This window comes from Nitrobacter sp., assembly GCF_051535235.1.
In the GTDB taxonomy this organism is placed as follows: Bacteria; Pseudomonadota; Alphaproteobacteria; order Rhizobiales; family Xanthobacteraceae; genus Nitrobacter.
Window position 1 is genome coordinate 1 of sequence record NZ_JBPPLZ010000005.1, and the last position, 53,723, is coordinate 53,723.

Annotated in this window: 63 protein-coding genes, 1 tRNA gene and 1 pseudogene (1 of these 65 running past the window's edge); 9 read left to right on the plus strand and 56 right to left on the minus strand. The window is 63.2% G+C overall.

Annotated elements, in window-relative coordinates; all coding sequences use genetic code 11:
* Nucleotides 1-115 (plus strand): annotated as a pseudogene (locus tag ACS3WA_RS08205) (IS5/IS1182 family transposase); the annotation flags it as partial.
* A 273-nt stretch (nucleotides 116-388) separates the two neighbouring features.
* Here the strand turns inward: ACS3WA_RS08205 and ACS3WA_RS08210 are convergent.
* Complete coding sequence (locus ACS3WA_RS08210; RefSeq protein WP_438278043.1) at nucleotides 389-2,008, minus strand: peptide chain release factor 3; 1,620 nt, start codon at nucleotides 2,006-2,008, stop codon at nucleotides 389-391.
* A gap of 259 nt (nucleotides 2,009-2,267) precedes the next feature.
* Between ACS3WA_RS08210 and sugE the strand changes: the two genes are divergently transcribed.
* A complete protein-coding gene (sugE, locus tag ACS3WA_RS08215; protein WP_438278044.1) occupies nucleotides 2,268-2,582 on the plus strand; it encodes a quaternary ammonium compound efflux SMR transporter SugE in 315 nt (104 codons plus the stop codon).
* Here sugE and ACS3WA_RS08220 read toward each other — a convergent pair.
* The 8 genes from ACS3WA_RS08220 to ACS3WA_RS08255 form a co-directional block, all read right to left on the minus strand.
* Complete coding sequence (locus ACS3WA_RS08220; protein WP_438278045.1) at nucleotides 2,575-3,579, minus strand: anion permease; 1,005 nt, start codon at nucleotides 3,577-3,579, stop codon at nucleotides 2,575-2,577. The genes sugE and ACS3WA_RS08220 overlap by 8 nt on opposite strands.
* 13 nt (nucleotides 3,580-3,592) lie before the next feature.
* Entirely contained in the window at nucleotides 3,593-4,237 is a 645-nt protein-coding gene (locus tag ACS3WA_RS08225) for a DUF47 domain-containing protein (RefSeq protein ID WP_292613398.1), read from the minus strand.
* Nucleotides 4,238-4,390: 153 nt separating this feature from the next.
* Entirely contained in the window at nucleotides 4,391-5,362 is a 972-nt protein-coding gene (locus tag ACS3WA_RS08230) for a branched-chain amino acid ABC transporter permease (RefSeq protein ID WP_438278046.1), read from the minus strand.
* 1 nt (nucleotide 5,363) lies between these two features.
* Nucleotides 5,364-6,227, minus strand: coding sequence for a branched-chain amino acid ABC transporter permease (locus ACS3WA_RS08235; protein ID WP_438278297.1), 864 nt, complete (start codon nucleotides 6,225-6,227; stop codon nucleotides 5,364-5,366).
* 98 nt (nucleotides 6,228-6,325) lie between these two features.
* Nucleotides 6,326-7,558, minus strand: coding sequence for an ABC transporter substrate-binding protein (locus ACS3WA_RS08240; RefSeq protein WP_438278047.1), 1,233 nt, complete (start codon nucleotides 7,556-7,558; stop codon nucleotides 6,326-6,328).
* Nucleotides 7,559-7,596: 38 nt separating this feature from the next.
* Nucleotides 7,597-8,352 carry an ABC transporter ATP-binding protein gene (locus ACS3WA_RS08245; protein ID WP_438278048.1) on the minus strand — a complete coding sequence of 252 codons (756 nt, stop codon included), beginning with the start codon at nucleotides 8,350-8,352 and terminating at the stop codon, nucleotides 7,597-7,599.
* A complete protein-coding gene (locus ACS3WA_RS08250; protein WP_438278049.1) occupies nucleotides 8,345-9,100 on the minus strand; it encodes an ABC transporter ATP-binding protein in 756 nt (251 codons plus the stop codon). Before ACS3WA_RS08250 ends, ACS3WA_RS08245 begins: the two co-directional genes overlap by 8 nt.
* A 275-nt stretch (nucleotides 9,101-9,375) precedes the next feature.
* Entirely contained in the window at nucleotides 9,376-9,735 is a 360-nt protein-coding gene (locus ACS3WA_RS08255) for an ArsC family reductase (RefSeq protein WP_438278050.1), read from the minus strand.
* A 103-nt stretch (nucleotides 9,736-9,838) separates the two neighbouring features.
* Here ACS3WA_RS08255 and ACS3WA_RS08260 point away from each other — a divergent pair, with 103 nt between their 5' ends.
* The 3 genes from ACS3WA_RS08260 (at nucleotide 9,839) to ACS3WA_RS08270 (ending at nucleotide 13,178) form a co-directional block, all read left to right on the plus strand.
* Nucleotides 9,839-10,294, plus strand: a complete 456-nt coding sequence (locus ACS3WA_RS08260; RefSeq protein WP_438278051.1) for a copper uptake system-associated protein — start codon at nucleotides 9,839-9,841, stop codon at nucleotides 10,292-10,294.
* Nucleotides 10,295-10,509: 215 nt separating this feature from the next.
* Nucleotides 10,510-12,552, plus strand: coding sequence for a threonine--tRNA ligase (gene thrS / locus ACS3WA_RS08265; RefSeq protein WP_438278052.1), 2,043 nt, complete (start codon nucleotides 10,510-10,512; stop codon nucleotides 12,550-12,552).
* 62 nt (nucleotides 12,553-12,614) lie between these two features.
* On the plus strand, nucleotides 12,615-13,178 hold the full coding sequence (locus tag ACS3WA_RS08270) for a nitroreductase family protein (RefSeq protein ID WP_438278053.1): 564 nt from the start codon (nucleotides 12,615-12,617) through the stop codon (nucleotides 13,176-13,178).
* A gap of 139 nt (nucleotides 13,179-13,317) precedes the next feature.
* Here ACS3WA_RS08270 and ACS3WA_RS08275 read toward each other — a convergent pair whose 3' ends face one another.
* Together ACS3WA_RS08275 and ACS3WA_RS08280 are read right to left on the minus strand one after the other, a co-directional pair.
* A complete protein-coding gene (locus ACS3WA_RS08275; protein ID WP_438278054.1) occupies nucleotides 13,318-13,734 on the minus strand; it encodes a GTA-gp10 family protein in 417 nt (138 codons plus the stop codon).
* 279 nt (nucleotides 13,735-14,013) lie between these two features.
* A tRNA-Gly gene (locus tag ACS3WA_RS08280) sits at nucleotides 14,014-14,087 on the minus strand.
* Nucleotides 14,088-14,297: 210 nt separating this feature from the next.
* Between ACS3WA_RS08280 and ACS3WA_RS08285 the strand changes: the two genes are divergently transcribed.
* The 4 genes from ACS3WA_RS08285 to ACS3WA_RS08300 all read left to right on the plus strand — a co-directional run bounded on the left by ACS3WA_RS08285 (nucleotide 14,298) and on the right by ACS3WA_RS08300 (nucleotide 15,703).
* Nucleotides 14,298-14,645, plus strand: a complete 348-nt coding sequence (locus tag ACS3WA_RS08285) for a hypothetical protein (protein ID WP_438278055.1) — start codon at nucleotides 14,298-14,300, stop codon at nucleotides 14,643-14,645.
* A complete protein-coding gene (locus ACS3WA_RS08290) occupies nucleotides 14,638-14,943 on the plus strand; it encodes a hypothetical protein (RefSeq protein WP_438278056.1) in 306 nt (101 codons plus the stop codon). Before ACS3WA_RS08285 ends, ACS3WA_RS08290 begins: the two co-directional genes overlap by 8 nt.
* Nucleotides 14,944-15,174: 231 nt before the next feature.
* The gene (locus ACS3WA_RS08295; RefSeq protein ID WP_438278057.1) at nucleotides 15,175-15,450 is read left to right on the plus strand and encodes a BrnT family toxin; all 276 of its coding nucleotides are present in this window, start codon (nucleotides 15,175-15,177) and stop codon (nucleotides 15,448-15,450) included.
* Nucleotides 15,407-15,703, plus strand: coding sequence for a BrnA antitoxin family protein (locus ACS3WA_RS08300; protein ID WP_438278058.1), 297 nt, complete (start codon nucleotides 15,407-15,409; stop codon nucleotides 15,701-15,703). The genes ACS3WA_RS08295 and ACS3WA_RS08300 overlap by 44 nt, the downstream gene beginning before the upstream one ends.
* Nucleotides 15,704-15,725: 22 nt before the next feature.
* Here the strand turns inward: ACS3WA_RS08300 and ACS3WA_RS08305 are convergent, their stop codons facing one another.
* The 45 genes from ACS3WA_RS08305 to ACS3WA_RS08525 all read right to left on the minus strand — a co-directional run.
* Nucleotides 15,726-15,959 (minus strand): hypothetical protein, encoded by a 234-nt coding sequence (locus ACS3WA_RS08305; protein ID WP_438278059.1) that lies wholly within the window; start codon nucleotides 15,957-15,959, stop codon nucleotides 15,726-15,728.
* Between the two features lie 117 nt (nucleotides 15,960-16,076).
* A complete protein-coding gene (locus ACS3WA_RS08310) occupies nucleotides 16,077-16,319 on the minus strand; it encodes a hypothetical protein (RefSeq protein ID WP_438278060.1) in 243 nt (80 codons plus the stop codon).
* 279 nt (nucleotides 16,320-16,598) lie between these two features.
* The gene (locus ACS3WA_RS08315) at nucleotides 16,599-16,907 is read right to left on the minus strand and encodes a hypothetical protein (RefSeq protein ID WP_438278061.1); all 309 of its coding nucleotides are present in this window, start codon (nucleotides 16,905-16,907) and stop codon (nucleotides 16,599-16,601) included.
* Complete coding sequence (locus tag ACS3WA_RS08320; RefSeq protein WP_438278062.1) at nucleotides 16,891-17,346, minus strand: hypothetical protein; 456 nt, start codon at nucleotides 17,344-17,346, stop codon at nucleotides 16,891-16,893. Before ACS3WA_RS08320 ends, ACS3WA_RS08315 begins: the two co-directional genes overlap by 17 nt.
* The gene (locus ACS3WA_RS08325) at nucleotides 17,343-17,507 is read right to left on the minus strand and encodes a hypothetical protein (RefSeq protein WP_438278063.1); all 165 of its coding nucleotides are present in this window, start codon (nucleotides 17,505-17,507) and stop codon (nucleotides 17,343-17,345) included. The genes ACS3WA_RS08320 and ACS3WA_RS08325 overlap by 4 nt, the downstream gene beginning before the upstream one ends.
* A gap of 4 nt (nucleotides 17,508-17,511) precedes the next feature.
* Nucleotides 17,512-18,009 carry a hypothetical protein gene (locus tag ACS3WA_RS08330; protein ID WP_438278064.1) on the minus strand — a complete coding sequence of 166 codons (498 nt, stop codon included), beginning with the start codon at nucleotides 18,007-18,009 and terminating at the stop codon, nucleotides 17,512-17,514.
* Between the two features lie 6 nt (nucleotides 18,010-18,015).
* Nucleotides 18,016-19,278, minus strand: coding sequence for a peptidoglycan-binding protein (locus ACS3WA_RS08335; RefSeq protein WP_438278065.1), 1,263 nt, complete (start codon nucleotides 19,276-19,278; stop codon nucleotides 18,016-18,018).
* Nucleotides 19,279-19,325: 47 nt separating this feature from the next.
* Nucleotides 19,326-20,588, minus strand: a complete 1,263-nt coding sequence (locus ACS3WA_RS08340) for a pyocin knob domain-containing protein (RefSeq protein ID WP_438278066.1) — start codon at nucleotides 20,586-20,588, stop codon at nucleotides 19,326-19,328.
* A 13-nt stretch (nucleotides 20,589-20,601) separates the two neighbouring features.
* Complete coding sequence (locus ACS3WA_RS08345; RefSeq protein WP_438278067.1) at nucleotides 20,602-21,096, minus strand: DUF4376 domain-containing protein; 495 nt, start codon at nucleotides 21,094-21,096, stop codon at nucleotides 20,602-20,604.
* 44 nt (nucleotides 21,097-21,140) lie between these two features.
* Complete coding sequence (locus ACS3WA_RS08350; protein ID WP_438278068.1) at nucleotides 21,141-22,160, minus strand: hypothetical protein; 1,020 nt, start codon at nucleotides 22,158-22,160, stop codon at nucleotides 21,141-21,143.
* A complete protein-coding gene (locus ACS3WA_RS08355; RefSeq protein WP_438278069.1) occupies nucleotides 22,153-22,842 on the minus strand; it encodes a hypothetical protein in 690 nt (229 codons plus the stop codon). The genes ACS3WA_RS08350 and ACS3WA_RS08355 overlap by 8 nt, the downstream gene beginning before the upstream one ends.
* Before the next feature lie 12 nt (nucleotides 22,843-22,854).
* Nucleotides 22,855-23,958, minus strand: coding sequence for a baseplate J/gp47 family protein (locus tag ACS3WA_RS08360; protein ID WP_438278070.1), 1,104 nt, complete (start codon nucleotides 23,956-23,958; stop codon nucleotides 22,855-22,857).
* Between the two features lie 44 nt (nucleotides 23,959-24,002).
* Complete coding sequence (locus ACS3WA_RS08365) at nucleotides 24,003-24,548, minus strand: phage GP46 family protein (RefSeq protein WP_438278071.1); 546 nt, start codon at nucleotides 24,546-24,548, stop codon at nucleotides 24,003-24,005.
* On the minus strand, nucleotides 24,548-25,063 hold the full coding sequence (locus ACS3WA_RS08370; RefSeq protein WP_438278072.1) for a phage baseplate assembly protein domain-containing protein: 516 nt from the start codon (nucleotides 25,061-25,063) through the stop codon (nucleotides 24,548-24,550). The genes ACS3WA_RS08365 and ACS3WA_RS08370 overlap by 1 nt, the downstream gene beginning before the upstream one ends.
* Entirely contained in the window at nucleotides 25,063-26,121 is a 1,059-nt protein-coding gene (locus tag ACS3WA_RS08375; RefSeq protein ID WP_438278073.1) for a phage baseplate assembly protein, read from the minus strand. The genes ACS3WA_RS08370 and ACS3WA_RS08375 overlap by 1 nt, the downstream gene beginning before the upstream one ends.
* Nucleotides 26,122-26,135: 14 nt before the next feature.
* Nucleotides 26,136-27,341 (minus strand): DNA circularization N-terminal domain-containing protein, encoded by a 1,206-nt coding sequence (locus ACS3WA_RS08380; protein ID WP_438278074.1) that lies wholly within the window; start codon nucleotides 27,339-27,341, stop codon nucleotides 26,136-26,138.
* A gap of 3 nt (nucleotides 27,342-27,344) precedes the next feature.
* On the minus strand, nucleotides 27,345-29,648 hold the full coding sequence (locus ACS3WA_RS08385; RefSeq protein WP_438278075.1) for a phage tail tape measure protein: 2,304 nt from the start codon (nucleotides 29,646-29,648) through the stop codon (nucleotides 27,345-27,347).
* Between the two features lie 254 nt (nucleotides 29,649-29,902).
* A complete protein-coding gene (locus ACS3WA_RS08390) occupies nucleotides 29,903-30,280 on the minus strand; it encodes a hypothetical protein (protein WP_438278076.1) in 378 nt (125 codons plus the stop codon).
* Entirely contained in the window at nucleotides 30,280-30,660 is a 381-nt protein-coding gene (locus ACS3WA_RS08395; protein WP_438278077.1) for a phage tail tube protein, read from the minus strand. The genes ACS3WA_RS08390 and ACS3WA_RS08395 overlap by 1 nt, the downstream gene beginning before the upstream one ends.
* Before the next feature lie 63 nt (nucleotides 30,661-30,723).
* The gene (locus ACS3WA_RS08400; RefSeq protein WP_438278078.1) at nucleotides 30,724-32,232 is read right to left on the minus strand and encodes a phage tail sheath subtilisin-like domain-containing protein; all 1,509 of its coding nucleotides are present in this window, start codon (nucleotides 32,230-32,232) and stop codon (nucleotides 30,724-30,726) included.
* A 90-nt stretch (nucleotides 32,233-32,322) separates the two neighbouring features.
* Complete coding sequence (locus ACS3WA_RS08405) at nucleotides 32,323-32,652, minus strand: hypothetical protein (RefSeq protein ID WP_438278079.1); 330 nt, start codon at nucleotides 32,650-32,652, stop codon at nucleotides 32,323-32,325.
* Nucleotides 32,649-32,876 (minus strand): DUF2635 domain-containing protein, encoded by a 228-nt coding sequence (locus tag ACS3WA_RS08410; RefSeq protein ID WP_438278080.1) that lies wholly within the window; start codon nucleotides 32,874-32,876, stop codon nucleotides 32,649-32,651. Before ACS3WA_RS08410 ends, ACS3WA_RS08405 begins: the two co-directional genes overlap by 4 nt.
* A 13-nt stretch (nucleotides 32,877-32,889) precedes the next feature.
* The gene (locus ACS3WA_RS08415) at nucleotides 32,890-34,512 is read right to left on the minus strand and encodes a hypothetical protein (protein ID WP_438278081.1); all 1,623 of its coding nucleotides are present in this window, start codon (nucleotides 34,510-34,512) and stop codon (nucleotides 32,890-32,892) included.
* 3 nt (nucleotides 34,513-34,515) lie between these two features.
* Nucleotides 34,516-34,902, minus strand: a complete 387-nt coding sequence (locus ACS3WA_RS08420; protein WP_438278082.1) for a hypothetical protein — start codon at nucleotides 34,900-34,902, stop codon at nucleotides 34,516-34,518.
* Nucleotides 34,899-35,327, minus strand: a complete 429-nt coding sequence (locus tag ACS3WA_RS08425; protein ID WP_438278083.1) for a hypothetical protein — start codon at nucleotides 35,325-35,327, stop codon at nucleotides 34,899-34,901. The genes ACS3WA_RS08420 and ACS3WA_RS08425 overlap by 4 nt, the downstream gene beginning before the upstream one ends.
* A gap of 19 nt (nucleotides 35,328-35,346) precedes the next feature.
* Nucleotides 35,347-36,426 (minus strand): hypothetical protein, encoded by a 1,080-nt coding sequence (locus ACS3WA_RS08430; RefSeq protein WP_438278084.1) that lies wholly within the window; start codon nucleotides 36,424-36,426, stop codon nucleotides 35,347-35,349.
* Nucleotides 36,423-36,821, minus strand: coding sequence for a hypothetical protein (locus ACS3WA_RS08435; RefSeq protein WP_438278085.1), 399 nt, complete (start codon nucleotides 36,819-36,821; stop codon nucleotides 36,423-36,425). The genes ACS3WA_RS08430 and ACS3WA_RS08435 overlap by 4 nt, the downstream gene beginning before the upstream one ends.
* Before the next feature lie 14 nt (nucleotides 36,822-36,835).
* Entirely contained in the window at nucleotides 36,836-37,879 is a 1,044-nt protein-coding gene (locus ACS3WA_RS08440; RefSeq protein ID WP_438278086.1) for a major capsid protein, read from the minus strand.
* Nucleotides 37,880-37,985: 106 nt separating this feature from the next.
* The gene (locus ACS3WA_RS08445) at nucleotides 37,986-38,660 is read right to left on the minus strand and encodes a head decoration protein (RefSeq protein ID WP_438278087.1); all 675 of its coding nucleotides are present in this window, start codon (nucleotides 38,658-38,660) and stop codon (nucleotides 37,986-37,988) included.
* 61 nt (nucleotides 38,661-38,721) lie between these two features.
* Entirely contained in the window at nucleotides 38,722-40,011 is a 1,290-nt protein-coding gene (locus tag ACS3WA_RS08450; protein ID WP_438278088.1) for a S49 family peptidase, read from the minus strand.
* Between the two features lie 34 nt (nucleotides 40,012-40,045).
* Nucleotides 40,046-41,692, minus strand: coding sequence for a phage portal protein (locus tag ACS3WA_RS08455; RefSeq protein WP_438278089.1), 1,647 nt, complete (start codon nucleotides 41,690-41,692; stop codon nucleotides 40,046-40,048).
* A 6-nt stretch (nucleotides 41,693-41,698) separates the two neighbouring features.
* Nucleotides 41,699-41,902, minus strand: coding sequence for a gpW family head-tail joining protein (gene gpW / locus ACS3WA_RS08460; RefSeq protein WP_438278090.1), 204 nt, complete (start codon nucleotides 41,900-41,902; stop codon nucleotides 41,699-41,701).
* A 4-nt stretch (nucleotides 41,903-41,906) separates the two neighbouring features.
* A complete protein-coding gene (locus ACS3WA_RS08465) occupies nucleotides 41,907-43,928 on the minus strand; it encodes a terminase gpA endonuclease subunit (RefSeq protein ID WP_438278091.1) in 2,022 nt (673 codons plus the stop codon).
* 39 nt (nucleotides 43,929-43,967) lie between these two features.
* Nucleotides 43,968-44,618 (minus strand): hypothetical protein, encoded by a 651-nt coding sequence (locus ACS3WA_RS08470; protein WP_438278092.1) that lies wholly within the window; start codon nucleotides 44,616-44,618, stop codon nucleotides 43,968-43,970.
* 143 nt (nucleotides 44,619-44,761) lie between these two features.
* A complete protein-coding gene (locus tag ACS3WA_RS08475) occupies nucleotides 44,762-45,325 on the minus strand; it encodes a phage tail protein (protein ID WP_438278093.1) in 564 nt (187 codons plus the stop codon).
* Between the two features lie 291 nt (nucleotides 45,326-45,616).
* Entirely contained in the window at nucleotides 45,617-46,282 is a 666-nt protein-coding gene (nusG, locus tag ACS3WA_RS08480; RefSeq protein WP_438278094.1) for a transcription termination/antitermination protein NusG, read from the minus strand.
* Nucleotides 46,279-47,430, minus strand: a complete 1,152-nt coding sequence (locus tag ACS3WA_RS08485) for a helix-turn-helix domain-containing protein (RefSeq protein ID WP_438278095.1) — start codon at nucleotides 47,428-47,430, stop codon at nucleotides 46,279-46,281. The genes nusG and ACS3WA_RS08485 overlap by 4 nt, the downstream gene beginning before the upstream one ends.
* Before the next feature lie 2 nt (nucleotides 47,431-47,432).
* Nucleotides 47,433-47,837, minus strand: coding sequence for an ASCH domain-containing protein (locus ACS3WA_RS08490; protein WP_438278096.1), 405 nt, complete (start codon nucleotides 47,835-47,837; stop codon nucleotides 47,433-47,435).
* Nucleotides 47,834-48,754, minus strand: a complete 921-nt coding sequence (locus tag ACS3WA_RS08495; RefSeq protein ID WP_438278097.1) for a DNA adenine methylase — start codon at nucleotides 48,752-48,754, stop codon at nucleotides 47,834-47,836. The genes ACS3WA_RS08490 and ACS3WA_RS08495 overlap by 4 nt, the downstream gene beginning before the upstream one ends.
* The gene (locus tag ACS3WA_RS08500) at nucleotides 48,751-49,017 is read right to left on the minus strand and encodes a hypothetical protein (protein WP_438278098.1); all 267 of its coding nucleotides are present in this window, start codon (nucleotides 49,015-49,017) and stop codon (nucleotides 48,751-48,753) included. The genes ACS3WA_RS08495 and ACS3WA_RS08500 overlap by 4 nt, the downstream gene beginning before the upstream one ends.
* The gene (locus ACS3WA_RS08505; protein WP_438278099.1) at nucleotides 49,014-50,006 is read right to left on the minus strand and encodes a reverse transcriptase domain-containing protein; all 993 of its coding nucleotides are present in this window, start codon (nucleotides 50,004-50,006) and stop codon (nucleotides 49,014-49,016) included. Before ACS3WA_RS08505 ends, ACS3WA_RS08500 begins: the two co-directional genes overlap by 4 nt.
* The gene (locus tag ACS3WA_RS08510; protein ID WP_438278100.1) at nucleotides 50,003-51,004 is read right to left on the minus strand and encodes a DUF7146 domain-containing protein; all 1,002 of its coding nucleotides are present in this window, start codon (nucleotides 51,002-51,004) and stop codon (nucleotides 50,003-50,005) included. Before ACS3WA_RS08510 ends, ACS3WA_RS08505 begins: the two co-directional genes overlap by 4 nt.
* A gap of 427 nt (nucleotides 51,005-51,431) precedes the next feature.
* Entirely contained in the window at nucleotides 51,432-51,902 is a 471-nt protein-coding gene (avd, locus tag ACS3WA_RS08515; RefSeq protein ID WP_438278101.1) for a diversity-generating retroelement protein Avd, read from the minus strand.
* Between the two features lie 93 nt (nucleotides 51,903-51,995).
* Entirely contained in the window at nucleotides 51,996-52,904 is a 909-nt protein-coding gene (locus ACS3WA_RS08520) for a phage major tropism determinant (protein WP_438278102.1), read from the minus strand.
* A 40-nt stretch (nucleotides 52,905-52,944) separates the two neighbouring features.
* Nucleotides 52,945-53,723, minus strand: the 3' portion of a protein-coding gene (locus ACS3WA_RS08525) for a DNA cytosine methyltransferase (protein ID WP_438278103.1). 157 nt of this gene lie beyond the right edge of the window; the window shows 779 of its 936 coding nt (coding positions 158-936); the start codon falls outside the window, past its right edge; the stop codon is at nucleotides 52,945-52,947.

Here is a 53,723-nt window from a genome sequence, read left to right on the forward strand (position 1 = left end):
CATGTTTTGCAGGCTCAAGGATTGGCGCCGCATCGCCACCCGCTACGACAAGCTGGCGCGCAACTTCGAAGCGGCCATCAATATCGCCGCTGTCATAACTTGGTGGACCAATTGAGTCTGGAGCCTAAAGCGCGTTTTCGGGAAAACGGCCGGTCGAGCACCGGCCGTTTTTCATCGACGTCCGGACGGATCAGATTTGCGCCGAAAGGCAAGGAGCAATCTCCAACGAGCCGTCGAAAACAGATCGTCATTCCGGACGCCGCAGCAGCAGCGATCCGGAATCCAGTAACACGAGGAAAATTTATGGATAGATACTGGATTCCGGGTTCGCGCCTTCAGCGCGTCCCGGAATGACAAAAGGAACATATCGCCATGAATGCTCCTTCTCCTATGACGTCTTCTTCACGTCCTTCACGGTGGAGAACGCAATGCCTTCGGCGCGTTCCATCGTGTAGCCGAGATAGAATTCATTCTTGGCCAGAAACACCGGATCGCCGTCGACGTCGTCGGCAACACCAGAACCATTAGCGGCGATAAAGGCATCGAGCTTCTTGGGGTCACCCGACGAAATCCAGCGGGCCAGTTGAAACTCGCTGACCTCGAAATCCACCGGCAGCGAATATTCGGCATCGAGACGCGCTTTCAGCACATCGAGTTGCAGCATACCGACGACGCCGACAAGCGCAGGCGCCCCGTCGCGCGGGCGGAAGACCTGCACGACGCCCTCCTCCGACATCTGCTGCAGCGCCTCCTTCAGCTTCTTGGCCTTCATCGCATCGGTGAGGCGGACACGCCGCACGATCTCCGGAGCGAACGACGGCACGCCGACGAAAGTGACGTCCTCGCCCTCGGTCAGGGTATCGCCGATCCGCAATGTGCCGTGATTGGGAATGCCGACGACGTCGCCTGCGAATGCCTCGTCCGCGATCGCGCGATCCTGCGCGAAGAAAAATTGCGGCGACGACAGCGGCATCGGCTTGCCCGTGCGCACCAGCTTCGCCTTCATGCCGCGCGTCAGTTTGCCCGAACAGAGCCGGGCGAAAGCAATGCGATCGCGATGATTGGGATCCATGTTGGCCTGGATCTTGAACACGAAGGCCGTCATGCGCGGTTCATCGGCGGCAACCTTGCGCAGGTTTGATTCCTGCGCGCGCGGGGGCGGAGCGAATTTGCCGAGCCCTTCCAGGAGGTCGCCGACGCCGAAGTTGCGCAGCGCGGAGCCGAAATACACCGGCGTCAGGTGTCCCTCGCGAAACGCCTCGAGGTCGAACGGCTTGCACGCCTCGGTCGCAAGCGCCAGTTCGTCCCTGATTTCCTCGACATTCAGATTGGCGTTGCGCGCGGCGAGATCGGCGATGTCGATCTGTTCGGCCGCGCCGGTCTTGGCGCCGCCGCCTTCGAGCAGACGGATGCCGCCGGTCGCGATGTCGTAGGTGCCGAGGAAGTCGCGGCCGCGCCCGACCGGCCAGGTCATCGGGGTGGTATCGAGCGCCAGCGTCTTTTCGATCTCGTCAAGCAGGTCGAAGATATCGCGGCTCTCGCGGTCCATCTTGTTGATGAAAGTTATGATCGGGATATCGCGCAGACGGCAGACCTCGAACAGCTTTCGCGTTCGCGCCTCTATGCCTTTGGCGGCGTCGATCACCATGACCGCGGAATCCACCGCGGTCAGCGTGCGATAGGTGTCCTCGGAGAAATCCTCGTGGCCTGGCGTGTCCAGCAGGTTGAAGACCCGGTTCTCGAACTCGAACGTCATCACCGAGGTGACCACCGAGATGCCGCGGTCGCGCTCGATCTTCATCCAGTCGGATCGGGTGTTGCGCCGCTCTCCCTTCGCCTTGACCTGGCCTGCGAGATTGATGGCGCCGCCGAACAGCAGGAGCTTTTCCGTCAGCGTGGTTTTGCCGGCATCAGGGTGCGAGATGATCGCGAAGGTGCGCCGGCGCGCGACTTCCGCCGCCAGCGGCGAACGCGAGGCTGGTTCATTTTGCAGGGCCAGTTCGGACATCAGCGAGCGTGTGGCAGGGAAAACCGGCCGGATCAAGGGGATTCACAGGGTCAAGCGCGGTTGCGAACCAACGCTCGCGGCCTCATATAATACGCGGAAGGACGACCTTCCATCCAGCCTGATCCCCGGTTCTGATAGCAGAACCGGGGTCAGGTGTTTATCTGATGCGTTTTCTTCATGCGAACCGGTATCCATTTCGCTTGAAAACGCTCTGGTATCCGCGGGGACGACCCTGCCCGTGTTTCAAGGAAGGTTCGTCATGGCCTGGTTCATGCTGTTCGTCGCCGGATTGATGGAAGTCGGCTGGGCGATCGGCCTCAAATACACCGACGGATTCACGCGGCTGGTGCCCTCGATACTGACGCTGGCGGCCATGGCCGCGAGCCTGGCGCTGCTCGGGTTGGTGCTCAAGACGCTGCCGATCGGCACCGCCTATGCGGTCTGGACCGGCATTGGCGCAGTTGGAACCGCGATCCTCGGCATTGTGCTGTTCGGCGATCCGGCAACCATGGCGAGACTCGTCTGCATCGGCCTGATCGTCGCCGGCATCGCCGGGCTGAAACTCGTTACTTGACGAACGCCACCGCCCAATAAGCCAATGCGGCGACCAGCGCCGATGCGGGTATGGTGATCACCCACGCATAGACGATGGAGCTCGCGACGTTCCAGCGCACCGCCGACAACCGCCGTGCCGCGCCCACGCCGACGATGGCACCGGTGATGGTGTGAGTGGTCGATACCGGGACGCCGAGAAAAGTCGCCATGAACAGCGTCGCCGCACCGCCGGTCTCCGCGCAAAAACCCTGCATCGGCGTCAGCTTGGTGATGCGAAGGCCCATCGTCCGCACGATCCTCCAGCCTCCCATCAGCGTTCCCAACGCCATCGCGGCCTGACACGCCAGCACCACCCAGAATGGAATCACGAAATGATCGCCGAGATAGCCTTGCGAATACAGCAGCACCGCGATGATGCCCATGGTCTTCTGCGCGTCGTTGCCGCCATGGCCCAGCGAATAAAGCGACGCGGAAAAGAACTGCAAGGTGCGGAACGCGCGATCGACAGCGAACGGCGTCGAACGCACCGCCAGCCACGACACGATGCCGACGAGCACAAGTGCGAGCACGAAACCGACCAGCGGCGACAATACGATCGCGATCAACGTCTTCGACAGACCGCCCCACACCGCCGCCGAAAAACCCGCCTTGGCGATGCCGCCGCCGAGCAGTCCGCCGATCAGCGCATGCGAGCTGCTCGACGGAATTCCGAGTCCCCAGGTGACCAGATTCCAGACCATGGCGCCGACCAGCGCGGCGAAGATCACCTGCGGGTCGATCACGTTGGGTTCAATGATTCCGGTGCCGATCGTGTTGGCGACGTGCAGGCCGAACACCAGAAACGCGGCGAAGTTGAAGAATGCCGCCCACAGCACCGCGTATTGCGGCCGCAGCACCCGTGTCGAGACGATGGTCGCGATCGAATTTGCCGCGTCATGCAAGCCGTTCAGGAAATCGAACAGCAGAGCAGCGGCGATCAGGCCGACCAGAACCGGAAGACCAATCATGGCGTCCACGGCGCAGCCCTGCCTATACCTGCTCGATGACGATGCTGTTGATCTCGTTGGCAACGTCGTCGAAGCGATCGGCGACCTTTTCCAGGTGATCGTAGATCTCGACGCCGACGATGAAGTCCATTGCGTTGGCGTTGCGGTGTTTCAGGAAGAGCTCCTTCAGGCCGATATCGTGCAGATCGTCGACCCGGCCTTCCAGTTTGCCGAGTTCCTCGGTGATCGCCGTCAGCATCGCGACGTTGTTGCTGATCGACTGGAGCAGCGGCAACGCGCGGCCGACCAGATTGGCGCATTCCACAAGCAGCGCACCGATCTCGCGCATCGGGGGTTCGAAGGTGCGTACCTCGAACAACACCACGGCCTTCGCGGTCTGCTGCATCTGGTCGATGGCGTCGTCCATCGAGGTAATCAGGTTCTTGATGTCCACGCGGTCGAACGGGGTGATGAAGGTCCGGCGGACCGCGGTCAATACCTCGCGCGTGATGTTGTCCGCATCGTTCTCGAACTGGCTGACCCGCTGGCAGAACACCGGTGTTTCTTCGCCGCCGTTCAGCATTCCCTGAAGCGCCTGCGCGCCCTGCACGATGGTTTGCGAGTGGCGGGCGAACAGGTCAAAAAAACGCTCCTCTTTCGGCAGAAAGAACCGAAACCAACTCAGCATTGCAGCATTCCACTTCGCAAGACAGAGAACCGGGCCGCCTGTCCGGAGCGCACAGGTGTCATAAACCATTTCCGGGAAAGTGGGCAATCGGCATCGCAACCGGCGGGATCATCCACCGGTTTGTACGGCCAAAGGGCGAGAATCGCGTGATAATTACAGGGATCGCTTAAAATAATGGGCAATTTCGCCGACGACGCCGCGGCGGAAGGTCAGCACGCAGACGACGAAGATCACGCCCTGGATCACGGTGACCCATTGCCCGAAACCGGCCAGATACTGCTGCATGGCAATGATCGCAAAGGCGCCGACCACGGGTCCGAACACCGTCCCGAGACCACCCACCAGCGTCATCAGCACGATTTCACCCGACATTGTCCAGTGCACGTCGCTCAGCGAGGCGTTCTGCGCCACCAGCACCTTGAGCGATCCGGCAAGCCCGGCGAGCGTGCCCGACAGGATGTAAGCCAGGAGCTTGTACTGGTCGGTCTTGTAGCCCAGGGATATCGCGCGCTGCTCGTTCTCGCGGATCGCCTTCAAGACCTCGCCGAACGGCGAGTTGATGGCACGGTAGATCGCCAGAAAGCCGAACAGAAAGCCGCCCAGGATGACGTAGTAAAGCGTATCCGGATGCGACAGGTCGAGAACGCCGAACATCTTTCCCTGCGGAACTCCCTGGATGCCGTCTTCGCCATGGGTGAACGGCGTTTGCAGATAGATGAAATAAAGAAGCTGCGCGAGCGCCAGCGTAATCATCGCGAAGTAGATGCCCTGCCGGCGAATGGCGACAACGCCGGTGATGATGCTGAGCAGAGCCGCCGCGCCGACGCCCGCAAGGATGCCCAGTTCCGGCGGAACACCCCATACTTTCAACGCATGCGCGCAGACATAGCCGGCTGTTCCGAGAAACATCGCATGGCCGAACGACAACAGGCCGCCGTAGCCGAGCAGCAGGTTGAACGCGCAGGCGAGCAGCGCGAAGCAAAGACCCTGCATCACAAAATACGGGTAGATCCCTGTCATCGGCACGATGGCCAGCACCGCGGTCATGAGGATGAAAACGATCATCTCGTCGCCGATGATGCGACGGCTCGACGTCCGAACGGTATTGTCGGTCAATGCTGCCATGTCAGACCGCCCGTCCCGTCAATCCCGTCGGCTTCACCAGCAGCACGAGAACCATGAGCACGAAAACCACGGTATTGGAGGCCTCGGGATAAAAATACTTCGTCAGCCCCTCGATGATGCCGAGCGCAAATCCGGTGATGATCGATCCCATGATCGATCCCATGCCGCCGATCACCACCACCGCGAACACCACGATGATCAGGTCCGCCCCCATCAACGGCCGCACCTGATTGATCGGCGCCGACAACACGCCGGCCAGCGCGGCGAGACCGACGCCCAATCCGTATGTCAGCGTGATCATGCGCGGCACATTGATGCCGAACGCGCGCACCAGCGTCGGATTCTCCGTCGCCGCGCGCAGGTAGGCGCCGAGCCGGGTCCGCTCGATCAGGTACCAGGTGGCGATGCAGACCACCAGCGAACACACGATCACCCAGGCGCGGTAGATCGGCAGGAACATGAAGCCGAGATTGATGCCGCCCTGCAACTCGCTGGGAATGGCATAGGGCAGACCGGAGGAGCCGAAATAGTTCTGGAACACGCCCTGAATAATCAGCGCCAGACCGAAGGTCAGCAGCAGCCCATACAGATGATCCAGCCCCGCCAGCCATTTCAGCATGGTCCGCTCCGTGAGCATGCCGAAGATGCCCACGAGAAGCGGTGCGAGGATCAGCGCCGGCCAGTAGCCGATCCCGAAGACGTTAAGTAGGAAATAGGCGCAGAACGCGCCCATCATGTAGACCGCGCCATGCGCGAAATTGATGATGTTGAGCATGCCGAAGATCACGGCGAGGCCGAGACTCAGCAACGCATAGAACGAACCGTTGATCAGCCCGACTAGAAGCTGCGCAGAGAGCGCCTGCAGATTGATCGACATGTTGCTCCCTGCCCTTCGATCCGTGAATTTTTATCCGTGCGCGATGGCGCCCCGGCGGCTCGGACGCCGCCGGAGCAACCGCAGCGTCAATGCTTGACCAGCGAGCACTTGCTTTCCGACAGCGGCCGGAACGCCTGGTCTCCCGGCGTGGTGCCGACCAGCTTGTAGAGATCCCACGGGCCCTTGGACTCCGCCGGCGTCTTGACCTCGAACAGGAACGCCGGATGAATCGCGCGGCCGTCGATCCGGATCACGCCCTTGCCGAACAGCGGATCGTCGGTCGGCATCTCCTTCATCTTGGCCACCACCTTGGCGCCGTCGTGCGGATTGCCGCCGAGCGCCTCCAGCGCCTTGAAGTAGTGCAGCAGGCCGGCATAGACGCCGGCATGAACCATCGTCGGCATCGCGTGCGTTTTCAGGCGTTCGCTGAAGCGCTTCGAGAAGGCCCGGGTCTGCTCGTTGGCGTCCCAGTAGAACGTTTCGCTCAGGTTGAGCCCCTGCGCCACGTTCAGGCCGAGCGAGTGGACATCCGATATAAACATGAGCAGGCCGGCAAGTTTCTGGCCGCCTTTGACGATGCCGAATTCCGCGGCCTGCTTGATCGAGTTGGTCGTGTCTCCGCCCGCATTGGCAAGCCCGATCACCTTGGCCTTCGATGCCTGGGCCTGCAGCAGATAGGACGAGAAGTCCGCCGTGTTCAGCGGCGCCTTGACGCTTCCCAGCACCTTGCCGCCGTTGGCCTTGACCACAGCAGTCGTATCGTTCTCAAGGGCATGTCCGAAGGCATAGTCCGCCGTAATGAAGAACCACGTGTCGCCGCCGGCCTTCACCATCGCGCTGCCGGTGCTTTGAGCCAGCATGTAGGTGTCGTAGGTGAAGTGGATTGTATTCGGCGTGCACTGCGTATTGGTCAGTTCCGAGGAGCCGGCGCCTGAATCGAGCAGGATGTTATTCTTCTCCTTCACGATGTTGTTGACTGCAAGCGCAACGCCCGAGTTCGGCACGTCGGCGATGATGTCGACCTTGTCGGTGTCGATCCATCGGCGCGCGATGCCGGTGCCGATATCGGGCTTGTTCTGATGATCCGCGGAGATGACGTCGATTTTCCAGCCCTTGGCCTTCAGCCCGGAATCATCGGCCGCCATCTCTGCCGCGACGACGGACCCCTCTCCGCCAAGGTCGGCATACAGGCTCGAAAGATCTGTCAGCACGCCGATCTTGACGTTCTTGTCCGTCACCTTGTCCTGGGCCATCGCGGCGAAGGTCATGCCAAAAGTCAGCGCCGTGCCGACGAGTAGAGCCGTCAATCTGGTCCTCATTTTCTCCCACTCCGTTTTGGTCCCGTCCGGGGACGCTGCTAAACACCGAGATAGGTATGAAGCTTGTCCATGTTGGCCTGCAATTCGGAACTCGCGAAGCCGTCGATGATCTTGCCGTGCTCGACAACGTAGAAGCGGTCGGCGAGCGTCGCGGCGAAGCGGAAATTCTGCTCCACCAGAAGGATCGTGAATCCCTCCGACTTCAATCGCGCGATGGTATGGCCGATCTGCTGAATGATGACCGGCGCAAGGCCCTCAGTCGGCTCGTCGAGCATCAGGAAGCGTGCGCCCGTGCGCAGGATGCGCGCGATCGCCAGCATCTGCTGCTCGCCGCCGGACAGCTTGGTGCCCTGGCTGCGCAGCCGTTCCTTCAGATTGGGAAACAGCGTGAAGATCTGGTCCAGCGACAGGCCGCCGCTGCGCACCGCTGGCGGCAGCATCAGGTTCTCGCGCACGTCGAGGCTCGCGAAGATGCCCCGCTCCTCCGGACAGAACGCAATGCCCAAACGCGCGATCTTGTCCGACGAGGCGCGCGAGATGTCGTGACCGTCGAAACGGATCGACCCGGTGCGCTTGCCGATGATGCCCATGATCGACTTCAGCGTCGAGGTCTTGCCGGCGCCGTTGCGGCCGAGCAACGTGACAACCTCTCCCGCCGCGACGTTGAAGCTGATGCCGTGAAGGACGTGGGATTCGCCATACCACGCTTCCAGATTTTCAACCGCGAGCATGGCGCCGCCGGCGGGCTTTGCGGAACCGGCAATGCCTGGCGCGGTCGTCGTCCCGTTAGCCATGACCAGCTCCCAGATAAGCTTCCCTGACGCGCTCGTCCCTGGTCAGGTCGGCGTAATTGCCCTCGGCGAGCACGTGTCCGCGCGTCAGCACGGTGATGATATCGGACAGGCTCGCGACCACGCTCAGATTATGCTCGACCATCAGGATGGTGTACTTCGCCGAAATGCGCTTGATCAGCGCGGCGATCCTGTCGATGTCCTCATGACCCATGCCGGCCATCGGTTCGTCGAGCAGCATCATTTCCGGATCGAGCGCCAGCGTCGTCGCGATCTCCAGCGCCCGCTTGCGTCCGTAGGGCATCTCCACGGCGGGAGTTCTCGCGAATTCGCTCAGACCCACCTCGTCCAGCAATTCAAGCGCACGAACGTTGAAGCGATCAAGCACCGATTTGGAACGCCAGAAATCGAAGGAATGGCCGTGCTGGCGCTGCAGCGCCACCCTGACGTTTTCAAGCGCCGTGAGATGCGGGAAGACCGCCGAAATCTGGAACGACCGCACCAATCCGAGCCGCGCCACGTCGGCCGGCGCAAGCGCCGTGATGTCCCGTCCGTTATAGAAAATCTTCCCCGCCGAAGGTTTCAGGAATTTGGTCAGCAGGTTGAAGCAGGTGGTTTTTCCCGCTCCGTTGGGACCAATCAGTGCATGAATGCTGCCGCGGCGAACGCGTAGACCGACGTCGCGCACGGCGACAAAACCAGCAAATTCCTTGGTCAATCCATGGGTTTCAAGAATGAACTCATTCGCCACTCAAAAATCCCCCTCAGCTATCGCTCGGTGTCCCCTTCGCGGCTGAGTCATTGCTGCCGAACCCGTTCAGTGCGCTGGACACCACCGGGACACGGTCGTCTTTCAGAATATGATGTCAATGGGCTGGATTGCGCAAGGTGCAAAGTAGCATTCGGCGGGAGTCCGGAGCCGTCATTCCCTCAGCCATTAGTCGAAATGGCGACGTCCTGGGCTTGCCCGCTTCGACGGCCGGTATCGGCGAAGGCGCCGCCATGATGGCGCGGACCGAGGCCGCATTATCGCTTCGACGTCCGGAGCTCCTTCTCGTAAACCTCCGGCTTGAAGCCGACCAGCAGCTTGTCGCCCACCTCCAGCACCGGACGTCTGATCATCGAGGGCTGATCAAGCATCAGGGCCAGCGCGCGGGCCTCGGTCAATCCCGCTTTGTCCGCATCCGGCAATTTTCGGAATGTGGTTCCAGCTCGATTAAGCAACGTTTCCCAACCGAGTTTTGCGGCCCACGCCTTGAGGCGGGCACGCTCGATGCCGGCGGCCTTGTAGTCGTGAAACTCATAGGCGATGCTGTGGCCGTCCAGCCACGCGCGCGCCTTCTTCATGGTATCGCAGTTCTTGATGCCGTAGATGGTCGTGGTCAAGGCGAGGCACTCCGGAGATGCGGCTTGAAACCGGCGGCAGGCTCTTCGCAATGCGCCGCCTGTAAAGCCGACGTATTGTAATCGGATATATAAGGAAATTCTGGTGCTGACGAAACTCTTTGCCTCGCTTGTCGTCCTCTGGAGCCTCATCGGTTCGGCGATTGCGGGGCCGGACGAGGACGCGGTGCGCGATCTGCTCCATTCGAGCTTCGACAAGCCGGAAGCAAAGCTCGTCGTCGCACCGGTGGTTGTCGCGACGGGCTACGCGATTGCTGACTGGACGCAGGGCGAAATGGGCGGCCGCGCGCTGCTGCGGAACAAACACGGGCGCTGGACCATCATCCTCTGCGCTGGAGACGGAATCCGGAGCGCCGAAGCGTTGCGGCATGCGGGCATTGCACCTGATGTCGCAGGTGAACTCGCCGAGGCGCTTGCGAAAGCCGAGCGGGCAGTTCCGCCCGACCGCCTTGCGATGTTTGCCCGGTTCGAGGGGCTGCTGCGGATGGACGAAGCGGGCAATCACCCTCCTGTCCACGACCGGGCCACCGATCGACGATAGAAGGGCAACCCTCCTGCCCGCTCGGATCGGGCCACGCGTAATCCGTGGGCCCGGGGACAGCCCCACCGGGCATGTGGTGGATTCCCGCGAAGCGCCAGTCCGCCCTTTTGCGCCAAAGCGGAACTTTCGGCCGTTGCAACGGGCGAACCGGCTGCTATACCGCTGCATCCCGCTTACCTGCGCTCGTTCGCAGGAGTGAGCCACAGGAGACATCTATGTCCGACAAGAACGAACCCGCATCGGGATTCCAGTATGGCCTCGCCAACCTGAAGCCCGTCTCGCCCGCCGACAACATCACCCTCACCTTTCCGGACGGCGCGCGGCGCGAGTTCCCTAAAAACATCACCGGTCTCGATATCGCAAAAGGCATCTCGCCGTCGCTGGCCAAGCGCACGGTCGCGATGGCGCTCGACGGCGTCGTCAGCGACCTTGCCGACCCGATCGAAAGCGATGCCGGCATCGAATTCATCAGCCGCGATGATCCGCGCGCGCTGGAACTGATCCGCCACGACGCGGCGCACGTTCTGGCCGAGGCCGTGCAATCGCTATGGCCCGGCACGCAGGTGACCATCGGCCCCGTCATCGAGAACGGATTCTATTACGATTTCTTTCGCAACGAGCCGTTCTCGCTGGAGGACTTCCCGGCGATCGAGAAGAAGATGCGCGAGATCATCGCGCGTGACAAACCCTTCACCAAGGATGTCTGGGACCGCGAAAAGACCAAGCAGGTGTTCCGCGACAAGGGCGAGGCCTTCAAGGTCGAACTGGTGGACGCCATTCCCGGCAACGAGCCGATCAAGATCTACTATCAGGGCGACTGGTTCGATCTCTGCCGCGGCCCGCACATGACCTCCACCGGCAAGATCGGCAACGCCTTCAGGCTGATGAAGGTGGCCGGCGCGTACTGGCGCGGCGACAGCAACAACCCGATGCTGACGCGCATCTACGGCACGGCCTTTGCGAAGCAGGACGACCTCGACGCTTACCTGAAGCAGATCGAGGAAGCCGAGAAGCGCGATCACCGCAAGCTCGGCCGCGAACTCGACCTGTTTCATTTTCAGGAGGAAGGTCCCGGCGTCGTGTTCTGGCACGCGAAAGGCTGGACCATCTTCCAGGCCGTGATCGCCTACATGCGCCGGCGGCTTGCGGAAGATTATGACGAAGTCAACGCGCCGCAGATGCTCGACAAGTCGCTATGGGAGACGTCGGGCCATTGGGAATGGTATCGCGAGAACATGTTCGCGGCACAGTCGGCCGGGGACGAGGCCGAGGACAAGCGCTGGTTCACGATCAAGCCGATGAACTGCCCCGGCCATGTGCAGCTCTTCAAGCACGGGCTGAAGAGTTATCGCGACCTGCCGCTGCGGCTCGCCGAATTCGGCGTGGTGCATCGCTACGAGCCGTCGGGCGCCATGCACGGCTTGATGCGGGTGCGCGGCTTCACCCAGGACGACGCGCATATCTTCTGCACCGAGGACCAGCTCGCCGACGAATGCCTCAAGATCAACGAGCTGATCCTGTCGACCTATGCCGACTTCGGCTTCGACGGCGAGTTGACGGTGAAGCTCTCGACGCGCCCCGAGAAGCGGGTCGGCTCGGACGCCGCGTGGGATCACGCCGAAGCTGTCATGGCCGATGTGCTCAAGCGCATCGCCGCATCGAACAATCGCATCAAGACCGAGACCAATCCCGGCGAAGGCGCGTTCTACGGACCGAAGTTCGAATACGTGCTGCGCGACGCCATCGGCCGCGACTGGCAATGCGGCACCACACAGGTCGACTTCAACCTGCCGGAGCGGTTCGGCGCGTTCTATATCGATGCCGACGGCGCCAAGAAGGCGCCGGTGATGGTGCATCGCGCGATCTGCGGCTCGATCGAACGCTTCATCGGCATCCTGATCGAGCACTTCGCCGGCAATTTTCCGCTCTGGCTTGCGCCGGTGCAGGCGGTCGTCACGACCATCACCTCCGATGGCGACGAGTACGCCAAGGAGGTCGCTGCCGCGGCGCGGCGCGCAGGGCTGCGCGTCGAGCTCGATCTGCGCAACGAGAAGATCAACTACAAGGTGCGCGAACACTCGCTGGCGAAGATCCCCGCCCTGCTCGTGGTCGGCAAGAAGGAAGCCGAGAGCCGATCGGTCTCCGTCCGCCGCCTCGGCAGCGAGGGTCAGAAGGTGATGCCGACCAATGAGGCCATCGCGGCGCTGGCGGAGGAAGCCATACCGCCGGATATCAAGCGGGAGCGGAGCAAGGCCTGACGCATCACCTCCTGCGCTCCATCAGCAGTTTCAAAGCGAACATCCATTTCAAGAGAGCACCTATGCCCGACGTTATCGATTTCCTGCGCACCCGTCGCTCGGTCAAACCGCGCGACATGAGCGCGCCCGGTCCCTCGGCTGAGGAGATCGAAACTATCCTCACCATCGGCGCGCGCGTGCCGGATCACGGGAAGATCGCGCCGTGGCGATTCATCGTGTTCGAAGGCGATGGCCGCGCCCGTGCCGGCGACGTCATCGCCCGTGTCTATGCGCGCAAGAACCCATCGGCTCCACAGGAGGAGATCGAAATCGAAAAGCACCAGTTGACGGAAGCGCCGCTGGTGATCGGCGTGGTGAGTTGTATCAAGCAGCACCCCAAGGTGCCGTCGTGGGAGCAGGTGCTGTCGGCAGGCGCCAGCGCCATGAGCATCGTCAACGCAGCCAACGCGCTCGGCTATGGCACGAACTGGCTGACCGGCTGGTTTGCCTACGATCGCGACGTGCTCGACGGCCTCGGATTGAAGCCGGACGAAAGATTCGCGGGCTTTATCCATATCGGCACGCCGACAAAACCGAACAAGGACCGACCGCGTCCGGCCTTGTCGGACATCGTGACGCGGTTCTGAGCTATAGCGTTGTCGAGCATGTCCTCGGGCCTGACCCGAGGATGGCTGCCGTTTCGTGTCAGGAAAACGCGTCTAAACACCAATCCGGAGCCTCGCTTCTGATTCAATCAGAAGCGAAAATGTTCTGGCGAATGGATGCTTACGCTTTTCCCTCCGCCTTTTCCGCGCCGGCAAGCGCGGCAATGGTTTCCGATGCAATCTGCGCATTGGCTTCGAGCGGCTTGCCATGGACATGCTCATCGACAAGCGCAAACGCTTCATCTTCGGGCATTCCGCCCCCGATCAATCCGAGCGCGATGACGTTTTCCACGTCCTCGGCCGAATAGACCTTTTCGACAAAGCGTCGGTGACAAGCCGCCGGGGTGTCGCCGTATTGTCCGGCGAACGGAGCCCTGCCTATGCCGAGACGGGCAATCGTGACCATTCTCGCGACCTGCTTCAATTTCGCCCCGCCCGCGATCATGGCGAGAACCCTGGGCTCGTTCAAATTGAAGGTGCGCGTCTTGCCGGCAAACTCAATCTTGCGAGCGCTGGGATTGGTGCTGGGATTGGTCATTTCAAAACCTCATGGGTGACGTTGGCGGCGATCTGCGACGGAGTAAGCCGGCATTTGGAGCCATCAGCGAAGTCGGCCGATGCTCTCGGAAATGACGCGGACAGCGCAATCGAACAGGCAACGACAGATAATCTCATGCAGCGGGATTGCTGCGAGAGTTGGGGTTTTCCGTGTGCTGGGCGGACCCCAACGGGCCGAAACGATCTTCCGTCTCGAGACCTGGAACGTAACGATATTGCGAGATCATCACCAACTACTTGATCTTGTTAAGAAACACCCTGGAGCGGGTGAAGGGAATCGAACCCTCGTATTCAGCTTGGAAGGCTGCTGCTCTACCATTGAGCTACACCCGCGCAACGCATCTAGCGTTCTGATTTTATTGCCATTTGCATACGACATCCGCAAGGGGCAAATCACTCACCTGCAGAACAGAACGGCATCAAGCGGAGCTTTGGAGACCAAAAGTCCCGTAGAAATTCCCGCGCGGAGTTCATGCTGCGTTCCCGGCCAAGCTGTCGGGGCAAAGCCCTAACATCCGTAAAAACCAATCCTAGATTCGCTGGATGAGCACCAATCATCCCGTCCGAAAACTCGGTCGACAGCCATTCCGTAAAATGCCTTTCGCGCATTTCTACGACATCGAAGCCGATGCGAGACTGTCGATCGAGCGTGACTTGCGTTTCGCGCCGGTGCCGATCTCTGGCGGTATGCGGAAGGCCTTGGCGAAGGAACAAAGATTCCAGAACGCGCTCCGCTTCAAGGCGCGGCGCCTCTATCGAGAGCCCGATATTTGGCGCGCCTATGGCCTTTGGGTCTCGTCATGTCCCCGGTGCCGGCATGTGATGTTTTTCGATGAAATCAGCCCAGGGGACCGGATCACCTGCGATCGTTGCAGGAAGATTTATGATTAGCTGGTCCCGCCGCTTCGAAGACCCCGTTCCGATGCCCGATGGCAGCACGATACGAACGATCGGAGAGGCCGCGGAATACGCGACCTCCCTGCCCCGCAAGATCGGCAACACAGAGCCCTGGCAACACGCCGCGAAGGAGCTCCACCTGGCTGCCGAGCATGGCGGGCCATTCGTCTTCATTGCCCGAGTCGCCTTCTACCGCGCCGTCTACGGCGATACTCCGCCGCCGATCGGCAACCCGGAGGGGAAGAAGGGACACAAGTGGCGGACGAAACGAAAGCTGGCGAGGGATCGATAGTCCTCGCCTGAATACGAAAGAGAAAATTATTCTAGGGTTAGGTTGATCTAAGGGTAGAAGAATATTCTAGCCGTTTATGGCGACCATCCGCCGCCGATTGGCAACCCGGAGGGAAAGAAAGACTGAGGGTCGTTAAAGGAGACACGTGCGCCCGACTGCCGCCACAGCCTTCTATTTCCGTACGTACAATTATTATTGACATGACGAATAAATGTATGTACGTTTATTCGCATGAAGATCACCTTCGACCCCGCCAAGCGCGCCGCGACCCTTGCCCATCGCGAGATGGATTTCGCGGACGCGGCGCAGGTGTTCGAGGGCGATCATGCGACGTGGCTCGATGACCGCTTTGACTACGGCGAGACGCGCCAGATCACGGCGGGATGGCTCGACGGCCGCATGGTCGTATTGGTCTGGACCGCCCGTGGCAGCGACTGCCACGTCATTTCCATGAGGTACTGCCATGCCAAGGAAGAACGCAAAATCCGCCGCCGCTTCGGTCTCTAAGGGCCGGGCGTGGCGCGACCCCGACGACGCGCCGGAGATCACCAACGCCATGCTCGATCGCGCCACCATCGTGAAGGGGGGCAAGGTGATCCAGCGTGGCCGGCCGCCGCTCGGCGACAACGCCAAGCAGCCGGTCACGGTACGGCTCGACGCAGACGTTGTCGCGTCATACCGGTCGCTCGGACGTGGCTGGCAGACGCAGATGAACTCCGACCTGCGCCGCGCCCGCAAGTTGAAAAAAGGGGCGGGATAACGTCGCTCACACGCTCAGATGATCAAGCCACTATTCTACGGCCTAATCTGTCTTGAGCGTAAAACTGAGCTAAACGACGGAAACTCTGGATTGGTCGATCGTTTTGCCAAAGCTCAACTTCGACCACGCCATTACAACCGTGCTCTTCAAAAAGTTGATAGACGAATTTGAAGGCGTCGTCTTCATTATAGAATTTCACAGCGCCGATCTTTGAAGGGGCTAATGGTCCAGTCGAATGCCTGACTTCCAAGGGCATGGCGCGCCTTTCGTACAAAAGATGTTACTCCCTTTCATATCAAGAAAAGGCCGCGTCATCCATCGAAAGTGAGCAGCGCGACAGCACAGCGGTCTAGCGGCTGGACGACGTCGGCAATCATGCCGGCCACCTGAACGCGATCGCGCCGGCGACGGAGCGCGGCCGCTCGCGCACTCGATGACCATCATTGCCAGACTTGACGATCCAGCGGCCATCAGCGGTGCGGCCGGTTATTCGGCCGACGTGGTGACGCCACACGACGATCGCGCCGACATGCGGGCCATGCGCCGGCCGGCCGTAACCGGCCCACCAGCGCGCCACATTGGCAGCAGGATTGGCTACTCCGAGATGGCGGCGCATCCACCAGCCGCACCAGGCGCGAGGCCTGATCCAGTTAACCGCCCTCCCCGCACCTTCGGCCAGGACGCGGCGAAGGCCGGGACGAACGGGTCGAGTTTTTTCATTTCTTGAAACAACCGATGGCATCGAGCACGGCCGCATGACCGGATCGGCGCAGCCGACCCTCTCCTGATTGGAGAGAGGTCGCCTCGGCCTCGCATCGGCCTGAGACGCGAACAGGACGGCGCAAAGCGCCACTCCCAGAACAAGGGCGGTCGGTCGCATGTCGATCTCCGAAGTTCAACGCAGACGAGACTCGTTGCGGATCAGTTCCAGCGCGGCCTTGCAGGCTATCAGCGCGTCCCTGCTCTCCTTGAGCAGCTCGGTCGCGCGGCGGCTCTCCTCGGCCATGTCGTGCACCGCCTGCATCATGTCGTGCAGCGGCCCCATCATCAGCCAGGGCGGGATCTGTTCGCGCGAGGCTCCCCTGTCCTTGTTGGCGCGAAAAATCAGGTAGACGCCGCCCAGCACGATCAGCAGGGCGACCGCGCCCTGGACCAGCGGATACGGACCCAGCGCATCGAACGCCTTGCTAGTCGTCCCTTCCATCGCCGCCCCTCATCGCCAGCGCGCGGTAGATCGAAACCAGTTCGATCGCCGTGAAAATAAGATATGCCGGCGCGTTGAGCGACGTGAGATTGTCGGACGGAACGGCGATCAGACCCAAAAACATCTGCGACCAGATCAGCGCGCCGACCAGCGCGCCGATCGCTCTCAGCCACGGACCGTAGGACGGCCAGCGGCCATTGGCGATCAGGGCCGCCATCCGCACCGCCCCGACCGAAATGAAGAACAGCGCGATGGATCCGGCCGACACAAAGCCGGACAGCAGATCGAGCGCCCTGTAGTTGCTCACGGGCGGCGCGGCCATGATCTGAAGGCCGATGCCGACCATGATCAGCGCGTGGCCGACTTCGCTGACGCGGTTGTTGAAATGCTGCAGCAGTCCGGCGACCGAGCAGCGCATCCGTTCACCCGGCGGCGTCATTGCGGAAGCGCCCCGACGGCATAGTCGTGCCGCACCGAGTCATACCACCCTGCGCTCGCGGACAGGCGCGCGTTGGCCTGCAGCAATGCCGAATGCGTCAACCGCAGCGCCGCGCGTGCGTCCTGCCCCTTGTAAAGCTTCGGCACCGCGACCGGCGTCATCAGTTCACTTGGCGTTTCGGGCAGGCTTCGCGCCGCCGGACCGGGGGGCGATGCGCAGCCGCCCAGCGTCAAGATCGCTGTCATCGAGAGCGCACGCAGGCTTCGCCTTGAGGCGCTCGATATAGGCTTGATCCTGGTCATGCTGCGCCCTTGCCTCCCTTTCGATGTCATCTGCCCGCTGCTTTTCATCCGCCTGCGCCTTGAGCGCCTGCGCTGTATCGAACTTCTCGTTGCGAAGCTGCGCCTCGAGCTGATCGGCGCGGCATTCCTTCGCCGCCTGGTGATGGCCGAGCCAGTAGAAGCCGACCATCGCCAGCACGAACACGGCCGCGACAACGCATCGCGTGCATGACAGAATGCGCGCCAGAATCGGCTGGACGATCGCGATGACCACGGTCGGCCCGAGAATGATCGCCGCCGCGGCGGCCGCGATCGCGCCGCCGACGCCGAGCAGGCCGATCGCCCAGGCGGCGAGCGTCATCAGCGAATTGAGACTGAGCATCGGCCCCTATAGCCCCATGTTGGTGGCGTTGCGGTGATCCTCGACGCGCTGGCGGATGATGTCGCGGCCGTAGCGGACGGCGAAGAATCCGCAGACGATCAGCGCGAGCCACCACCACGTTTGCAGAACGCCAGCGACCCAGCCGCCGAGGTCCTGCACCTGCTCGAACACGCCGCGGAAGGTCGACACCTGATCGGCCGTGCCCTTGACCGTATCGAGCAGCCCCGTCCTGTCGGCGGCCTGCCCGCCGCCGGTGACCACGCCGGCGCCAGCGAGGATCTTCCCGATCAGCGAAACCTTGTCCGCCCGCGCGACGGTTGCCGAGCCTCCGGCGCGCAGATCGGCCGCCGTCGCGGCCGCCCGTTTCTCGGCCACGGGCTTGGAGAGGTCGCGCTTCAGGGCCTCGCGCGTCGCCGGCCCGACTTCGCCGTCGCCTGACAATCCACGGTCGAGCTGGAACGCGATGACGGCGATGCGCGTCGCCCGGCCGTATTTCCCGTCGATATTGCCGACCCGATAGTTCAGTTCGACCAGGCGGCGTTGAAGGGCTTCAACCTCGTAGCCCTTCGATCCAAGCCGGAGGATGCCGTCGTTCGCCGGCGCCGGCGCTTCCGCCCCGAGCGCCGAGCGCCATTTCCTGGTCCAGGCTTTGCGATCGGACAGGCCTGTCAGGCCGCCGTTGAGATGGTGCGTCGTCGCTTCGATATCGCCGCGCTCGGCGAACGGCAGGCAGCCGCATTTGACGAAGTCGATCGCGGCGCTTTCGAGGAAATGGGCGGGATCGTTGACCAGGTCTGGATCGGACAGCAGATCGAGCCCGGTGATGCTGGCAAGATGCGCATAGGCGCTCCGTCCCGTCGTCTGGGTCGCGCCGCGGCCGCGATAGATGTATCCGTCGTCGGTGCCGACCCGGTTGCCCATGCGGCCGTTATAGACCTTGTTCGCCAGCTTCTTCGGGTTGTTGGCGTAAGGCGCGGCGCTGGCCAGCGTCGGGAATCGGGAGGGCCAGACCGCCATCATCCGGCGCGCGGTGTAATTCAGGTTCTCGACGACTTCGGTGCCGCCGCCGCATTCCTGCGAAATCTGGCCCATGAAGATCGCGATGACGTCCGGTGTGTCGAAGCCGTAACGTGCCGCGATGTCCGGCATCTGCTGGGCCATGGCGGCGCGCAGCCCCGGAATGCATTTGTCGCCCTGCGGCCACAGCCGCCACAGCGCATCGTTGAAACGCGACACATCGAGGCCGTTCGCGGCAACCGCGTCGGTCATGTCAGTTCTCCGATTTCAGTAATTTGAAAATCAGCCGGGCGTCGCTGCTAGACCCGGCGCGCCTGGATGTCGCCGATGACCTGATAGGTCGAGACCGCGTAGCTCGCCATCGCGTTCAGGTAATAGGTGGTGTTCGCGGCGATCGCGACCCGCTGGCGCGGAATCGTCATCGCGATCGACATGTCGGCGAGCGGCGAACTTCTGCTGATGCGCTGATTGGCTTTCGCGACCAGCGCCGCCGTGACTGTTGCGGCCGTGGTGCTGACCGCCATGGTCCAGTCCGACGACGTGGTGGCCCCGGCGCCGTTGAACAGCCCCATGGCCTCGATATCCCACACGCCCGGCGTCAGGGTGATCGAGGTGACGGTTCCCGGCGTCGCGCTCGCCGAAAAATTCAGCGTCACGCCGGTGCTCGCGATCAACTCGCCGACCTTGCCGGCCGCCGGTTGCGTCGTCCCCGTAGTGCCGGGCAATTGCCCGACCGGAAACCCGACGATCGACCACCCGCCCCAGGTGCCCGCATTGCGCGTGCGCTGATAGGTGTCGCCGGTATCCATGCGCACCGCGCGCTGCGAGACATAGCTCGCGCTCGACCCGACCTGCACGTCGAGAAAATAGGGATTTCCCGACGTCGGCGCGTTCGGGCAGGTCCCGGCGCTGTAATAGGTCCCCTCGACCGATAGCGTGTTGAAATCGGTGCCGTTCGCGATCGCGATTGCCCGGTTGAGCGCGGCGATCACGTAAGCCGTGGTCGCCAGCTTGGTGGAGTTGTCGCCGGCGGCCGGTGTCGGCGCCACCGGCGTGCCGGTCAAGGTAGGCGAGTTGAGTGGCGCCTTGAGTGCCAGCGCGGTCGTGACGGTCGAGGCGAAGTTCGAGTCGTTGCCGAGCGCGGCGGCCAGCTCGTTGAGCGTGTCGAGCGCACCCGGCGCGCTGTCGATCAGCAAGGCGAGAGCGCGATCGGCATAGGCCGTCGTCGCCAGCCTGGTCGAATTGTCGCCGACGGCCGGCGTCGGCGCTGTCGGCGTGCCGATGAAGGACGGCGAGTTGAGGCCAACCGAGCCGGTCGCGGCAAGAAAGGCGGCGGCATCGGCGCTGTTCATGATCCCGCGCACGAAGTCGGAGATCTGGAACGTGCCGCCGGCGCCGGCGGCGTCGAGATACGGCACGACCCTGTTCTGCACGCCGAGCACCAGCAACGCGCCGAGCAAGCCCTCGACCGTGTGTTCATCGTTCCAGTCGCTCGGCTTGACCTGTCCCGAGGGGACGCCGCCGTCCTCGAACGGTGAGCTGAATCTGTGCCTGATCGCCATCCACGCCCCCCCCTTATTGAGCCACGATCGCGGCGTCGATCTCGGCCTTGGTGGTGATGGTGCCGGCGTTGATCTTGACGACGGCTGCGGCCTCGGCTGCAAAACACGAGGCGACGAATGCGCCGACGGCTTGCGCGATCGCGATGATCTGCGCGGCCGACAAGGCTGCAAAACTGCCATCGGAGCCCTTCCACATCGTCGAGAAATCCGCGTCGGCTTGCGCCATGTTATACGCCGCCGACAGCATCGCCTGCGACTGCCGGTCGGTCGCGATGCTTACCCCGTTCATGACCACGCTCGCGGTCTCGACGGCATACCGCCTGGCAGCGGCATAGGCCAAAAGACTTTCCTTGCGCAGGCTGGCAAGATCGAGCGCCGAGACGCGATCGATCGCAAGGTCTGGGCCGTTGAGATTGGCGCCGTCGTAATTCAGGACACTGACATCCTCGCGAGACAGCTCGCCCATCACCAGCGAAACCGTATCGACATCCATTGCAATCGATTTCATTGTCTTTGCTCTTTTCGAATGGTTATGAAGGAACAGCGGGCGGCTTAATTGCCGATGCGCACCGCCGTCAACGTTCCGGCGAGCGCGTTGCCGCCATTGAAATCGCCGCTCAACGTGGTGCCGACCCACGACTGCACTTGAAAGGTGTCTGCCGCCATGACGCTCGCGAAACACACGAGGTTGCGGTACGTCGTCAGATCTTGGCCGGCGAGCAGATAATCGGCCTCGAAGTCGACTCCGCCGTCGACCTGCGTACCGTTTTGCGTCAGCCTGATCTGGTGAGCGATGTTCGTTGCGTTGATCACGCTGTTGACGCGCGTCGCGCCGCTCACGTTGAACATGTAGAATCCGTCCGGGAGGCTGAATGAATTCGCCCCCACCGTCGGCGCCATGTTGGCGGCGGTTCCGGCCGAAAGGCCGTGCGTGGTCCAGGCCCCTCGAGGCACCGATGCGATCGCGCCGACGGCGACCGTGCAATACGGCGTGAAAACAACCTTTTCGGAAAGCGTCGACACGAGCTGGAGATTCGTGCCATCAAAAACGAATTCGGCAATCTGGCCGGCAATTAGCATTCCCTTCTGAAGATCCTGCCCGGCGACGGTTTTTGCCGATACCGGCGCGTTGCCGTTCACGACGACCGTCGTCGCTCCGGTATTGGCGTTTGCGATCTTGACGCGAATGCGCATGCCGGCCTTGAGCTCGGGCGGCGCCGGCGACAGCGCGACGATCAACTGGTTGACGGTAGAACTCGTGTCGGCCGACCAGGCCGGCTGCGCGCGCTGATAGAGGTGCTGGCACGCACGCCACAACAAATCGTCGGCGGCATTGTCCTGCGCGACGATATCCGCGCCGCCCGCGGTCTGCCCGTTGCCGCGCGCGATCGCGCGGACATTGGCCAGGATCGAATTGAACCAGGCGGCATTGAACTGGGTGCCGTCATCGATGCTCGGACTGCTACAGTCGTTATGCCATGTATCGACCGTGCCGAACGAGCGGGTTTCGCCGGGGCGGATGAGGACGGCGCCCGAGGCCGAAGCGGGGCCGAAAAGGTCAACGTTAGTCATTGTGTCCCTCGTAAACGATCTGGATTTCGGCGTGCACGATCCGCGACATCAGGCACATCAGCGGCAGGATGTTCGGCCCACACGATTGACGGCGTCCGGCGCGCATGCGCCCGGCGATCGACGGCAGGGACCGGCCGCCGGTGAAGGCCGGCGAGGAATTGAGGTGAACGATCACCTTGAGCTGAGCCAGATTGCGGATCGCGCCGGCGCGGGCGCGACCGGCGCGGCTGTTCATGCGCGAGCCGCACTTCACCACGGATTCCGAGCACTCGATCGACCAGCCCATGCGCGCGGCGATCGCGGCGTAATAGTCGCAACGCGTGCCGCCGATCGCGGCGACCTTGGCGCAGAGGTCGGGAAACGGATCGCAGGCATCCGGCAAGCCGTATTCGGCCATCCATTGATCCCGCGTCTCGCTCTGGGAGGCGCACCAAAACTCGAGGCGAAGCGCACAGAGCCGCTGGTTCAGGAAATAGAAAACGTCGGAAACCGCGGCCCAATACCGGCGCAGAATGCTCGGCGCTTCGTACGCCGTCGAAAACGCTGCGTTGTCGAATGCTTTCGGTGAAAATCCGATGTCCGCTCCCGGCCGCGGACCGCTTTCATGGGTCTGCCAGGCGCGGCCGCGCGGAAGCAACGCGAGCGCGGCCGCCAGGACTTCGTGAGGTGTCGGGCATTTCATCTTGCATTGGCCTCAAGCAAAATTGACGGCGCCAAGGGTCGCGATCTGCCCGGCGACCAGCGCGACGTCCCCGGCCGGCAATGAGATGCCGTGGCGCTCCTCGCCGCTTGCATTGGCGACGGCCTGCCAGATCCACGACCGCGAAAACGATGTCGGCGACGCCAGGTAGGGCATGCTGTCGAAGGCGCTGTCATTGCCCGCCACCCGCGACTTGCGAAAGAACGCGTCCTTCAGTTCTGCAACGACGGCACTCCTGACTGCGGCGGTATCCGGCGAGAGCCCGGCGATGACGGTATCGACGGGGACGGCGACGGGCGCGGCGATCGTGACGAGAGCGCCGGCGGGCCGCACCGTTTCGATGTAGTCGGCGACGCGCTGGACGCTCGCCGCGTCCGGGATTCCATCCGGGAACAGGTCGTCCATCAGGACGAACACGCGAACCGTCCCCGGACCATTCCAAAGCCGCTCCACATAGACGCGCGTGACGCCGGCGACCTGCTGGGCCCACATCACATAATCGGACGCAGCGCCGCCGTGCGGCGGGTTGCGCTTCCGGAACAGGATACGGGCGCGGTAGCTTTCAATGTCTTCCACGTCGACGCCGAGCGTGATGCCGGCTGCATTCACGGCAGCCAGCGCCGGGCCGGTGACGCCGGAGACGATTTCGAGTGATGTTCCGCCTTCGGCATTGGTTGCCAGACCATCGACGGCGGCGATCACGTTCAGCGTCAGCGTTCCCGCGGTCGCGATCGAGCCTCCGGCCTGCACGATGTATTCGATGCCGTCTGCGCGGCGCAGCAGGGCGCCGGCATCGACAGCGACGGCGTCGGTCGCGGCGAAATCGACCTTTCCGGCGGCCGGCGCGGCCGGCTTCTGCGGGATGCCGAATTCCGCCCCGTGAAGCTGAAGGCTTTCCAGATCGGGCGCCGTATGCGCAAAAATCTGTCGCGAGATGTATGAAGCGAAGCCAAAAACCTCGAACGTCATGCCGGCGATGACCTTCGCGCTGGCATAGACGTTGTTCGGCCACAGCCAGGCGTCCGAGCCCTTCAGGTTGGCGCGGAATGCCTGTCGGGCCTTCGTTGCCAGGTCGGCAAGAGAAGGCAGCGCGTACATCGAAACCCCTGTTGAATTTTCGGGAAATCGGGAAAGCCGCGGCCTCAGGCCGTCTGCTTCCAGATGTCCTCAAATCGATTGTCGTAGACCTGTCTGCCGTCGCGTCCGTAGATCTGGATCGCGAGGTCGAGCCGGTTGAGAGCGAACTCGGCGCTCGCCTTCGCCTCGATCCGGACCGCCGCGAGCTGCTTGATCAGGGGCGCCAGCGCATCGAGCGCGATCGCTTCCACCCATCGCCGGATATCCTCGGTCAGGATCGAGCGCTCGAAAACCCACAGCAGCGAACCAAGATCGGTTTCATGAAGATCGCCGCGAACGTCCACGCCGTCGCCCCACCACCCGCGCGGATCGCCGTTCGCGACCAGATATTGAAGAGGATGATCGTCGGCGATCCGCTTGTCGGTGAACAGCAACTGGATAACGGACGTGTGCAGCGCCGCCTTGGCGCGAAGTCCGCCCTGGTTCTGCGGCTCGTCCGGATCGGCCAGCGCCCAATCGGCGAAACCATGTTGCGGCTGCCAGATGCTGTCCCACAGCAGGATCGGCTGGGCTGTATCGCCCTCGCCGATCCTCACCCGCAGCGACGCCATCAGGATATCCTCGCATAGACGTTGAGCGATGCCCCGGATTCGGTCATGACCTTCGCATACGCGCCGTCGGCCCCGTCACCGCCGAGATAGACGTTCTGGCCGGTGCCGGGCTTGACGGTGACCTTGTTGTCCTGCGACCGGATTTCCACCACACCGGTCCTGGCATTCACCGAAAGCCCGTCGCTGCCTTTCGAGAACACCACGTTGCCCTTGTCGTCATAGAGAACAGACTGGCCGCTCTTGAGGTTCTTCGGCCGATAATCCTTGTGCTCGCCGCCGATGAACATCAGCCGGTCGGAGCGTCCGCCCAGCGCCAGCAGAACGCCTTCGCTGTCCTGCGGCGGATTCGACGAATAGCCATGCGGCAGGATCCGCACGATCTTCTGCGGCCGGTCGGAGGCCAGACCGCGAAGGTCGGCCTTCTGCTGGGTGCCGCTGTCGTCGATCGTCACGACACGCGCGCGCCGCGCCTTCGAGCGCATCGCGTCGTCATGCTCCAAACTCAGGAAGGACATCAGTCGCCGATCTCCCATTCGCCGCCGGACCGGTTGCCCTTGCCGCCGCCGGCTCCCGTCCCGCCATAGGCCCGCGGATCGGTCAGCGACAGCGTGGCGATGCTGCCCTCCCCGCTCTGCTCGTATTCGACCTGCTCGATCAGCATGTCCTGGGCGATGTCGAGAAACGGGCTTTCGGTCCAGACCATGTTTCCCGGGGTCCAAAGCTGACCCGTTTCATCGTGGAAGCCCTGCACCCTGATCGTCGCCTTCAGCGCGTTGCCGGCGGCGCGATCGCGCCGGTTCTTCGCCCGCTTTCTGGCCCGGTCTTTCGTGGTGTCTTCATCCTCGACCACGATCAGCGGACGATGGCGCTTCACCGCATCATCATCGGCGGTTTCCTCGATCTCGAGGTTCTCCTCGCCATGATCGAACGGCCGCTGCCCGCGCACCTTGTAGGTCGAGTGCCGGTTCGCCGCATTGTGATGCGACGTGCCTTCGAGAATGTTCTGCCCTTCGATCAGCCCTCCGCCCTGACGCAATGCACCGGCCTTGGTGATGTTGATCCGCCCGTCCGCCGTTCCCGTCAGGGTCATGCCCTGCTGGCGACACATCTTCTCGACGCACCGGAATACGCTTTCGCCCGGCGTGAGCTGGTACTGCTCGATCCTGTCGAGCTGCTGGTCGGAGACGAATCCGGTCTTGTCGAAGTCGGACGACAACTCGTTGCCGATCTCCAGCGGCGTCTTGTTCTCGAACCGCCCGGTCCGGTGATCGGCGCTGCTGTCGATCAGGTCGCCCGAACTCGAGCGGCCGCTGACCTCGATGGTCGCATCCTCGGCCGCCAGCTTCGGCTGCTTGCCGTCGACGAAGCCGGACAGCAGCAGGTCGGCATTGGCGTAGATCTCCAGTTCGACGCCGGCCGCGAACAGCGCGTTCGTCGCCGAGGCTCCGATCTCCGCCGCAACCGTCAGGCTGAAGGTCCTGGCGGCCTTGTTCATCGCCGCCGTCACGGTCACCCGCTCGAACGCCGTATAGCGTTCGCCCCCGATCGCGATCGAGATCGTTTCCTGAGCCACGGGTGACGGCTTCCTTACTGCGCCAGCGCTTCGAACGTTGCGGGCATGAACGACGGGTGAACCACGCGATTGCGTCCGACCAGTTCCGACGACCGTGACGGGTCGGCATAGAGCCGCCACGCCCAGAACAGCGAGGGCATCGAGAGGTTGGCTTCGACCGTCACGACGGGCGCGAGATCGAGAATGGCGCGCGACAGGAAGTCGATCGTCGCATCGCGCAGCGCCGTCATGGCGCGGTACAGGTCGATCTGATCGCTTGTCAGCCTGTCGAGTTCGGCCTCGATATAGTCCGCCACGTTTGCGCGCAGCGTGATCGCCGACGGACGGTCCGCCAGCGGCGTCCGGACGATCGCTTCGCAATACGCCGTCAGCGCCGCGATCCGCAGCGTCAGGTCGGCGGCGGCAATGTTGCCGGATGCGGTCAGGGCCGACGCCGTGCGGCCCTGCGGACGCGTCACGGGAGCGTCCTGCGACAGGCCGTCGAAAGCGCGCACGGCGTCCGCCGGCCGCATCGCGTCGCCGAGCGCGCGCGCGATGGTCACGATCGTCTGCGCGACCACAGCGGGATCGGACGCGATCGCCTCCGGCGCGGCGTCGAACGCCGCCTGGATCGCGTTGCGCTGGGCCGCGCTGGCTGGCGGGTCGACTTGTTCCGTGGTCCGCACCGCTTCCAGCGCCGCCAGGTCGTCCTGCACGGCGCTGACGGCCGCGGCGGCGACGAAGCCGGGCTGCGCCGCGACCTTGACCGACGACGAGAAGGCGACGCCCGCCGCGACGGCGGCCGTATCCGCCGCCGCGAAGGTCAGGTTCGCCAGCATCGCGCTTGAGGCGAGCGCGCTGGCGAAGCCCTCGCGCACCATCCGCATGCCGATGGCGATATAGCCGTGGCGATCCTTGTCCCGGCGGCGGTCGGCGGTCAGGCATCGCACCGTGACCGGGCCATGCGACGGCAGCACCAGCACCCCGGCTCCGCGCGCGGCGCACACTGCGATCAGCGCCGCAGCGTCACTGTCGGCGCTGTCGGAGGCCACGTAGGCCAGCACGTCGAAGTCGCGCCTGGCCTCGCCGAGGTCCTCGAGATACGGATCGTCCCGCATCGGAAATTCATGGACGCGAATGCGCCGTCCCGCACCTTCCGCATCCCGCTCGACCTTGAACGGGACTCCCTTGAAGCTGGCGGCCCACAGCGTCTTCAGCCAGTCGCGCGCGATCGTCGCCATGCTTTAAGGTCCCGCGAGTCCGGCCGATGCTGCTCCAGCGTCGGGCGAGGACAGGCCGGCGGAGCCGGGACCGTTGCTGCTGATTGTGCCGGTGAGCTTCATCACCGCTCGCGCGACAGACTGAATAAAGGAACCGCCATCGAGTTTAACGGTGACTTCAGCCTGACCATGAACATCGCCGGATACAGGTGTCGTCCCCTTTTCAGGGCCAAGCAAACTGGCATCATGGTCCCCGATATACTTTCCGTACCAGTTGTACTTCGCGGCCTGTCGCCGGTGTCGCTCGCGCGTGCTCTCCCGCGTGATGCCGGATGCATCGTTGAGATATTCAGCGCCGAAATACGCGCCGGCGCCGACCGCGGCGGGCCCGAGGTACGGCAACGCCAGCGCGCCGGCGCCCCAGGCCTTCGAGAAGACGCTGCCGCCCGCTGCGGCAGCCGCGGTTTTCCCGGCACCGACTTTGCCGGCGAGATCGCCGGCGATCCCTTTTCCGCCCATTACGCCCGCTGCGGCCGTCAGGGCCGCGGCCGCACCGTCCAGCGCGACTGCTGATGCGGAAAGACCGAAGCCACCGGCCAGAGACCGAACCAGCGCATACCCGCCGTATAAGGTGGCGGCGGCGCCTCCAACGCCAGCAGCCACCGCACTGCCTGCAATCAGCTTCGGATTCGCTTCCGCAGCCCGCTGGATGGCACGCGCGACCCAATCGGCGGCGCCGGTCAGCATTCCACCCTTGCCATCATTGTCGAAAGACCGGCCTACCGCCGTTTCGAGGTTCTTGACCGCACCCTCGAACCGGCTGACCGCACCGTCGAATCCGGCCATCCGCTCTTGGGCGATCTTGTCGGCATACCCTTCCGACCCGTTTTCAATCTCACCGATGATGTGCCGCAGGGTTGCACCATCTGCCAGAGCGGTCGCGATGCGGCCTCCCTGTTTGGACCCGAACAACTTGTTCGCCAGCGGCAGATTGCCGGGCAACACGGTGAGCAAGTCCCGCAGGAAGGCGTTCGCATCGATCGAATTAACGGAACTGTCCCGATAACGATTAGCGGCGCCAGCAATGCTTTTCAGGCTCTTCGCGTCGCGGCCGCCGAGTGTTCCCCGGAGCAGAGCCGTCACCGCCGGCGCGAACTTCGCCGGATCGGCGATCATGTCCTTATCCGCAAAAATGCCGGCGAGGCCTGCCCGTGTCTTGTTATTGAGATTGACGCCGTACCGAGCAGCGACATCGGCGACAAAGGGATCGACCTCGAGATGATCCTTCGTTCGCTGATAGTTACGGAAGTTGAGGCCATTGGCGAGCAGAGCGGTTTTTGCCCCTGCGGTCGGCGACTGGAGCGTCGAAACCAGCGCGCGAAATGCAACGCCGGCTTCATCGCCGCCAATGTTCGCCTTCTTCAGGATGCCGCCGAAACCAAGCAACGACGCCTCGCTCAATCCAACCATGCGGGCGGGCGTTGCGCCGAACTTGTACAACTGGCGCAGATCCTCCGGCGTCATGCCGCTGATCTTCGCTGCCTTAACCTGATAATCGGCCGTTTGGCGCGCCGATGCCGTCGCGGCCGCCAACGATGTCATGTCCTTCTTAAAGCCGAATATCGCAGCTTCCATTCCGCGAACGGCTTCGGGAAGCTGCTGATCCAGCGCCATGCCCAGGCTGGCGGCGGGCGCGATCAAACCCATCACCTGATCGCGTTTCAAGCCGCGGGCGGCGAGCTCCCGCTGCGACTCCAGCACCTGAATGTCATTAAACTTCGTGGTCGCGCCCAAATGAATGGCCTGCGCAACAAGCGGTGCCTGGGCGTCATTGGAAATGCCCATGACGGCCTTCCCGAAGCGACGCTCCTTGTCAAACTCCCGGTATGTGGAAAGAACCTCGCGGGTGCCGCGCTTCAATTCATGCCCCGCCATTATGCCCGCCGCGCCGGCGATGTAGCCCATGGCCGCGCGACGTCCCTCCCGCCGTTCCAGAGCGCGTGCATGGCGATCCACAACCGCATTGGTTTTCTCAACCTCCGCCCGCAAACGAGCCTGATGCGTCGCGGCCCGCTGGACATCGACCCCCATCTGCTCAAGGGCCCGCTTGTTCGCCAGCGCCGTGCTCTGCTGACGCTCCAGCGCGCGGGACGCCGACGCGACCGCAGCCTGAGTGCGGTCGTAGGTCCGGGCCAACATCGCGGCGTCACCTTCACCGCGCTTCATCGCCTGGGCGGCGCGAACCACCGCCTGCTCGGCCTCGTTGAAACGCGCCCGCAGCGCCGGAATGCCGCTGCGCGCATTGTTGAAGCGGTCGATCGCCGCCATCTGCGTCTTGGCGCGCTCGAGCGCCTTCGAGATCTGATCGACCGCCGCCGCGGCCTTGCCGGTCTTGGCGATCTGGTCGATCTTCTTCGCGATCTTGTCGAAGACGGCGCCGGTCTTGTCCTCGGCGCTGATGATTGCTTTGGCTTCGATGATCTTCGCCATGCTCGGCTACTTTCGTCGGCGCTGACGCTCGCGCCGGGCCCATTCCGTGGCCCGGCCGTGCCAGTAAAGGATTTCGGACAGCGAAAGCCGCCCTAGGTCGTGGAAGCTGTTTCGCCCGACGCCGCCGAAGGCGAGTTCGTCGCCGAGGTCCCTGAGGCCTCGTCCTCCGTCGCGCCGGGGCGGAAAAAAGCCAACAGCTTCTCCTTGACTTCCCGCGCAACGCGTGCGCCGGCCTGTTTAAGCAAGAGGCTGTCCTTTGGCTCAACCAGGCAAAGGTCGATGTACCGCTTGATGACGTCGGCATTTTCGACGGCGAACGGTGTCCCTTCGTTCGAAGCCGCGAACGTGTAGGGATCGCCCACATCCAGATATTCGTCGAACGTTGGCTCGCGAAGCACGATCTGCTTGATGCTTTCGCCACCGTGCGCACGCAAGGGCTTCGAAAGCGGAATGACGATGGTCTCGCGCATCAGATCGTCTCATAGGTATCGGCAGCGATGCCGACGCCGCTGACCTCACCGCTGCCGAGGTCCTGCCCGGGATCGCCGGTAAAGCAGGCATTGGTCAGCAGATGCGTTGCTCCGGTATCTTGCTCATAGAACGTCACCGAGAGATTCGTCATCAGCATGACGGTCTCATTCCATTTCAGCGGCGTCCCATTGTTGTCCACCAGCCTGTCGAAGCTGATTTCGGCGGTGCGCGGCTTGGCGGTGACGGTGCGGTAGTTGGTGCCATCACCGTTCGACGCCACGTTGACGTTGATGCTGGAGACATTCAGCTTGATCGTGCCGCGCGACGAATACTGGACGCCGCCAATGACCGTCGAAACTCGGCCGCCAGGGGTATGCATGATCGTTGTCCTTCGCTGGAGCTTGTGAAAAGGGTGAACGCGCGCTCATGAGGCGCGCGGGATTCAGGCCGGGTACTGCAGGAAGGTCGTCGCGTTGGCGGCGAACACCCGGAACTGGTTCACGGTGTCGACCGGGAGATAGGCATTGACCCGGTTCGGATCGGTCGCCCGCTCGACGACGAGCGCCTGCGCGAAGGCCGGCGAGTTCTCCACGAGTCCGCCGGCCTCGAGCTCCTTGTAGATGTGGACGCACTCCGCCTTGATGATCTTCGGCGTCACGATCGCGGGGTTGTTGGTCGGATTGTCCTCGGCGAGCGCCTTGCGGCCGAACACCTGGGTGATGCGCTGGCGGTTGTAGCGCACGAAATAGACCATCTGCGCGCGGGTCTCGACGTCGAGCCAGGTGATATCGGGCTGGCCGTAGCTATTGGTCTGATAGGTGGTGACGATGCGATCCATCAGCACGGTGCCGTCGGTCAGGACGCGGAAGCCGGCGATGCCGTCCTGATAAAGCTGGTTGCGCTGCAGGATCGAGAACCAGTCGGTTCGCGACTTCGGCGGCCTGATGCCGACGAGATCGAGGGTCTGCAGCGGCAGGCTGATCTTGTAGGCCTGGTCGACCTCGCCGCCGAGGTTCTTGTCCATGGCGATGCGCGCGCCGACGGCGGCGGCCCAGCGCCATGGCGGCGACGGCGAGTTCGCCACTCCCATGATCGACACGTTGGGATCGTTGCGGCCGGCACCGAACGCCGCGAGGTTCGACATGGTGTCGAACAGCGCCGTGACGTAATGGCCGTAGATCTGCTGCATCGGCGACCAGCGGCCGGAGGTTGCGCCAAGGAAGTCCTTGATCGTGTCCAGCGAGGTTGTGTCGGCATAGGGCGCGGCGATCCAGTCGTACTCCTGATCGCCGAGCGCCGCCAACGCGGTGCCGAGCGCGGGAACGCCGGTGCCCGCCGTGCCGGCGGCGATGGTGAGGTATTGCGCCAGCGGCCCTTCGTCGCCGACCAGATCCTTCTCGATCGAGATCTTCGCCCCGAGCGTACCCTTGTGCCGCGCCGTCAGCGTGATCACGTTCGATGCGGCCGCGGCCGTGACCGGAAACGACATCGCGCGGCCGAACTTGACGTAACCGTCGCCGATCGCGGCGACCAGGTTGGCGGCAACGGCGGCGTTGTCGTCGGTCGTGGCGACAGCGACCTCGAGCCTCTCGCCGCAGATATACAGTACCGCGCTGCCGGACTTGCCGCCGACGCCCGATGCGACCGTGACGGTGAACGTCTGGGCGACGCCGGCCGGATCGTCGACCGGGAGCATCCAGATTTCGCCGAAAGGGTGATTCTGCCGTGCCCAGACCGCCATTTCGGCCAGCATCGAGCCGGCGCCCATCAGGCCCTCCTCGTTGCCGTCAAGGCGGATCGGCGCGTTCGACGGCGCCGTGCCGCCGGCAAGTTTCTGTCCGATCAGCAACAGCCGGCTCGGGCCGGAATATGGCGACTGGCCGGCATTGATCTCGGCATAGAACAGCGGCACCCGCAGGTTCGCGGGGATCGAATCGAACTGGACGCCCATGGATCACATCTCCTTTGCGGAACGGGCCGGCGTTCGCCGCGGCGATCCGGAATCGCGGCGGCGGCGACAGGTGCGGTGAATGTCTGCTGTTTAGGTGCCGGACGGCGGCTCCGAGCCGCCGCCCTCCGATGAAGGAGGGTGATTGCTGATCTGCCCCAGCGAGGCTTCGATCTCGTCGGCGGTCTTCTCGACCTCGGCTGCGTAATTTTCGAACTGGCCGATCGCGGCCTCGCCGCGCGCATGCGCCTTTTCGATCCGGTCGGCGACGGCGTCGGCCTTGGCGTCGATCGATTTCTGCAGAGTTTCGGTCAGGTTCGCGAGACGCCGCATGCCGCGCATGGTGACACCTTCCTGTGGCGCGGTCAGATCCGCGATGGCTTGATCGAGATGGCTTTGCAGTTTTTCGCCGGCGGGCGTCACGTAGGGCCCCCTTGCTGCAGTTCCTCTTTTGCGGCCGCCGGCTTCTTCGCCTCCGGCTCCGATGGCGCCGGCGGATCGCAGATCGCGACGTCGCTACAGATCAACAGCCGTTCGTAATAATCGACGCGCGGCACCCACGCGCCCTCGGGCGGCATCACCCGGGAGCTGCGCTCGGGCATGCGGACGCGGCCGCCGGCGGCGGGCTTGACGTAGATCATCACCATGATGCGTTCCTTGTCAGATCAGAAGCGCGGCCGGCTCGTTCCGAATGAAATGAGCCCTCTCAACCAGAGAGGCGTCAGCGCCAAAGAATTCGTAAGCGCTAACATCGGTCGACAATTTTCGGTCATGCGCGATGATCGCTGCGACCCCGTCCAATCGATAATTGGCGTCGTATGCCAACAGTATTCCTGCCCGCAACAATTGCGCTTGTGAGACGGCAAAATCGTACGATCCGGCGTCGGCCCGGATTTGTTTGCTCTCGGCGACGATAATGCTGACGTCAGTGCCGGAAAGATTATATCCGCAGCTCTCAACTCCGACCCGATGGCTCCGCGAGAAGGAAGCGGTATCACCCGTAACGGAGTATGCCGCAGCGCCTGCACCGAGTATCCAGCCATGGCTCAGGCTGACTGCGTGGCCCGGCATCGAATAAGAACCGTCGCCGAGCAGCAGCGTCTTTTTGTGGAGCAGTGTGAGCGATGCGGCGACACCGGTCAGAGCATACGCGCCTGAGCCAGCCGCAGCCGACCAGCCGCGCAGAAGCCGAACATCAAAACCGCTGAAATCGTACGATCCGATATCGGCCGCGAGCGTCTGGTTCGACAGCTTCGTCAGCGAGGCATCGGAGCCGGTGAACGAATATGACGCGTCAGCAGGCTTAAGCACATGGCTCAGCCCAAAATCGGGATCGCTCCCAATCAGAGTATAGGATGCGACGCCTGCGTCCAAAGCATAGAATCGATGAACCGATACATCCGATCCTGATAGCGCGTATTCCCCAGAGCCGGCGATCAGCCTCCATCCATGTTTCAGGGCCGCATTGCTTCCGGTCAGCGCGTAAGAACCAGCCTGCGCAGCAATGCGGGATGTTTTGCGGAGCGTCGCATTCGTGCCGGCGAGTGTATAGCTGCCCGTGCTTGCTGCGGTTTTATATCCCTTCTTTAAGATAACCGCCGAGCCCGCAACGGCATAAGATCCGGCAGCAGCCGCAACCCTTCGACCACGCTTCAGGCTTGTTGCGGTACCCGCGAGAGTAAAGGAACCAGCGTCGGCGGCCAAAGTTTTGCCAACTGCGCCGTCCCAGGCCATCCACCCCGACGGCAGCCCGGTCGGGGCAAAGTTCGCCGTACCGGTCAGGCTGACGGTGTTGAACGATTGATCCGACAGGTGCGGAAACAGGCCGCCAGTGGCGATCGCCGAGAAGCTGATGCCGCCGGTCCCGGCCGAGACGTTGGTGCCGAGGATATTGTGACCGTCACACGACGCGTAAAGCAGGCTCGATCCGAAATCGAGATAGATCGTCAGCACCGAACTGTTGTTCGGGACGTAGCTGTTATCGGTCGAACCTACATTAATGCCGTTCCGGATACAGAACCAGCCGGGGATGTAATCCCCATAGCCGACATAGACCGAACCTGTTCCGTTGCCGTCCAGCGGCGCCGAGGCGAGCGAAATGCCGAGGCCGAAGGCACCGGCATTGCCGAGCATCGAGCCGGTGACGCTGAACGCAAGCTTTCCGCTCGTCTTTGACGTGGTCGCACGAACACCGGGATTGGTGTTCGCAGCCATCGCGGCGGTGAGATTGCCGTTGCTGAGCGTTACGGCCGCTGATTTGTCGGACGGATTCCAGGTTGTCATCGTTTATGCCGCGTCCCACATCGGACGCGTATCATCCATGCCGACGCAGAAGAAGCGGTGCATCTTCCCGCACGCGCAGCGAAACAGGTAAATGTCCGGCACTGGCTCGTCAGGGTGACTCTTTCGGGCCTCGACCTCGTGGTTTTCAGGGTGCCGGCAGCAATGCCGGATCATCTGGTTCTGCTCGAGCGCGTCGATATGGCTCTGCTTGAGAAAGCCTTCAGGCAGATCGGCCACTCTCACGCGCGGGCACGCCGGGGCCTGGGTTTCGGGCAGTACCGCGCCCTCGCCGTAGTCGGGATGCCGGCCGGCCCACCCCATTTCCTTGCGGCGCTGCGCCGGCGTCTTGCCGGTCGACAACGAGACGGTCGAAAGGGAATGCGGGATCATGTCAGCGTCCAAAGCGATGCGCCGAAATCGAGCGTGAAGGTCTCACCGTCGGCAACCGCGAACGTCGCGCCATAATCGAAGCTGCACAGGAGATCGTCAGACGCCGCTGTATCGTCATAGATCGACACGTAGCGGCCGGTCGTCGAGCTGCCGAGATTTCCTCCTGACGCGGTCCAGGTCACGTCGGTAGCCGTTGCTGTCACCGTTCCGCCCGAGCGCGTGGAGCTGAACGAGATATCGTTGCCGCCGGTCGTATAGCCGTTCGCGCCACTGATCTGCGTCAGGTCCGAAACCGTGCTGTCCGTGGCCGTAACCGGCGCATCGGTGTGGATGACGGCTTTCCAGGTATCCGTCGATCCAAATGCATCGATCAGCTTGTTGCAAAGCTTTTCGACGAAAGTGTTGTATTTTGTGTAGGCGGCCATTGCATGCACCTCGATTTGTCTAGCGGTAGTCCTGACCGACGATGTTGCCGAACACCTCCGCGCCCGCTGACGCAGTGGTCAAAACAACGATGTCCTTCTTGCCGGCGCCCTGCGTGATCGTCGGCGCGATGCCGCCGACCCATTCCGTATTCGGCCAGCCGCCAAGCGCGAAGTCGCCGGTGTTCGTGATCTTGAGAATCAATCGTCCGGTCTTGCCGTTTTTCGGCCAGTTGATGACCGAAAGGCCGGTGACGTTGGCTGCGAGGATCAGGTTCTGAAAGGTGCCCTTCGCGTAATCCAGGGTCACCGCGCCGGAGGCCGCGACGATCTGCGGCATGTCGATGGCGTTTCGGATCTCGACTGAAACATCCAGCATATCGGCGACATCCATACCATCGGCGTTGGCCACAGTGATATCGACGCCGTCCAGCGGACCAATCGACAGCGGCGGGGCAATGGCGGCGGCGATCGCCGCGACGATCGAGGCGCCGCTCGAACCGTCGGGCATCGCCTGGGCGACACGCCGGAGCGGCTCGGGAAGCGCATCGAGCCCGGAGGGCACGTCGCCGTCCGTATTGAAGACGGTCACCTGATCGTCACTGACTTCGCAGGTCAGCGTCAGGATGCGGCAGGCGATCTTGACTCCGCTATCGTCCAGAACCTGCCGGTGACAATCATGCTTGCGCGGGCGAACGAACGACCGCCACAAGACGGCGAGCGGCGCGGGATCGTAACCCAGCCGTCGCATGATCTGATATTCGAGCGCGTCGAGCGAGGCCTCGTGACGCGCGTCGGTGTCGGGATATCCGACAACGAAATCGTCGCCGTCCTGGATCGTCTGGACGATGCCGAGCTCGAGCACCAGGTCGATCAGCCGCGTGAACGGCGGTCCGCCATTCTGGCGGGACAGCGCCTCACCTTCGTCGCTGTCGGTCAGCACGAGGATCGTGGGCTTGGCGTCGTCCGCAAACGTTTCCGGCGCGAAATCCGAAAAGCGGCTGTCATAGACCCGCCCTTCGGCGATGGTGGGCCGACCGGAGACGTCTCCTTTGAGAGCGGCCACAGTGGCGAGCCGCAATGCCGTTCGCGCCAGGGTCATCTTTTGCGTGCCGTCAGATGGATCCGGGTGCGCTTTACGCCGTCGAAAATCGACCGTGACACCTCGAAGGTCTCGCCGGTTTTCAGACGCGTCGCGCGGTCGCCGATCGTCACGACCCAGAGCATGTTGCCGTTGTCGACCGACACGTACGGCTCTGACGCCACCACGCGGCGTGCATTGTCGTCCGGAATCGAGCCGCGGGCATGCGGCAGCACCGCCTTGGCGGAGCCGATATAGGCGCCGACCGCTGTAAACTGCGGCCGGGTCGTATCTTCGATGCGTGGACTGTCGACATCGTCGCCAACCTTCATCGCAATGAAGGTGAAGCTCTCGCCATAGACCGTATCGACCGCCGCCGATGACATGGCGGCGGCAAGCTCGAAGGGTGTCGGCATGGGATGCGCGCGGATCAGTTCGAGGTCCGAACCTCGACCAGCGCTTCCGGCCGCTTGCACAGCGCCAGGCAGTTCGACTGCGACTTCAGCTCAATGCCCTCGCCGTGATCGAGCACCTTCGGCGAAATCCAGATGTCCTGCCCCGGCTGGTTGGCGACCCGGATATCATGCGCGGGCGCATTCCAGGTCTCGAAGGTGTTCATGGTGCCGGCAGGATAGGCATAGCCGTAATTGGCCGGCACGAACGGCGTGGAAACCAGCGGCTTGCCGACCGGCGCGGTGCCGTAATATTCGCGAAGGCGGATGTTCTGGAAATCGAACACGCGGCCGAACTGGCCGCCGGCTTCGACGCGGCGAATGTTCTGGTAGTCGGCCGAGGCCTGCCAGTTGATCCAGTACTTTTCGACATTCGGATGAACGATGAGCTTGCCGAAGAACGCGGAGTCGACGATGACCTCGACGCGAGACATCACCTCGCCCTTGAGGTTCGTCGCGATCGACTGGAACACCTCGTTGCACTTACCGATGACATCGGTCGTGTCCGTGCCAAGCGCGAAATCAACGGTCTTTTTGGTAATACCGAAGAAATCGTACAGATCGAGCAGCGTATCGCCGTTGCCGTCGGTGATGACGCCTTTCAGCGCGCCCATGCGCACCCATTCCAGGGTAATGGCGTGTTTGTTGCGGATAGTGAACAGCCGCTTCACCATTTCGCTATCGAGAGAGCGCGGAGTCTTCGACCGCGCCACGATATCCAGCATGTTCTGCAGGTCACGTGGCGTGATCAGATCTTCCATTGGGAAATGCGGAACCTCGACCCAATAGGATTTGCGGCTGCCGCGATCGTTCGAGACGCCCGGCGCGCCCCGTTCCTTGGCGGCGAGCACCCGGATCGTGCCGTCCTCGATCGTGATCTCCACGATGGTCGAGATCGACCCTTCCGCCGGGAACAGGCCGAGAGCGTTGAGCAGGCCATAGCTGTTCGGAATGCGGTTGACAGCGGTCGACAGCTGCAACGCGGTGAAGGGGAAATTGACGGTATCGAGTTCGTCGGACATGGCCGATTATTCCTTGCGATAAAGGCATTGGCCGGCGATGCCGGGAGCCTGATGTTGAAGGGGGTCGAAAATGAAGCTCCGGCGGCAAAACCGCCGGCGGTGCGGCTTAACTCGGCTGTGCGATGATGTGCGCCACTTCGAGCTGCGCCAGTGCGGCGGCCTTCTGTGCATCGGTCGCGCCGGCGGGCCAGATCAGCTTGTTGGTGTCGATGCACCCGAGCCGACGCAACACCAGCAGGCGGGCGTCGTTGCCGCCATCGGGCGCGATCGCTGGGCTCAGTGACACCGCGAAAGCGTTCTGTCGGCCGTCGGTCGCACTGAAATCGATCGGCACGACCTTTCGGCTATCAGCGGTCGCCGTCACGGTGATGTCGGCGGCGTCGCCGACGGCCGCGGCAGTGCCGCCAGCGGTGATGGTGAACTTCAACATATTGGTAAAGGCGACGCCCGTAGCGCCCTCGCCAATCTCAATGCCATCGGGATCCTCGACGCGAAACTTGGTCGCAGCAGTGAAGGTGATGGTGTAGACGCCCGTTTTGGCGCCGGGCGCGACCTTGGGATTCGCGAAGGCATTGGTAAAGGTGCCGGTATTGCCGGCCCGTGCCGCGTAGGAGGCATCGAGCGTCTGGATGCTGGCAAGCACCGTCCCGACATCGGCGACATTGTCGGAGCCGGACCCCGCCGCGAGGATTTCCTGCGCCTTGGAGATGGTATCAGACACCACGTATTTCAGCACGTCGCTTTCGACGCGCGGCGACTGCAGCGAAAGAGTCTTGAGCATGACGATAGTCCTCTAGGAAGGCGGCGTCAGTGCCGCGCGGAACGAAAGGATTGAGCCGAGATCAGGCGACGCGCTTGGCGCGAGACGCCACCATCGCATCAACCGCGGCATTGAGGTCCGAGCCAGCATCAAGCGGTTTCTCGCCGCTGGTCACGGCCGGATTCGGCGGCGTCAGATCGCCGCTCAGGCGCGATGGCGTGGCCGCTGCGGCCTTCGGGGCCTTGCCCAGCATCGCAACCGCAGCCTCGGCGCTCATATCGGTATCGAAGGCAAGATGCCGCGCCAGGTCCTCCCGACCCTTGGCCTCGGCGTGGTCGAGGATCGTCTTGGCGCGAGAGCAAGCAGCGATCGCGCCCGCCTTTTCGCCCTCGGTCTTTCCCGCCGCCATGCCTTCGGCGTGGCCCTGAGCGTGTCCTTCTGCACGGGCTGCTTCAAGCGCCGCGGCATTCGTCTTGTCGTTCATCTCATCATCTCCTTCATCGTTTGAGGAAAGGTTCGTGTTGAAAGCCGCAACGGCATCATCGAGAGGCCCAACCGAATCCGTCAGCCCGTTATCCATTGCTTCTCGCGCCGTAAAACACAGCGCCTTCGTTGCGCGGACAGCACTATCGTCAAGGTTGCGGCAGCGTGAGACGGATGCCACGAAGATGTCGTAGAGACTGTTGACCCGTGTCTGCACGCGCTCCTTCACGGAGACTGGAAGCGGCTGATAGGGATTGCCGTCGACCTTGTGCCCACCTTCTGGAGCGTGGATGAAAGTGATCCTGTATCCGGCCTGTTCCAGCGCTCCACTCATATCGACATGCATGGTCACAACGCCGATCGAGCCGACGACACCTGTCCTGGACACCGCGACATGATCGGCTGCCGCAGCAACGGCGTATCCCGCCGAACACGCGCTTTCATGCGCGAACGAGCGCATCGGCTTCTGCCCGCGAGCGGCAAAGATCTTGTCGACGAGTTCGAAACATCCCGCCACCTCGCCGCCGGGCGTATCACAGATGAACGCCAGCGCGCGGACACCTTGGTCCGACAGGCCGCGCTCAACCGCCCGCGCGATATAGGCATAGCCTGTCGCCCACGTACCGATCGCCCACGGAAAATCATGCAGCAAGACACCCTTCACGGGGATCTGCAATATACCGTCAACCACCACATACGGACGATAGCCCGCACGCCAGTCGTCAGCTGGCGGCCAAAAACTGTCGTCGGCACCCGCCTGCGCGAACAACATTTCCTCAGCCCGCGGATGCCCCAAAACGGCATTAAGGCAGGCCTCGAAACGCTCCTTCATGACCGGTGCGACGATTGACGGCACACCAGCGAAACGCTGCAGCATTAAATTATTCATGCAGCGCAGCCTCCCTTGAGCGGCATCAGCAGCGTCATTTGTCGGGCCTCGACTTGTCGTTTTCAGACGGCGATTCCGGCGTCTTGTCGTTGCCGGCGTCGCTGGGATCGGGCAGCAGCCCGCTGCCGGCCGACAGCGTCCGCGTCAATCCGCGCTCCTTCAGCATTTCTTCCTCATCAGCCTGCTGATCGAGCGTGTCGGTCAGATCGCGGCCAAGATCGGCGTTCTCGTCCTCGAGAGTCGAGATCATCGCCGAGACGCGCAGTCCTGCCCCCTGCGCTTCCTTGACCGGATCGACGTAGCCCCGGCCGGGCCCGATCCAGCGCGCGCGCAGATATGCGCCCGGCATGTCCCAGAAATCCGGAGCGCCCTTGGGCGGCTTGATGTAGCCGCGATCGAAAGCCTCCTCGAGCTGCGCGTAATGGATCGGCAGCACGACCTGGTCGACGAAGGCGGCGAACAGCATCTGCGTATGGCGCCAGACCTCGTTGAGCGCGGCGCGGGCCGAAGAATAGTTGACCTTCGACCAGTCCATCGACAGTTGCTCGTAGGAAACGCCGAGCGCGGATGCGATCGACTGCAGGAAGGCCGACTGAAAATCAGCGAACGCCGTCGTCTGCCGTGGCGAATCGTTAATCGAGATTTCATCCCCGACCGGCAGGACCGGAATGCGCACACCGCCCAACATCGGCGGATATTTCGACCAGTAGTCGAGCCGCTTGTCCGCGAGAGTCGTATAGGCCTGTGGCGTAAATGCCGCTGTCGCCTCACCGACTGGCAGCGACGATTTCACGAAGGCGGCAAACAACGCATTGACCGTCGCCGCCGCGAGTTCGGTATCGCCGTGCTTGCCGATCATCCGCAGCCGCTTGATCAACGCCGCAAACGGCGTCATCGCGCGCGCCTGATCCTCGCGGTCAGGCTCGAAGCCGTGGATGAACACCGGCCGACCGCTCGGCGTACAGCGCGCGATCCGGGTCCAGCTCAACGGCTGGGGTGTCACGTACCAGTCGGCCGGATGTCCGTTGCGGACGTGATAGGCAATCGGCGCGCCATCGTCGTCGAACTCAACACCGCCGCGGAGCCTCGCCGATGTCGGCTGCCCGTCGGGATTCGACAGCCTGTCGGGATCGATGGCGCGCACGCAGGTCGCGTAGCGCCCACCGGGCTTCCATTTCAGGAACGCGGTCGCCTCGTTCATGGTCACGAAAGTCCGCGCCAGCAGTCGGAACATGCCGTTGCCGGTCAGACGGCGCTGGGCATCAAAACGCTTCGACGGATCGTTGGCAAACAGTTCCCATTCGGATTCGATCGCGGCCGCAAGCTCGCGCAGGATCTTGCGATGCGCCGGATTGGTGCGGTCGAGGCCGAGCGCCCGGGCGTTCGGCTTCGACGACAGGATCAGCTTGGCGCCGACCAGCATCTCCACCAGACGGGAAACGCCGCTTTGCGCGGTCGGATCATTGCGGACGATGTCCCGCGTGCGTGACACCGACAGATCGCGATTCGGCAATACGGCGGAATCCGCCGATGTCATTGGCGGGTGCCAGGCCGCAAGCTCCTGCGCGTGAAAGCCGCCAGACTGATAGGCCGCAGGCGGCTCGCCGTGACCCTGCCGGATCGCAGCGATGCGCGCCGCGGTCACCGGCGTGCCCGTGTCATCGAAAATGGCGAGCGACATGTAGCCTCAGAAGATAAATCCGATCGCGCCGCGGCGCGGACAACCGGCGATGCGAGCTTCGAGTTCGGCGATGTAAGCGTCGAGCCGATCGGCGTTCGCCGTCGTGAATTTCGTGCGCTGCCCGTCGAATTCGCATTCGACGATGCCCTGCCCCATGATCAGGCTGTGCCGCGCCAACCGCGCCGCATCGAGCATTTCCTGATCGGTCATATCGTCAAATTCCCCGGTTCAGTTCAGCCAGCCGCGCCCACGGATCGTTCGGGATCGCTTCCGGCGCGACCTCACCCGTCACCATGTCGGCGCCGCGGTGAAATGCGCGCGGCGTGAACAGGTCGGGCTTCTGCAGGTCTTCCGGAATTCCGCGTTCCGAGGCGAGCCTGGCCCAATCGTCTTCGGTGAAGCTCGCGAAATAGGCGTCGAGCGCCGCCATGTTGTAGATCCGGCAGTCGAGCCAGTGATTGTCCGCGCCGGCGCGGACCTCCCACACCTGTTGCTTCTTGCCGCGCACCTTTTTCTCGGTGAGAAATTCGGCGGTGAGCTGTTTGAAGTAGGCCTCATCCTGGAACAGGCCGAAGTGGCAATAGCCCATCGGAAAGATCAGGCTGGATCCTTCCGCCTTCGCCGTCTGGGCGAGATAGGCATAGAAGGTGCTCTTCAGCGGCCATGTGCCGACGAAACGCACCGTGGCGCCGCCACGGATGATCCGGCCGCGATAGTCGATGTCCTGTGGCGACGCCGCTGACAGCGGCGGGCGTCCCCAGCCATCGCGACCAATGATCGCCTGCGCGCCCGGATGCATTCTTGTCCAGGTCTTGACCGCGCCGGTGTTGTAGTTGGCGTCGACCACAAACGCGTCAGGGCGACGCTGGCTGTCATAAGCATCCGACCAGGAGCGATGATAGAGCTTGGTCAATTCCAGAAACGCACCATCGTCGTGATCGGTCGTTTTGCCCGGCAGAAAATCGGCCTCGATGACCCAGCTTTCGCGATTCGGCGCGACTGCCAGAACCTCGTAATAGATCCCCGTCTTCTGAACGTCGGCCGCGATCGACAATAGCAGCGCACGTGGCGGAATCTGGCCGCGCCGGTAGTCCTCGCGACGCTCGAACAGCCGCATGTGGTCCGGCGCATCGCCGCGAAACCGGAACGCCAGCCCCATGACCAGCGTCGAGAAGTCCTTTTTCGCGATTTCGCTCTTGCGCGATGCGATCCAGTCCTCCGCGATCGCCTCATACGACATCATCAGCGAAATGAAGGCGTCGATATGAAAGCCAGGCTGACGGCGCAGTTCGTCGTCAGCGAGCGTCGCGATCCATTTCCCGATGCGGACAGCGTGTCGACGCTCGGTTTCGGTGATGTGATGCCCGCAATCGCAGGCATAGACTGTGCGATGCGGCCGTTTCTCGTCGATGCGCAGTTGCGGCAGCCGATGAACAAACAGATGTCGGCATTCCGGGCACGGACAGTTCCAGAATCGCTGATCCGACTGCTCGAATTTCAACGTGATCCGGCAATGTCCCTCGGTGTTGCCGCTCGGATCGCCGGTGTCGACTTCCGGAGTCGAAATATTCAGAATCTTGCTGTTCTTTTTGGCGCGGAACGCGGTAAACCTGCCTTTGAACAGGGTGTCGGGATCGCCGAACCCCGGAATCATCTGCCATTTCGAAAATTCGTCGCGAATTCCTTTCTTGGCAGTCTTGCCGCTCATATCCATGACGGAATGAGCGTTGGCGAGCCACAAACGCCCGCCGGCGAAGATCTTTTCCGAAGTCGTCGACCCCGCAGTGGTGCGCGCCTGCGGATAAATCACCGGCGGACGGTTGTGCCCGATGCCGTCGCGCCGGATGTGACGCTGCCAGGCGTCGATCATCGGCTGCAACTTCGCGCTGTTGATGTCGCGCAGAAATTCGATGCCCGGCGTGGCATAGAGGGTATTGGCCGGTTCACAGTCGGCGATGAACAAACACCACGCCAGCGCCAGGATCGAGGCACCGGACTGTTGCGATTTGCGCACCGTCACTTCGTTGCAGGGATGATCGTCATCCAGGCAACGCGCGATTTCCAGCAGATAAGGCGCGCCGGCGGCGTTCCACAACTCCCCGGCGTTGGGGCCGTCGACAAGCTTGATATTGTTCGGCAGCCAGTCGGCGAAGCTGATTTCTTCGCGCGGAGAAATCGCCGCGTCAAACACAGCCGCGATTCGTCCATGCGCCGACTGGACAAACTCAACTGACATTCAATAGCCTTCGAGAGTGTAGCGCGGGGATCGCGTCGATCACTCAGCGACAGGCACCGAGGTATCATCCGCGCGCGGCGGCTGGTCGAAAGCCGCCGATTTTGCCCGGACTTTCGCAGTAGAGGCCATCTCTCTCATTGCCTCGGCGATCTTTTGGCGCTGGCCGCGCACAATGCGCTTTAACGCTGTGCGCATCCCGTTTTCGCCCTCCTTGATCGCGATCGCCGTCAATTCCGAGTCCTGCGCCAAAAGCCCGTCCACGATATCCGCGATCCTGCTCGCGGCGTCCTCGGCGGCGGCGTCGAATTCGGCGACGACAAGCAGATTACCGCGCGCCTTTTCAAGCTCGATCCATTTCAGATCGGCGTTATAGGCCTTCTCGCGCGCCGCCTCGTCGCGATACTTGGACGTGCCGGTCTCGTCGCGACTTGATGGACGAGAGTCCGTCATCTCGGCTTTGGTAATCGCCCCGGTCTCGCGGGCGACGTCCCCCACCTCGCCGATCGCCAGATCGTACTGCGCGACATTGATCAGCTTGGCCTTACCCTTGCCGGGCTTGGTCGCCAGATGCCCGGATTGGACCAGCCGCGCGACCTTTTCCGAGATCGTCGACTTCCGAACCCCCTTTCGAGCCGCGAGTTCTGTGACCGAAAGCCACAGACCGTCATCAAGTTCGGGATGTTCGGTCATGATGTTCGGTGTGTACGGGGTGTTCGGTCAGTTTTCGAACCCCTCAAACTGGCGAAGGCCCGGGCCGATTTCGGCCGCGGCGAAAAAGGAAACGGGAAGGACCCGCGCCCCCTCCCCAACCAATGGCCGGGCACCCCTTTCCCTCATGCACCGCCGAGCACGCGATAGAGCTCGTGTTCGATGCGGGTCGGAAGATCGCGGTCAACCGTAGCGAAGAAAGCCTGCTCCGAGTCCCCCGTCACCATCTCCTCCGGAATGAACAGTCCAGACTTGACGGTCGTCAGCGGATATCTCCCTTTGCCGACACGCTTCAGTACCGCACCTCCGAGGTTCAGAGGTTTACGATCGGGAAACTTGCCGCCCTTGATGAAGGTTCGAGCAAACAATCGACGCGAATTCCATGGCGCGGCTGTCACTCCTTTGCGCGTTTCGCGCGCGGAGAAGAATTGAAGCCGCACATCGCCACCCCGACTACGGATGACATAGGGCTTACCATTGAACGCCTTGGTGCCCCGCACCGCTCGAACCATGGTACCACGCTTCAAACCCGTCTGTTTCACGAGAACGTTGCGGACCTGGGTTACGGCCTTGTCGCCGGTGTGGTTGATCGCTCTCACCATCACCAGCGGCATCTGTTTGCCTGCCGCCTGCAGGGCATTGGAGAGCCGAGCAAGCGGCGCGAAATCGTATTGGATCGAAAGCGTCATCGTTTGCCTAACCGCGCGCGCGCCGCGCCGACTTTCGCCCGAAAAGCCGCCGCTGCATCTTCGGCTGCCGATTTGACGACAAACCGCGATCTATCCGCTGCGATTTTGACATCACCACGAACCAGCGCCTTGGCGCCGGTCACGATTGCAGCGGCGCGCGCGCCGCATCCCTTGCAGGCCATCGTTCTCTCGAAGAGCTGTATTTTCCAATGCAGCAGCAGAGCGCGTGGCTCTGATGGTGGCTGCTGGCGTGGCTGGTAGGGTGGCCACTAGAGTGGCTGATCACGTTGGCTAGAGCTTCTCGATATCCGACAGAGAAAGCACGACCGGCGTCAGCCGTCCGAAGACGTTGACCAGTAACTGCACCCGCAGTGAGTCGTCAAGTTGATCCAAGGTGACGTTCCCGAGTTCCTCAGGATCGTAATTCGGCAATCTTTCGATCGTCCCGGGGAAGGAGGCGAGCGGTCCGTTCGAAACGCGCACATTCTCACCGAGCACAAACGGCATCTCGAAGAGTTTCGTCGCTGCCGGCACCGCACCATCGACCTCGAGCGCCTGAATCTCAGTGATCATCTTCGGCGGCACTTTGAACGGCAAATTATTGGTGCAGACGAGCCCCCGGATGTGCGCGATCTGAAAGATCTCCCGCCACTTGTCGCCGGCATCGCTGTAATCGACGAACGCGTAGCCTGGAAAGAACGGCTCGATCTTTTCGCGGACCTGTTTGATGACGCTGCGCCGCTGCGAATGCGACAGCTTGTTGCGCGGCACGGGCTGAAGGCTGCGCAAGAGCGGCCGGTAGAATTCGATCCGCAAACCCCGCAGGAATTCGATACGCTCGCGATCAAGATCGCCGCTGACCTGCACCAGATGCCAGACCTTTTTCGCAACCGCGCGTACAGGTTTTTTAACGTCAACGTAATCGATAATGTCGCCCTTCCGCAGCGCCGTCTTCATCGCGATTCCTCCTGAACCAATGGTTCTGACTCATTTGCAGCGGCCCCGCCGTCGCCGTCCGCATAAACCGTTCCGTCTTTCCGCGGCGGCCAAGGCCATGGCGCCTTGGCGCCTTCGGCGATCCGCCGCCGCGTCGCGACCGTGACGTGGTCGGCAAGATACCGATCCCACGCCGCAGCCTGCTGATGGTCGAGCGCGACCCATTGCGCGGCGGGCGGTGCGTTGGCCATCGCCAGAAGCCGCGGGGTCAGTTCGCCACGCCAGTTCACGCCGCCGTCGGGGGAGCGATAGACGCGGCGGGCGAAATCGCCGAGTTGCGCGACCTCGTGAAGCTGCAGGATCGCACGCGCCGCCTCGCTGCCCGGCGGATGCGCGGCCAGCACCTGCGCCTCGGGCCTGGCCGCAGGCAGCAGCTCCCATCGCCGCTCCTCGAGGTATTTCCATCCCGCCGGCACATGCTTGCGCTGCAGCCGCTTCTGCTCGGCGAGAAAGCCGGCGATGCCCGCGAGCGCGGCCTCGCGTTGCGATGCGGCGAGGGCTGCGGCCGCGTAGGCGGTGCGCTGGCGATCGTCGACCGCAGCCGTCGGCCAGCGTGTTTCGAACGCGGCGAGGAAGCGCGCCACGGCTTCATGCTCGGCTTTCTCCTCGCGCGCGCGCTCTCTCTCACGTTCAAGGAGGGGTCGTTCTAAGGGGTCGTTCTTGGTGCCCGCGTATGTATGGGCACCCGGTGCCCGCTCTGGGTGGGCACCCGGGTGCTCATCTATGGGCACCCCCAGGGGCGCGGAGTCGGGCGAATCCGGCGGCGCATCGGGGGTGCCCGCTGGTGGGCACCCCCCACCCGGCTCATCCTGATCGAGCAATACGCGGTATGCATAGCTGGCGCTCGGCTGCCGGCTCGCATCGTCGCCTTCGCCGAGATCGCGGCGCTTCATCTGCATCCAGCCGGCATCGACCAGCCGCTCCAGCGCGCGCTGCACCGTTGCGCGGCCGCAGCCGAGTTCGGCGGCCATCTTCACCTGGCTGCGGCGGCACCAGCCGTAATCATCGGTGTGGCGCCCGAGCAGGCACAGCACCTGCAGGTCGCGCGGCTCCAGCGAGCGGTCGGTGACGGCACCGGCCGGGATGATGGAATACTTCGGATTCGCCATTGTCAGTCCGGCGGCAAAATCCCGTCGGGCACGTTCATCACGCCGAGCGCGCCCTTGAAGGGAATCGGTGTTGGGAAGGGACGCGGTTCACGCAACACGAGGCCGAACGGGCCGTAGAACCAGGGCGAATTCGAATGCGCGACGCAGTCGACGATCTCGACGGTGCCGATCAACGCGCCGAGCAGTCCGCGTTCGGCGAACTGCCGCGGCGACGGCACGACGAGTCCCGGCTTCCGAATGAATGCGGCGACATCATCGATCGCGGCGCGCTCCGCGCGCGACAAGGTCTTGCCGGCGTGGATCACGACGCGGCCGCGCAGATTCCAGCGCCCGTCGCGGTTCTCGATATCCTTCCCGGCGTAAAGGATTGCCCAGGCCCAGGGCTGACGGACGCTGATCGCTTTCATGGGGCTGCCTTGCAAGCCGGACCGTTCGCCAGTTCGAGCAGCGTCATCTGCCGGGCCGATCGCCCCTCGCGATCGAGTGCGGCGGCACACGCGGGATTGATCCACAGCACTTCGATCCGTTCACGAGCGCCATCGGCCAGCGCGCGGGTTTCGATCCGTCGCCAGTCTGGCAGCGCATCGTCGTAAAGAGCATCGGGATAGCCGGAGAGAACGACGAAACCGGCGAGGTCGCGCAGCGACGTCAGCAGCCGCGTATGCCCCGACCGATCGAGTTCGTGCCGGTACATGCGATATTTGCCGTCATACTTGTTCGCCGGCGAGCGGGTTTCCGGCAAATATGGCGGATCAACATAATGCAGCGTTTCCGGCGCATCGTGCGCGGCCATTACGGCCACGGCGTCGCGATGCTCGACGATGACCCCCCGCATCCGGATGATGATGTGCGCGAGCGCGTCAGGGTAGTTCGTCCAGTCCTGTGCCGGCGTCGTTCCCGACCTAGAAGAATTCGCCCGAAAGCCGGTCGTCTTGTGGCCGCGTTCGAGATTGTTATGGGCGTTCGAGCCAAATCCCATGAAGGCGCGGATGATTAGCCGCCGCGCGCGCTCAACCGGATCTTCGGTTGCGTCCCAAGCGATCTCGAATTCGCAGCGGGCGAATGGCGTGATCTCGAGAAGCTGCAGGAGACGGTTCGCCGAGGCTGGATCCTGCAGCACCCGAAACAGGCCGACCACATCGTCATCGAGATCGTTATAAACCTCGGCGTAACTACGCGCTTTGCGAAGCAGAACCGAGCCGGCGCCGCCGAACGGCTCGACATAGACCCGATGCGACGGGAAATGCCCGATGATCCACGGCGCCAGCTTCCATTTGCCGCCATGCCAGCGAAGAACCGGACGCGTCGGAGATGGTGAACTCATGGCGCGGTCCTCACGAGACCCGTCAGCATCAAGAACTTGCCGAACCGGTCTTCGACCTCGCGCTTGGCGCTATCGATCGATCTCGCCACGCCTTCAGCGGGATTCATCGTCGCCGAGCACCAGATGCGCCAGCGAACGTACCGAGCGCCGCGACCGGCCGAGAGGAAGATCGCGCCGATTGCAAGACTGCCCACCATGGCGAGCCGTCGATTGTCACCAACATAAGCGCCCTCATCCTGCCATTTGATTGGACTCGCGCTCATGACGGCCTCGCGATCAGCCCGAGACTCCGGATCAGGTTGGCGCTGTCGGCCCATTGCGCGTGTCCCAGCCAAGCGCCGAGGAACTTGCGCAGCCGCTCTTGGTCGTTGGCGGCGCGATAAGCCGCGATCTTGCGCCGGGCGCGGATCACACTGTCGCGGCGCAGCAGCTTGTGGGTCGGCCAGATGCGATAGCCGAGAAAATTCACCCCGCGCGTCACGGGCGCGATCGACCATTTCGAGAACCGCAGGCCGAGTTCGCGGCGGGAATAGTCCTCGATCGAATCCTTGACCGCGCGAAGATGCGCCGAACTGCGGCCAAGCACCACGAGATCGTCCATGTAGCGGTACCAGAGCCTTTCGCCGAGCCGCTGCTGCAGGTGGCGGTCGAGCGTCGCGCCGGTGTAGAGGTTGGCGAAGATCTGCGAGGTCAGGCTGCCGATCGGCAGGCCGATGCCCCGTCGCGGCACCATGGCCTCGGCGACCGCGAGCGTGGCCCGGCAACTGATCTTCGCCTCGATCAATCGCCACAGCACGTCGCGCTGGATCGAGGCGAAGTAACCGCGGAAATCGGTCTTGAGAAAATAAAGCGCACCGCCGCGGGATTCGCGGCGCAATTCGCTCTGCAGCAGGACGACGCCCGCGTGCGTCCCCCTGCCCGGCCGGCAGGCGAAGGCGCGCGGCAACAGGGCGCGGTCGAAGATCGGCGCGATGACAAGGCACAGCGCCTGCTGCGCGACGCGGTCGCGGAACGGCAGCGCCGAGATCAGCCGCTTCTTCGGATCGAACACATGAAACTGGCGCGGCTCGCCGGAGACATAGCGGCCCTCGCGCATGTCGCGGGCCAGTTCGGCAAGGTTGAGCGCCGAGAATTCCTTGAATTCGAGATAGCCCGGCGTCAGCCGCTTGCCGGCGGCCGTCAGACGATACGCCGCTTCCATCGTGCGCGGCGAAGTGACCGATCCGATCAGGTTGCGGTAGCGGCGGGTCATAGCGCCTCCCCCGCCAACGTCCGGAATGCGTCCTGCGCGCGGTGAGAGGCCCGCATCATGGCCTCGAACCCGATGTCGCCTTGCGCGTATCGCGCCTGCGCATCGCACCACTCGAACACCGCAAGGATGACGTCGCCCCCGAACTGGATGAGCGCCTTGTTGGCGTCGATCCTGATCCCTAGCGCCTTCTCGAAGTGCAGCGGTATCAGATCGGGCCGGATGTCGATCGCCTTCCGCAGAGCGCGCGGACCCGCCCTGACGCGATCAGGCTTTCCCCAATCGAGATCGGAGGCGAGGAAGATTCTCAACGACATCGGAACCGACGTGATGACCGGCGCGATCCGGTTCGCTGTCCCGGCCGCCCATGATGACCAGCCGGTGACGAGAGCAAGCGAGGCAGCGTCCTCGATCCCTTCGGCCACGTTGAGTTCTTCGCGCTCCTCGTTGTCCAGCAGAACGATCGGCTGGCCCACACACGGTCCGACGATGATCTTGTCGTTCTCGGTCCCGGCCTTCGCCAGGCCGTCTGCCCGCAACTTGGTCAGGTGAACGCCGGTCAATTCTCCAGCGCCGAACCGGGCGATCATCGCCGCCGGATGGTCTCCGCGGGCCGGCAGGAATCGCAGGTTCCCGGACGGGATGAAGCACTTCCGCGACCTGAGATAGACTTCCGCAAGCGAGCCCGCGAGCGGCAGCGACTTCGACCACAGATAGCGCGCGAGCTCGGCCTTGTCCTTTTCCGGTTCGGCGGGCTGAGGCCGCGGACGCGATGCCTTCGCCGCTGTCGAGCCGTTTGGCCTGGCGTATCCGGACGTTTCACACCTGGCGCATTTGTAGGTGATGAACTCGCCGTCGTTCCAGATCCGCAAAACCTTCCGCCGCTGGTTTGCCGGCGACCGGCACTCCGGACCGCATGCAGGGCACGGCGCGTCTGCAACCGCCTTGTTGCCACTAAGACGATCGAGCAGATCGAAGCTGAACGAGGATGCACCCGTCATCGCGCCGCACCCCTGTCGATGAAAAAGCCGGCCGCGGGTCTCGAAAGGCAGTTTCCGGCAACGCGTCGTCGAGCGCAGCCGCCATTGGCGGCGAAGTCCGCGACGCTTTGCCAAAGAACCCGCCCCCTACGCCCCGCTCTGCCGGACCGCGCAATGTATTTGCCGAAGCAGGACACGCGGGCTGACCACAGACCTTGATCTCGCATGGTCCGCCGGCGCGACCGTGATCGGCGCCGAGCGTCTGTCTGCAACGCGTCGTCGAGTGAAGTCCGCGACGCTTTGCCGTTGATCAATCCGTCGTCACTGCGGCCGCGGGCGCCCAAATTGTCGTGCGAGTTCTCCGGCCAGTAGTCGAGGTTCGCGTAGCGCGAGCCCGCGTTGTCGCCGTTGAGCCAGGAGCCGCCGAAGATGGACGCGCGCGGCTGCATCATGTCCCCGCCTGCCCCCTCTGGAAGCCATTGGCTCCCAAAGCGCGAGCGCTGGCGGCCCGTCGCGACGCGACTGCGTCGTCGACACCTGGCGGCCGTGCGCGTTGATTGAAAAGCTTTCTCTGCCACGCGTTCAGCATCCGCCCTGGCTCCGCCAGCAGCGCGAGCGCGACCTCGTGCTGGTGCGGCGTCAGGATGCGAACGGAGGCATGCGAGAGAAAGCGAAGGTGAGACCGCAGCGTCGCGAACTCGGCGTCGACGGCGTGCAGCCGCGACACCTGCCGCGATTTCGCGGCGTGATAGAGGTCGCCGACCGGCACGAACAGCGCCGCCAGCACCGTGTCGCGGAGAACCCCGTGCCGACGCGGGCTGCGCTGCAGGATCGGATACAGATAGCTCACGAAGGCCTCGTATTTCTCGACGATCGCCAGGGCGTCAGTTGCGGTGTTGTCGTCCCTGACGATCGGCATTTGCGCGGATTCTCCTCCGCCCGGGCAGGCCGAGCTTTCGGCTCGGCCCGTCAGCGAACGGCGGCAACAGAAACGGCGCTGCTGTCGCAGCGCCTAGCCAAGCTGCAGGTGTTCACTGCGGCCGCGGGCGCCCAAACCGACGTGCGAGCCCTCCGGCCAGTAGCCGAGGACCGCGTAGCGCGAGCCCGCGCTGCCGCCGTTGAGCCAGGCGCCGCCGAAGACGGACGCGCGCGGCTCGTCCGGATCGCCGTCATGGCCCCACACCCACATGTTGCCGGTCGCCTGCATCAGGCCGAACTTGCTGGTGCGCGGTGCATCAAGCCCGGTGACCTTTGGATTTTTGTCCGCGGAGGATTTCTCGGTGACGCCGTACGCGGCGGCGAAGAACTCCTCGACCGACAGCAGGCCCTTGCCGTGAGAGGCCAGCACCGCGACGGCGGTCGGATAGTCAAACGCCTTGTACTTTTTACCGTCCGTTCCCGTGCCGTTCGGCAGATCGGCGCCATCTGCAATGGTGACGCCGAAGCGGCTGGTTCCATCGGTGTGATCAGCGGCCATCAGATAAATGTCGCACCAGAATTTGCGGCCGCCGGTGTCGACCAGCGTCATCCCGCGTGGATCCGGGCATGCGGGCCGGAAATTCAGATCCCACGCCGAATAGGGATTGATTGCCGGGATATCATCGCCGCCGGCGCGCGCATAAGCGTTACTGCCAGGCGCGAAGTGGAAGCCGCCGAGCTGCGATGATGCTGTTGGAATGGCATCCGCAGCGAAGGCTGCGGCGGCGCCGTCAAGGACTGTGACGACGTAGTCTCGGCCAGCGACATAGCCATCGGCCGGCGACGCTACTGGCGAATCCTCGGTGAAAGTGTGGCCATTGAAGGTTGTGCCCGCTTTGATCTCAATCGCAGTGCAGTCCAGCACCTTCAGGCACGGCGCCGTCGCATCCGCCTTGACCAGCACAACGGCCTTTTCCTCGATCTTCTGATCAATCGCATTCATGCGTCACGTCTCCATGTTGGCCGGCGTCGCGCCGGCTGTGTCAAAATTCGCCAATCATGCGAACAAGTCGCGCTGCACCGGTGCTGCCTCTACCGGCAAGCCGAGTTGCAAGAGTGCGGAACGCATACGCGCCTTCCAGGCTGACAACGCCGTTGCCGAGCATGCGAAGTCGGTCCACGCGAGCAATGTCCAGCCGGGAGGCCAGCCCATCAGCCACTCGACGAAAAGCGGGTTCAAGTTCCGGCGCGGATGCGAGGACGTCTCGCCAGCCTGATAGGTCGGATGGACCTGGTGGAAAGAGACCGACGTGTCCGCAACAGATGGGGACGACCACAGATGTTCGACGAAGTTCGGTAACTGGTCGAGATGCTTCCGGCCTGTCCCGTTGTCCAGATGATCCGCCGAGTTCGCACCTTTGCAGTCGCGCGCTGCCGGGGTCGGCCACACCGAGGATGAACGTGCGGTTGCGCTGATGCGACGCGCCGACGCTTCGCGCCGAGAAAAGTCCAACCTCACGCTCGAAACCAAGCCGTCCCAGGTCACGCCAGACGCGCTCCGCGCCGCCCGACGTGAGCATTCCCTCGACGTTTTCGATGAGGACGAACCACGCGCCGGACTGAATGATGATGCGCCTTGCGTCGGACCAGAGGTCGCGCTCATCGTCTTCGGCGAGCCGCTTGCCGGCGAGACTGTGAGGCTGGCACGGGATTCCGCCAATGACGCCATCCACGAGGCCACGCCACGCCCGGCCGTTGAAGGTGGTGACATCGCTCCAGACAGGAGCCTGAGCCAGGAGACCTTGCTGCATCGCTGCGACCA

Excerpts from the sequence above, each read along its gene's own strand:
- ACS3WA_RS08390 (WP_438278076.1), bottom strand. The coding sequence starts at position 30,280 with ATGCGCGAGACCATCGTCATTCCGCTTTCGAAGCCCTTGCGTGCGCAC.
- ACS3WA_RS08380 (WP_438278074.1), bottom strand. The coding sequence starts at position 27,341 with ATGGCGACGATCGCGCGCGACTGGCTGAAGACGCTGTGGGCCGCCAGC.
- ACS3WA_RS08345 (WP_438278067.1), bottom strand. The coding sequence starts at position 21,096 with ATGAAATCGATTGCAATGGATGTCGATACGGTTTCGCTGGTGATGGGC.
- sugE (WP_438278044.1), top strand. The coding sequence starts at position 2,268 with ATGGCCTGGTTCATGCTGTTCGTCGCCGGATTGATGGAAGTCGGCTGG.
- ACS3WA_RS08230 (WP_438278046.1), bottom strand. The coding sequence starts at position 5,362 with ATGGCAGCATTGACCGACAATACCGTTCGGACGTCGAGCCGTCGCATC.
- ACS3WA_RS08410 (WP_438278080.1), bottom strand. The coding sequence starts at position 32,876 with ATGGTGATGATCTACGTCAAGCCCGCCGCCGGCGGCCGCGTCCGCATG.
- ACS3WA_RS08425 (WP_438278083.1), bottom strand. The coding sequence starts at position 35,327 with ATGGCCGCCTACACAAAATACAACACTTTCGTCGAAAAGCTTTGCAAC.
- ACS3WA_RS08365 (WP_438278071.1), bottom strand. The coding sequence starts at position 24,548 with ATGGCGTCGCTGCGGGTGAGGATCGGCGAGGGCGATACAGCCCAGCCG.
- ACS3WA_RS08500 (WP_438278098.1), bottom strand. The coding sequence starts at position 49,017 with ATGAGCGCGAGTCCAATCAAATGGCAGGATGAGGGCGCTTATGTTGGT.
- ACS3WA_RS08295 (WP_438278057.1), top strand. The coding sequence starts at position 15,175 with ATGAAGATCACCTTCGACCCCGCCAAGCGCGCCGCGACCCTTGCCCAT.
- ACS3WA_RS08430 (WP_438278084.1), bottom strand. The coding sequence starts at position 36,426 with ATGACCCTGGCGCGAACGGCATTGCGGCTCGCCACTGTGGCCGCTCTC.
- ACS3WA_RS08335 (WP_438278065.1), bottom strand. The coding sequence starts at position 19,278 with ATGACCGACGCGGTTGCCGCGAACGGCCTCGATGTGTCGCGTTTCAAC.
- ACS3WA_RS08300 (WP_438278058.1), top strand. The coding sequence starts at position 15,407 with ATGCCAAGGAAGAACGCAAAATCCGCCGCCGCTTCGGTCTCTAAGGGC.
- ACS3WA_RS08285 (WP_438278055.1), top strand. The coding sequence starts at position 14,298 with ATGAGCACCAATCATCCCGTCCGAAAACTCGGTCGACAGCCATTCCGT.
- ACS3WA_RS08325 (WP_438278063.1), bottom strand. The coding sequence starts at position 17,507 with ATGACGCCGGTCGCGGTGCCGAAGCTTTACAAGGGGCAGGACGCACGC.
- ACS3WA_RS08315 (WP_438278061.1), bottom strand. The coding sequence starts at position 16,907 with ATGGAAGGGACGACTAGCAAGGCGTTCGATGCGCTGGGTCCGTATCCG.
- ACS3WA_RS08465 (WP_438278091.1), bottom strand. The coding sequence starts at position 43,928 with ATGTCAGTTGAGTTTGTCCAGTCGGCGCATGGACGAATCGCGGCTGTG.
- ACS3WA_RS08440 (WP_438278086.1), bottom strand. The coding sequence starts at position 37,879 with ATGTCCGACGAACTCGATACCGTCAATTTCCCCTTCACCGCGTTGCAG.
- ACS3WA_RS08240 (WP_438278047.1), bottom strand. The coding sequence starts at position 7,558 with ATGAGGACCAGATTGACGGCTCTACTCGTCGGCACGGCGCTGACTTTT.
- ACS3WA_RS08275 (WP_438278054.1), bottom strand. The coding sequence starts at position 13,734 with ATGACCAATCCCAGCACCAATCCCAGCGCTCGCAAGATTGAGTTTGCC.
- ACS3WA_RS08320 (WP_438278062.1), bottom strand. The coding sequence starts at position 17,346 with ATGACGCCGCCGGGTGAACGGATGCGCTGCTCGGTCGCCGGACTGCTG.
- ACS3WA_RS08445 (WP_438278087.1), bottom strand. The coding sequence starts at position 38,660 with ATGCTCAAGACTCTTTCGCTGCAGTCGCCGCGCGTCGAAAGCGACGTG.
- ACS3WA_RS08290 (WP_438278056.1), top strand. The coding sequence starts at position 14,638 with ATGATTAGCTGGTCCCGCCGCTTCGAAGACCCCGTTCCGATGCCCGAT.
- ACS3WA_RS08415 (WP_438278081.1), bottom strand. The coding sequence starts at position 34,512 with ATGACAACCTGGAATCCGTCCGACAAATCAGCGGCCGTAACGCTCAGC.
- ACS3WA_RS08210 (WP_438278043.1), bottom strand. The coding sequence starts at position 2,008 with ATGTCCGAACTGGCCCTGCAAAATGAACCAGCCTCGCGTTCGCCGCTG.
- ACS3WA_RS08330 (WP_438278064.1), bottom strand. The coding sequence starts at position 18,009 with ATGCTCAGTCTCAATTCGCTGATGACGCTCGCCGCCTGGGCGATCGGC.
- ACS3WA_RS08455 (WP_438278089.1), bottom strand. The coding sequence starts at position 41,692 with ATGTCGCTCGCCATTTTCGATGACACGGGCACGCCGGTGACCGCGGCG.
- ACS3WA_RS08485 (WP_438278095.1), bottom strand. The coding sequence starts at position 47,430 with ATGGCGAATCCGAAGTATTCCATCATCCCGGCCGGTGCCGTCACCGAC.
- ACS3WA_RS08395 (WP_438278077.1), bottom strand. The coding sequence starts at position 30,660 with ATGCATACCCCTGGCGGCCGAGTTTCGACGGTCATTGGCGGCGTCCAG.
- ACS3WA_RS08470 (WP_438278092.1), bottom strand. The coding sequence starts at position 44,618 with ATGACCGAACATCCCGAACTTGATGACGGTCTGTGGCTTTCGGTCACA.
- ACS3WA_RS08270 (WP_438278053.1), top strand. The coding sequence starts at position 12,615 with ATGCCCGACGTTATCGATTTCCTGCGCACCCGTCGCTCGGTCAAACCG.
- avd (WP_438278101.1), bottom strand. The coding sequence starts at position 51,902 with ATGCCGATCGTCAGGGACGACAACACCGCAACTGACGCCCTGGCGATC.
- ACS3WA_RS08350 (WP_438278068.1), bottom strand. The coding sequence starts at position 22,160 with ATGACTAACGTTGACCTTTTCGGCCCCGCTTCGGCCTCGGGCGCCGTC.
- ACS3WA_RS08385 (WP_438278075.1), bottom strand. The coding sequence starts at position 29,648 with ATGGCGGCGATCGACCGCTTCAACAATGCGCGCAGCGGCATTCCGGCG.
- ACS3WA_RS08225 (WP_292613398.1), bottom strand. The coding sequence starts at position 4,237 with ATGCTGAGTTGGTTTCGGTTCTTTCTGCCGAAAGAGGAGCGTTTTTTT.
- ACS3WA_RS08510 (WP_438278100.1), bottom strand. The coding sequence starts at position 51,004 with ATGACGGGTGCATCCTCGTTCAGCTTCGATCTGCTCGATCGTCTTAGT.
- ACS3WA_RS08245 (WP_438278048.1), bottom strand. The coding sequence starts at position 8,352 with ATGGCTAACGGGACGACGACCGCGCCAGGCATTGCCGGTTCCGCAAAG.
- ACS3WA_RS08450 (WP_438278088.1), bottom strand. The coding sequence starts at position 40,011 with ATGAATAATTTAATGCTGCAGCGTTTCGCTGGTGTGCCGTCAATCGTC.
- ACS3WA_RS08495 (WP_438278097.1), bottom strand. The coding sequence starts at position 48,754 with ATGAGTTCACCATCTCCGACGCGTCCGGTTCTTCGCTGGCATGGCGGC.
- ACS3WA_RS08305 (WP_438278059.1), bottom strand. The coding sequence starts at position 15,959 with ATGCCCTTGGAAGTCAGGCATTCGACTGGACCATTAGCCCCTTCAAAG.
- ACS3WA_RS08340 (WP_438278066.1), bottom strand. The coding sequence starts at position 20,588 with ATGGCGATCAGGCACAGATTCAGCTCACCGTTCGAGGACGGCGGCGTC.
- gpW (WP_438278090.1), bottom strand. The coding sequence starts at position 41,902 with ATGACCGATCAGGAAATGCTCGATGCGGCGCGGTTGGCGCGGCACAGC.
- ACS3WA_RS08400 (WP_438278078.1), bottom strand. The coding sequence starts at position 32,232 with ATGGGCGTCCAGTTCGATTCGATCCCCGCGAACCTGCGGGTGCCGCTG.
- ACS3WA_RS08520 (WP_438278102.1), bottom strand. The coding sequence starts at position 52,904 with ATGAATGCGATTGATCAGAAGATCGAGGAAAAGGCCGTTGTGCTGGTC.
- ACS3WA_RS08310 (WP_438278060.1), bottom strand. The coding sequence starts at position 16,319 with ATGCGCCGCCATCTCGGAGTAGCCAATCCTGCTGCCAATGTGGCGCGC.
- ACS3WA_RS08355 (WP_438278069.1), bottom strand. The coding sequence starts at position 22,842 with ATGAAATGCCCGACACCTCACGAAGTCCTGGCGGCCGCGCTCGCGTTG.
- ACS3WA_RS08490 (WP_438278096.1), bottom strand. The coding sequence starts at position 47,837 with ATGAAAGCGATCAGCGTCCGTCAGCCCTGGGCCTGGGCAATCCTTTAC.
- ACS3WA_RS08420 (WP_438278082.1), bottom strand. The coding sequence starts at position 34,902 with ATGATCCCGCATTCCCTTTCGACCGTCTCGTTGTCGACCGGCAAGACG.
- ACS3WA_RS08475 (WP_438278093.1), bottom strand. The coding sequence starts at position 45,325 with ATGACGCTTTCGATCCAATACGATTTCGCGCCGCTTGCTCGGCTCTCC.
- ACS3WA_RS08435 (WP_438278085.1), bottom strand. The coding sequence starts at position 36,821 with ATGCCGACACCCTTCGAGCTTGCCGCCGCCATGTCATCGGCGGCGGTC.
- ACS3WA_RS08360 (WP_438278070.1), bottom strand. The coding sequence starts at position 23,958 with ATGTACGCGCTGCCTTCTCTTGCCGACCTGGCAACGAAGGCCCGACAG.
- thrS (WP_438278052.1), top strand. The coding sequence starts at position 10,510 with ATGTCCGACAAGAACGAACCCGCATCGGGATTCCAGTATGGCCTCGCC.
- ACS3WA_RS08370 (WP_438278072.1), bottom strand. The coding sequence starts at position 25,063 with ATGTCCTTCCTGAGTTTGGAGCATGACGACGCGATGCGCTCGAAGGCG.
- ACS3WA_RS08505 (WP_438278099.1), bottom strand. The coding sequence starts at position 50,006 with ATGACCCGCCGCTACCGCAACCTGATCGGATCGGTCACTTCGCCGCGC.
- nusG (WP_438278094.1), bottom strand. The coding sequence starts at position 46,282 with ATGAAGACGGCGCTGCGGAAGGGCGACATTATCGATTACGTTGACGTT.